Genomic DNA, 54,927 nt, shown 5'->3' with positions numbered 1-54,927 from the left:
AGGGACGGTCAGGTTCGGCCCGCGCTCGGCGAACAGGGCACGGGCCGCCGCGACGATCCGCTGGTGATTACGCAGCGCGTCGGCACGCTGCGGCAAGTTCGGCGTCATGGGCGCGACGGACCTCCACGAAAGGGCATCTCGCTCTCAGACGACGTCGAAGCCGGTCTCGTCGACCCGCTGGAAGCGGCCGTCCTCCGACAGCCTCGCGAAGAAGTAGATCTCCCGGTCGACGACCGACCCGTCGGTGAGCTTCATCGTGTAACGATGCCGCTCGGCGTAGCTGGAGCCGTCGTGCACCTCGTCGAGTACCGTCAGCGAACCCTCCACCACCCGGCTGCGGATGCCGGCCACCATGTCCGCGAAGCCGGCACGATCAAGCGTGCGGCCGTCGCTGCAGTGGACGTAATCGGGGGCGTAGTAGGTGTCCAGCACTTCGTCCAGCTCACGGGTGGGCTCGAACGCGACCTCGCGGATGGCGTCGCTGATCCGTACCTGCGTCATGGCGGCTCCCCTTCATCACTTGCCGACCTCGTCGACCGCCACCGTACCGGACACATGAGTCCGGTACGCACACACCCCCAACCTCCCGTTCTCAGCAACTTAGAGAAAACCCGAGCCGCCACAACCGGACCATGAGGTTCGTTCCGATGAGGAACAGCGAGTCGCCGGGGCTGTGGCTCAGCGTACGAACGCGTGCTCGTAGTCGGGCAGCGCCAGAGCCCTGTTGGCGACGCGGCCCTCGGCGCCGGAGGGCAGCGTCGTCCGGGTGCGCAACATCGCGGTGCATGCGTCAAGGTGTTGCCGGGTGCGTGGCGCGACCACGCCGCCGCCCTCGGTGGCCAGGGCCTGGTTCTGCTCTGCGAAGGGCCGCACGGTCTTCTCGTACGCCGCGAAGGCGGCGACGTGGTCATCGTGGGTGGCCAGTTCGCCGGCCAGGACGTAGGCGGCGACCAGCGACACGCCAGACCCTGGCCGGACATGAACGACATGACATGGGCGGCGTCGCCGACGAGCGCGACACGGCCGGTCGACCAGGCGGGCATGTGGATCTGGTCGACGACGTCGCACAACAGGTCGTCGGCCGCGCGCATCGCGGCCACCATCCGGGGGATCTCCCACAGCGTGTCGGGGAACGTCGCGGCCACCAGGTCGCGCTGCGCATGCAGGGCGCGGAAGTCCGTGAAGGGCGGCTCGTCCCGCGCGAAGAGCAGGAGACCCTGCATCGGCTCGCCGGGATCGTGCGCGTAGAGGGTGGCGGCCCTGCCGGGAACGTTCCACTGCAGTCCAGTCGGTACGATCAACGCTCCCCAGTGAAAGAAGACGTTGGCCAGCGACAGGATCGTGGCCTCACCACCGCCGTGCCGGTTGTGCGCCGAGGTGAAAGCCGTCACCGGCTTGTCCGCCAGTTTCCCCTCCCGCCAGAGCCCGTCGGCCTGGTCGATGAAATGCTTGAGCTGCGCGGCCGGCCCGCCGAACCTGGTGGGCGTACCGAACGCGAACGCATCGGCCCACGCCAGGTCCTCGACCGACGCCACGGCGATCCGCCGCAAGCCGGCGGCCACATCCTCCGCAAACCCGCGCCCTCCGACCGGCGCGCCACCGTCGTGGAACTCACCGACAGCGGCAAGGCACTGGCCGAGCAGATCAAACACCTGTGGTGCGCCCTCGCGAAAGAAACCGTGGCCGGCCTACCCGCCGACACCGTGGCCGAACTCCCCGGCCTCCTCACGGCCCTGACCAACAACGTGGACACCCGGCGCTCCCGCCGCCCACAGGGCGACAGCGCCGCATAGGGCTCTTTTGGTTGTTGAGGGCGTACGGGCGAAGCCCGTTCGTATGTGCGGGTGCAAGTGGGCACCGCACCCACACGCGCCCTTTACAAAGTAAATCATGAGATCATGACGACCTCCTGGAGGGCGTAGAGGACGTCAGTGCTCGTCCAGGACGTCGATGTCGTCGACGGTGATGTCGCGCGTCAGCGCGAACGCTTCGGCAGCCGCGGCGTCGGCGGATGCCGCCTGGCGGGCCGCCCGCAGGGTGGCGGCCGAGTCCCAGCGCCAGACGCCGGCCCAGGTGGAGTCGTCGATCCGGCCCAGGCGCGCCTCGGTGAGCCCGGGAAAGGCCGCCCTGGTCGCCGACACCAGAGCGGCGTGCCGGGCGCGGAGCTCGTCGGCATCGGAGGGATCGGCTTGGAAACGGGTGACGGTGATGACCGACATCACTGGCCCTCATTTCTAGAGTTGACTTCTAGTGAGCTCTTAACTAGAGATAAGCTCTAGTGATGAGCGATGTCAAGCGGCCCAGCAAGCGGGCGGAGAAGGCGAAAGAGACCCGCCGGCGCATCCTGTCGGCGGCGCTGGAGCTGTTCGTGCAGGACGGGTACGGGGCGACGAACCTGCAGGACGTCGCCGACAGGGCCGGGGTCGCGGTGCAGACGATCTACTTCGTCTTCGGCAACAAACGGACCCTGCTCAAGGAACTGGTCGACGTGACGGTCGCCGGCGACGACGAGCCGGTGGCCACCATGGACCGGCCCTGGTACGTCGACGCGCTGGCCGCCGACACCGCCGAGGGCGTGCTGCGCGGTTACATCGCCGGCGCGACCCGGGTGCTGGAACGGGTCGCTCCCATCAGCAAGGTGCTGGACGGGGCGTCGGCGAGCGACCCCGAGGTCGCCGCGTTGTGGCCGCACGACGTCGATCCGCGCTACGTCGTGCAGGAGAGGGTGACCAAGACGCTGGTCGGCAAGCCCGGCGCGCGGGCGGAGGTGTCGGCGGAGGAGGCCGCCGACCTGCTGTACGGCCTGCTCAGCCCCGAGCTGTACCTGCTGCTCGTGCACGCGCGCGGCTGGCCGCGCGACCGCTGGGAGCGATGGGCCTTCCAGACCCTGCACGCCCAACTCTGCTCGGAGTAGGGCCGCCGCCGACAGGCCGTGAGGATCGCTGGTGCACTCCCCCGGCCTCCCCCACCCGGTGACCGCGCGCCGTCACGGCACCCGCATGGCGAGGCCACGATGGGGCCGCGCGCCGCCTGTCGTCATTCCGGCGTGATGATCAGCTTGCCGCGCTTGGCCGGGCCGTTTCGTTCGAGTTCGGTGAGCGCCGGGACGGCTTGGGAGAGCGGGACGGTGCGGGCGATCGGCAGCCGCAGTGTCCCCTGGCCGGCGGCTCGGGCGACCTCTTCGAGGTCTTCGGTGACCGGCCGGGCGACCAGCGCGTGGAACGGCCCGGGCAGGACGCTTCGCGCCAGGTTCGCCGGGGTGGGCAGGACGCCGATGATGCGGCCGCCGGGCTTGAGCATCGTCCGCGCGGCTTTGACCGGGAGCGTGCCGGCGGCGAGGAGGACGAGGTCGAACCGCCTGGCGAGCGCGTCGGGCTGGAAGTCGAAGTCGACGACCGGATCGACGCCGAGGGTGAGTGCTTCCTGCCTGGCGGTGCCGCGGCAGCTGCCCGCGACCGTGGCTCGATGTGCGAGGGCGAGCTGCACGGCGGAGCGGCCGACCCCGCCGAGGCAGCTGTGCACGAACACGGCCTGGCCCGGCCGTAGCTTCCCCTTCGTGATCAGGGCTTGCCAGGCGGTGATCCCGACCGTCGGGATCGCGGCGGCCGCCTCGAACGACAGGTTCCCTGGTTTGCCGACGACCCCTCTCTCCTCGGCGACGACCACGTCGGCGAACGCGCCCGCGGACCTGATCGGCGTCCCGCCGAGCACTTCGTCACCGACGCGCAGCCGGGTGACGCGATCACCGACCGCCTCGACGACGCCCGCGAAGTCATGACCCATCGCGCGCGGGAAACGCCGGCCGGTGACGTGTCTCATCCGGCCGAAGCGGATCCCGAAGTCCATCGGGTTGACCGCGGCCGCGCGTACCCGGACAAGGACCTCCTCGGGGCCGAGCGGCGCCGGTTCGAACTCTTCGAGCCGCATGACTTCGGGCCCGCCGTACTGGTGGTACTGGATCCGCTTCATCGTGATCATTCCTTCATCGCTGCTACGTGCGGTCTTCCGGGCACGCCACAAGGGCCCCGGAAAGTGATGGAACTTAGTTCCATCACTTTAACAGCAGAGCACGGAACCAAGTCCCGTACACTGCTGTCCCATGGCTCGCTGGGAACCGAACGCACCGGAACGGCTCGCTCAGGCCGCCCTTGACCTGTTCGCCGAGCGGGGCTACGAGAACACGACCGTGATCGACATCGCACAGCGCGCAGGGCTCGGGAAGACCACGTTCTTCCGACACTTCCAGGACAAGAGAGAAGTGCTCTTCGGCCGCGGGACGACGAACGACCTGCTCGCCGAGGCCATAGCCGCGGCGCCGCCGACCGCGGGCCCGCTCGAGGCGGTCGCGCACGCGCTGGACGCGGCCGGCAGACAGGTCTTCACCTCCGCCCGCCGCGAGTTCACCGTCCGCAGACAGGCGGTGATCGCGGCCAACCCCGAACTGCAGGAACGCGAAGCGTTGAAGAACCTCACCCTCATCGCGTCCATGGCCGAGGCGCTCGAACGGCGCGGCGTTCCCGAGCTGACCGCGCGCGTGGCCGCCGAGCTGGGCGCGCTCGCCTCCTCGATCGCTTACGAGCGCTGGAGCCGTACGGGCGACGGCGACGACTTCGGTGAGATCGCGCGACGGGCGCTCGACGACGTGCGGGCGGCCACGCCCCTCTGCTGACCCGGTCTCTGGACGCAGGGCCGCACAGGCCCCGCGTCAGAGCAGTCGTCTTTGGACGACGTCGGCGATGACGGCGTTGACCACCTTGCCGACCTCCCCCGGCTCCGGCGGGGTTCCGTCCCGGCCGGCGAACAGCAGGTGCCCTGCTCCGATCAGGGAGAGTGCCAGGGCGTCCACGTCGGCGTCGACCGCGATGCGCCCCAGCTCGCACTCCTCGCCCAGGTAGGCGGCGATCATCGCCGCGGCGTCCGTCAGGACCGGGACGCCGGGGGCCGGACGGGTCCGCCGCAGCCGGGCCCGCAGCTCGTCGCGGAAGATGACGAGGCCGACGATCGCCACGGCGACCGGGTCGAACAGGTCAAGCAGCGCGCCGGTCAGGTTGCCGGCGACGTCGCCGGTCCCGGCGGAGGCGCGCAGTGCGGCGGCCTGACCTTTCAGCCGGGCGATGCGGTCCTGCACGAGGTCGACGAGGAAGGCGTCGAAGTCCTCGAAGTGCCGGTGCAGGACGCCCTTGGCGACGCCGGCCTCTGTCGTGACCGCGCGGCTGGTCAGCCCGTTCGCGCCGTCCCGGAGCAGGACGCGTTCGGCGGCGTCGACCAACTGCTGTCGCACATCCCGCAGGGCCACCCCAGTCGGCATCGCCCAGTCCTTCCTCTTGCACACGTGTCCACCCCAGGATTGCCGAGTGGGCACGTGCCCACTATTGTGGGCGCATGCCCACTCCAGAACGGAACCAACCCCACAAGGCCAGACGGATGGCGGAGTCGTTCGGGATCGACGCCGAACGCTACGACAGGACCCGCCCCCCGTACCCCGACGCCCTCGTACGGCAGGTCACCGCGGCCGGCCCGGGCCGTGACATCGTCGACGTCGGCTGCGGCACCGGCATCGAGGCCCGCCAGTTCCAGGCGGCGGGGTGCACGGTGCTGGGGGTCGAGCCGGACGCCAGGATGGCCGAGTTCGCCCGCCGCACCGGAGTCGAGGTCGAGGTGGCGACCTTCGAGGACTGGGACGCCGCCGGCCGCACCTTCGACGCGGTCGTCGCCGGGCAGTCGTGGCACTGGGTCGACCCGGTCGCGGGCGCGGCCAAGGCGGCGCGCGTGCTGCGTCCCGGCGGCCTGCTGGCGGTGTTCGCGCACGCCTACGACCCGCCGACCGCCGTCGCGGAGGCGTTCGCCGCCGCGTTCAAGAAGGTGGCGCCCGACTCCCCGATCAGCGCCGGACCGCCGAGGCCGGCCCGGGAGGTCTACCGGGCGATGTTCGCCATGTTCGAGGACGGCGTCCGGAAGACGGCGCGGTTCGGCGAGCCGGAGCACCACCGATACGACTGGGAGCGGCACTACAGCCGCGACGAGTGGCTCGACCTGCTGTCCACCACCGGCGGGCTCACCCAGCTGCCGCCGGACGATCTCGCCCAGGTGCTGGAGGCCGTCGGGTCCGCCATCGACGCGATCGGGGGCGGCTTCACCATGGCCTGCACCACGATGGCGCTCACCGCGTCACGGATCCCCTGATCCGGAAAATCAGTTGGACGGGCTGAGGCCCGCGCTTGTATCGTGCCGGGGACCGTGACGCCGCCCGAGGAGGTGAGACCCATGAACGCTGTATCGCTGTGGGTGCTCCCCCATCCCGTCACGGCCGGGCGACCGACGTAGGTGTCGCCGGGAGCGCCTGACCAGGCACTCCCGAAAGGCAACACCGATGAACTTGTTCACCCCCGATGTGATCATCGCCGGATGCGGGCCGACCGGCGCGATGCTGGCCGCCGAGCTGCGGCTGCATGGCGTACGGGTACTCGTCCTGGAGAAGGAGAGCGAGCCCGCGTCGTACGTCCGCATCGTCGGGCTGCACGTGCGCAGTCTCGAGATCATGGCCATGCGCGGGCTGCTGGACCGCATGCTCGAACACGGACGACGGCGCCCGGCCGGCGGTTTCTTCGCCGCCATCCCCAAGCCCGCGCCCGAGCTCGACTCCCCCTACGCCTACCTGCTGGGCATCCCGCAGCCGGTCATCGTCCGCCTCCTCGAAGAGCATGCGATCCGGCTGGGCGCGCAGGTCCGGCACGGGTGCGCGGTGGCCGGTCTCGAGCAGGACGACGAGGGCGTGACCGTCGTGCTGGACGACGGCGAACGGCTGCGTACGCGCTATCTCGTCGGCTGCGACGGCGCGCGCAGCACCGTGCGCAAGCTGCTCGGCGTCGGCTTCCCCGGCGAGCCTTCGCGGACCGACACGCTGATGGGCGAGATGGCGGTGGGCCTGCCGCAGGAGGAGATCGCCGCCAAGGTCGCCGAGGTCAGCGCGACTCACCGGCGCTTCTGGCTCAGGCCCTTCGGCGCGGGGATGTACAGCGTCGTCGTCCCCGCCGCCGGGGTCGGCGACCGTACGCGCCCGCCCACCCTCGACGACTTCCGGCAGCAGTTGCGCGCCGTCGCCGGAACGGACTTCGGCGTGCACTCCCCCCGCTGGTTGTCCCGCTTCGGGGACGCCACCCGGCTGGCCGAGCGCTACCGGGTGGGGCGGGTGCTGCTGGCGGGCGACGCGGCGCACATCCATCCGCCCATCGGCGGGCAGGGTCTCAACCTGGGCATTCAGGACGCGGTCAACCTCGGCTGGAAACTGGCCGCCGAGGTCCGCGGCTGGGCTCCGGACCCGCTGCTCGACACCTACCAGGCCGAACGCCGTCCGGTCGCCAAGGACGTGCTCGACAACACCCGCGCCCAGACGGAGCTGCTGTCCACCGAGCCGGGCCCGCAGGCGGTACGCAGACTCCTCACCGAACTCATGGACTTCGAGGAGGTGAACCGCCACCTCATCGAGAAGATCGCCGCGATCGGCATCCGGTACGACTTCGGCCCGGGACCCGACATGCTGGGCCGCCGCCTGCGCGACATCGATCTGAAGCAGGGCAACCTCTACGGCCGGCTGCATGACGGCCGCGGCCTGCTCCTGGACCGCACCGGACACCTGACCGTCAACGGCTGGTCGGACCGTGTCGATCACCTCGCGGACCCGGCGGCCGCGCTGGACGTTCCGTGCGTCCTGCTACGCCCGGACGGCCACATCGCCTGGATCGGCGACACCCAGCACGACCTGAACGACCACCTCTCCCGCTGGTTCGGCACGGCGCGGGGGCGCTGAGGACTCGGCTCCCCCACCCCGCGGAACGCTGTTACTGATCGCCGGGGACGGCGATGGCGCGCAGTGTCTCGTCCAGGGACGAGAACACGTAGTTCGAGCCGCCCTCCCAGTGGGGTACGGTGGCGCCCGCCTTCGCGGGGGCGTACAGCCACCAGATGTTGCCCCATGGGTCGCGCAGGCGGGCCAGGTCCTCGCCCCCGTAGAACGGCGTCACCTCGGTGATCACGACGGCCTTTCGCGCGACGGCGCGGTCGAGCACCTCCTGGGCGTCGTTCACGTAGACCTGCAGCAGCGCGGGCATGGTCGGCCAGCCGGGCTGTCTGTCGGCCAGCAGCAGGACCGAGTCGCCGATCTGCACCTCGGCGTGGATCAGTGATCCCGAGGGCATCGGCGTCCGGGCCTCGGCGCGTTCCTTGCCGTCGAAGACCTCCTCGACGAACGTGATCAGCTCGGCCGCGCCGTCGACGATGGCGAACGGGTTGATCGTCCGCTCGCCCGGCGGCAGGTCGGATCCCATGCGAAGGAGTGACACGGTGTTCCCTTCCGTTGACTGTGGTCGCCACCGTAGGGATCAACGAGGAAGGGGCGCTTCCTCGTTGGCCGGCCGCAGCCGAGCGTCGCCCGGGTGACACAGTGAGGAAGAGGCCGCTGCCTCACTGTGACCGGGGGATCACCGCGTAAGGCAGGGCGAGGAGGCACCGACATGAAGATCGTCACGCGCGACTCGGCCGGCTCCGTGAGCGAGACGGTGGAACGGCTCAAGGAGCTGATCGCGGCCAAGGGGCTGAAGCTCTTCACCGTCATCGAGCACGACGCCGCCGCGGCGGACGCCGGCCTGAGCATGCGGCCCGCCAAGGTCGTCGTCTTCGGCAACCCGGTGACGGGTACGCCGCTCATGATCGCCTGTCCGCTGCTCGCCCTCGACCTGCCGATGAGGATCCTCATCTGGCAGGACGCGTCCGGCGGCACCCGGATCAGTCACGGCGACGTCGCCGACCTGCAGGAGCGCCACGGCCTCACCGATGACCAGGCTGCCCCGCTGCGCGGCGTGGAGGCGCTCGCCGCCGCGGCCTCCGGCACCTGAGGACGCCGGACAGCCGGCCGCGGCGGATGGCCGCGGCCGGCTGTCCGGTCGATGCGGGTCGCTCAGGCGGTGTCGGCGACCACGTGGACGAGGTTGCGGCCTTGCCCGACGATGGCCAGCCGCCACGCGTCGAACGTGGCGTCGCTCGGGTTGAAGTCCGTCTCGAAGTGCTGCATGTCGGGCGTGTGGATGTGGCCGGCCGGAATGTCCAGGCCCATCCGGTCACGCAGGAGCGTGTTGCGGTACGCGCTCTCGTTCGACAGGTAGTTGCCGCCACCGCCGCTGTAGGAGCACGACCCGGCGCTCGGCGGGACCGGCGCGGTGGGCGGCGGGAACTCGGTGGGCGGCGGGCTGTTGCGCGTCACCCGGGTGGTCGAGGAGCAGTCGGGGAACTCGGTGTAGTTGGTGTGCCAGACCACGCCGAAGGCGACCGACTCGTCCGGCCACGTGTCACCCGGCGGCCGCGGGATCGACGCGCCGGTGTTGGCCCGGATCATCTCCTCCATCGGCAGGGTCGCGGTGGTCCACTGCGGCGGGTTCGTCAGGCTGAACTTCTCGGGACCGCCCCACCGGTCCACCACGGTGGAGTTGCACTCGTTGTTGTTCACCGCGAGCTGCGGCAGGCCGCCGACCGCCGCGCACGGCCGGAAGTTGTCGTTGCCGACGGTGACGCCGTGGTACCGCGCGTTCCACTGCTCCAGGTTGAACACCGATCCGCCGGCCTGGCTCACGGTGATGGACGCGTCCACCTGCTTGGGCCCGGGCCGCATGAACGGGCCGACGGTGTCCTCCAGGTAGCCGCGCTGGAACTCGGGATAGTTGACGGGCAGCGTGTAGGCCTCGATGCGGGCGAGCGTGCCGCTCTTGGTCCGGTACGTGGTGCCGTCCAGGGCGAGCGCGGTGGCGCCGGAGGGGTTGCCGTGCCGGATGTTGTTGCCGACCGTCCCGGGGGCGGCGCCGGTGGCGCCCCCGTCGAGCGTGTACGGGTCGAAGCCGCTGACGATGACGCGCTTGACGCCCTTGCCGCCCGGCAGGTCGATGTCGAACATGCCGCGCGAGGCGCGGTCGAACGCGGTGATCAGCTCGGTGCGTGCCGCGTCCGACAGCTGGAAGCGCGGCTTCCACTGCCGCAGGGTGGCGGTCGACTCCAGGCGGGTCCAGTAGAGCGGCCTGTCGTCGCTGTAGGGCAGGTCGCCCTTGATGCCGCGGCCCTGGCTCTGCGCCCGCCGTACGGCGTCCTTCCACAGGGCCGCGCCCTGGCGGCGGACCATGTCGGTGGCGGCCTTCAAATTGTGCGTACGGCAGAGGTCACGGGTCAGGGCCGGGGTGAAGTCCTGGAAGCCGCCGCCCTCGATCATCTGCCGGGCGAACGTCCGCGACTGGGGGGCGGACGGGTCGGCGTTGTCCGGCAGGGTGAACCCCAGCCGGTTCTCCTCCACCGACAGCGGCGCGCCGGTGTCGAGGCAGTCGGCGTCGCGGCCGTCCTGCGCCGCGGCCGGGTTGGCCGTGACGAGGGCGAACGCGGTCACGGCCGCCAGGGCCAGCGCGGGTCGCAAACGATTCATGGTGAGCGCTTTCCTCCTCATGGGCGCGTACTCCCCTGGGGGAGTTCGGTGGCCGAGGTGAATTCCACGACGCCGGTCCGTACGGCCGGCGGTTCGAGAAAGGGGGGTTGCGGGTCGTGCCGTCAGCGGCCGCTCGTGATGCCGGTGACGAGGCGTGTGTTGCGTGGACCTGGGTGCTGTTTCGTGGACAAAGCGGGTTCTTTCGGGCTATAAAGCCCAGGCTGACTTTATAGAATCGTTCAACAATCCGTCAAGGTGTAACACCTTACAGGCGCGTACGGGACAGCCGTGAAACCCAGGCGGCACAGAGCTTCCGCCTACCGCGAGACGGCCTTGACACGTGTCAAGAAAAGGCCCGCGACCGGCCGGACATGAAAGGCCGCGCGCGACGCGCAGGCGTACCCAGAGAAAAGGACAAGGACGGCCACCCGGCTCCGGCCCCGGGTGGTGGGCGGCCCGTGAGACCTCGACCTCCGGCCTGCCCGGCAGACCTCCGGCCTCAGGCGGACGTGGCCGGGGCCCTCATGCCGAGCCACTGCTCGGCGTCCCATGCCTCGAACCGCTCCACTTCGGTGAACCCCAGCTTGGCCGCGAGGCGCATCGAGCCGGCGTTGGCGGTCTGGGTGGTGAGCACCACGGGCTCACCGGGAAGCGCGCCGTCGAGCCAGTCGAGTACGGCCTCGCACGCCTCGGCGGCGTACCCGTGTCCCCAGGCGTGCGGCAGGAACAGGTAGCCGATCTCTGCCTTGCCCAGCGCCGCTGGTCGGCGGTGCTCTGTCGCCCGCTTGAGCTCGACGTGGCCGATCATCGCCCCGTCGAGCTCGACGACGAAACTACCGGGCCGCGACGCGGGCGTCTCCGGCACCTCGCGTTCGAGCACGTCGCGGGGGTGGGGACCGCCGAGGTAGGCATGCACCTCCGCCGATGCGAGCAACTCGATGTACGCCGCACGATCACGGGCCTCCGACGTACGGAGCACGAGCCGCTTCGTTCTGATCGGCTCAGGCGGCCAGGCGACGGACCCCAGATCGGACATGCGCGGAGCCTAGCAGCCCACCCGGAAAACGGTTACCCACCCACGCGCCCGACCGCCGCCCGCTCGTCCAGAAGCGCTCATCATCGACGGCGGACGACACCCGCGGGTGAGGCCACAGCTGCCGCACACGGGCACGCCCGTCGACGGCCCCCAGGCGCTCGGGAGCCCGCTGCCGCCGCCGACGCGAGCACGGGAAAGCCCGCTTCCGCTGCAGACGCGGGTACCGCCGCGCCGAGCAGGTAACCGAGTTCGTTCGCGGTGTTCAGCGCGCCGGCTTCGGCGAGCGACCAGCGCAGGTCCTCGCGCATGGCGGGCAGGAGCAGCCCGCAGGCAAAGCGGGCCAGTCCGAGGGCCGGCCGCGTCGACATGCCCAGGACGTGACGGTCGAGTAGGACGATCCGAGATCGAACCGATCGGACCATGTTGGAGATTAGTATCGGATAGAACCGATCGGTACCATCCTTGGCATGCCGGTACCCAAGGGATCGACGCTCGACCCGGAGCGCACGCGCGCCACCATCCTTCAGACGGCGACCGCGGTGCTGTACGAACGCGGGCTCGACGGCATCGGCGTGGCCGAGCTGTGCGCCCGTGTCGGCGTGTCCAAGGAGACGCTGTATCGCCACTTCGGCACCAAGGACGGCCTGGTCGAGGCCATGCTGACGGCCCGCAGCGAGCGGGTGACGAGCTGGCTGGAAGGCGTCGTCGCGGCTGCCGGGGACGACCCGTGCCACCAGCTCAGCGCCGTGTTCGACGCCCTGCAGCAGTGGTACGACGACCCGGTGTTCCGCGGCTGCGCCATGCTGAACGCCGCCGCCCAGCACCACGTCGAGCCCGTACGCGCCATCACCGCCCGCCACCTCGACCGATACCTGGAGCTCCTGACCGGGATCGCCGAGCGCGCCGGGGCCGCCGATCCGCACCTGCTCGGCCGGCAGTTGCTCATGCTGGTCGAGGGCGCCACCGTCGTCGCCGCACACCAGGACGGGGCCGGCGCCGGCGAGCACGCACGCCAGGCCGCACTCACCCTGCTGTCCACCGCCTCCGAAGCCGGCGACCGGTAGGACAGACGCGCGTCAAGCGTCTGTCCTACCCCGGTGAGACGGACGCGCATAACGTCCCCAGCTCGTCGCGGCGTACCAGGCGCAGCCCGTCAAGCGCCTGGAACACCACGTCTTCCCCACTGACCACGCGCTGTCGGACCACCGCGTCACCCTGGCGCGCACCCTCGTGGACTTCCTCTGCCGGCACCTCCTGGCCACGCCTGAACACCGCCGTCACACGTAGGCGCGCAGGGCTGTCTCCGAGACTTGAAAGGACTGAGCCGCCGTTCGTCCGGCGTCGGCTGGGTCACCGGCGGCGGGCCAGCCGGTTCATGACGCACGCGAGCGCCGTGCCGTACACCACATGACCGGCCGCCATCACCCATTGACGGCCCGGCCGGTCACGGGGGATCGGCGGGAGGACGCCCAGCCCGGGCACCCAACCGGCGTAGCCGGCGATCCACAGCGCCAGCCCGTACGCGACCCCGACCGGGACGGGAACCCGCCGGCCCCGCGTCACCAGCCCGTACACGCTGCCCGACACGGTGCCGAACCCCACGTGGGCGAGCGCCCCCATGACCCCTTCGCCCTGCTTGCGGCGGTGCCGATGTCCGGGCAGCAGGGCCCGTACGATCCGCTTGGGCGGCTGCTCGGGCAGCATTCCTGCCCGCTGTCCCGCGACCATGACCCCGCTCATGGCGGCTGTCGCCACGGCACCGCTGATCGCGCCGCGCACGAGTGCGCCCTTCATGCTGGACGACTTCTTCGGCTCGGCCTCGACGCGCCGTACGGTGCGCTGGTCGGTCCTGTGCAGCGTTCTTGGCATGCTGTCCTCTCCCCCGTTGACGTGACTGCCGACCGGCTACCCCGCAGGTCACCACGTCACACGTCCGCTCAGCGGGAGGGGCCGCGCTGGAGGATGCGGTGCGGGGCCAGCTCGCGGGTCTCGCCTCTTTCCAGGGGGACGACCCGGTCGGCCAGACCGGCCTGTTCGACGTGCCGGTGGAACTCCTCCAGCGGTGAGCGGAAGACGGCGTAGTCGTCGAAGTGGATCGGCACGACCGATCGCGGGTTCATGAGGTCGACCCAGGCGGCGCCCTGCCGGCCGTCCATGGTGACGAGCAGAGCGCCGAGGAGCTTGGTGCCGCCCAGGTGCACCAGCGCCACGTCGATGTCGGGGAAGCGGCGCGGGATCGCCTCCAGGCTGCGGTCCAGCAGGGTGTCGCCGCTGATCAGCATGCGCAGCTCCACCAGCCCCTCGACGTCGCGGAACTCCAGCATCGTGCCGATCACGGGCGGCAGCAGCGCCTGGGCCGGGCCGGGCGCGTGCCTGGCGGGCAGGGCGGTGACCGTGACCGAGCCGGACGGGCCGCGCAGCTCGTGCTGCTGCCACGCCCGCAGCCCCATGCTGCGCCCGAACCCCTGTCTGCGCAGCTTCCCTGCCGCGGAGGTGGTGGTGAGGATCTGGGTGTCCCGGTCCAGGCCCCGGCGCGTCACCCGGTCCCAGTGGTCGCCGTGCAGGTGCGACAGCAGCACCGCGTCGACGACGGGCAGGTCCTCGATCCGTACGGCCGGGTCGTGCAGGCGGCGCGACGTCAGCCCGTAGCCGAGGTACGCGCGCCGGCCCCGGCGCAGGAAGTTCGGATCGGTCAGCAGCGTGAAACCGCCGTAGTGGATCAGCGTCGTCGCGTTGCCGATGAACTGCAGGCTTCCCTTCACGTCCTCACCCCGCACACCTCTGCTCGCGGAACCTCCATGACCGCTGCCACAGCAGCCCCCCGGCAAACCGCCCGCTCGTACGCGCGGCACGTATTTGACGCCCGCTGGAGGTAATCGCCACGCGGTGGGGGCAGGGCGGGCCTGAGAAGCCATGTGAGGAGTTGAGTCGCCGTGCTCACGCTTACCGCCGGCGCGGTCGCAGCGATCCGCGATCTGACGTCACAACCGGAAACGCCGCCGGAAACCGGGCTGCGCATCGCGCTGTCGTCCCAGGACGGCCCGGCCAGGGCCCTCGAACTGTCCATCTCGGGCGGACCTCTCGGCGACGATCAGGTGCTCGAAGCAGAGGACGTCCACGTCTACCTCGAACCGGCCGCCGCCTCGCTCCTGGGGGACAAGACCCTCGACGTGGAGACGACCCAGGACGACAGGCTGCGGTTCCGGATCGTCGAGGCCGGAACCTGAGACGTCACGTCCCGGCCGCGGGGCGCTGAGCGTCGCCGACCCGATGACCGCGTGCAACGCCCCGTACAGCTCGACGGCCTCGAGGAGGTGACCCTGGAGGACGTCGACCGGGCCCTCGCCATTCACATCCGTGCCGCGTTCGCCACCGCGCAGACGGCGGCCGGCACATGACGGCACCTGCCTGACCGAACGGCTCCCCGTCCCGGCAACATCCCTGTACGCGCGCAGCAAGACCGCGCCCAAGGGCCTCACCAGGGGGCCGGCGCAGGACGTCGCCGCCCTGGCTGCCGCGTCACGCGCTCGACGTCGCACCGGTCCCCTTCCTTCGTCGGTACGACCGCGTGCTACCCGTGACCGGATCGGCCGGCACATCACTGTCACGTCAAATCACCCATAGAGGGATCTTTCCGAGATAGAGCTACATAGAACGCATAGCTACAGAGAGTAGATGGAATATGACGTACTGTGACATCGGTCGAAGGGGATCGAGTCCTAACCACACAGGGAGACACCACGATGAAGGCACGTCAGATCGGCGCGGCAAGCGCGGCAGCCATCGCCCTGCTCACGTCCGGGGCGATCATAGGCTCGAGCCCCGCGATGGCCGACGACCGTCAGACGCCGCGACTCAACATCTGCAGCACCGGCCCGGTCTACCGGTCGGCCTACGTCCGCGTCGACGTCCGTTGCACCCTCAGGATCGAGCGCGTGCCCAACGACACGGCCGACGAGCTCGTCCAGTCGCCCGAGTTCGACCCGCTGACGTGAGAACCCACCGCTGACGGCGAGGCGCCGGCAGCCCTCGCCCGCTGACGCCCGGGCCGTCCTCGACGCTGACCCGAGGACGGCCCCGTCACCCCGGCCACGCCACCTCGTCGATCCCCAGCCACGGAGCGGCTGCCACACCGCCCGGCGTGAGCCCGGAGAACGCCCTGACCTCGCGATGGAGATGCGACTGGTCGACGTAACCGCCCGCACAGGCGACCCCGGCGGGCGTACGACCCGCCGCGAGCAGATGGGCGGCGTGGTCGAACCGCACCAGCCGAACGGCACGCTTGGGACCGATGCCGAGCTGCGCCCGGAACCTCGACCACAACCGCTGACGGCCCCAGCCCACCTCGTCCGCCAGCCCCTCGACCCGAACCCGCCCACGGCTGCCCACCATCCGCCGCCAGACGTGGACGACCTCCGCGTCCACCCGCGAACCCGCGCCGAGCCGCCCGCGCAGGACGTCCGCGACGATCGCGAACCGCTCCTCCCACGACGCGGCGGCGCACAGCCTCTCCTCGACCCGCCCGGCGCCGGAACCCCACACCTCCCGCAGCGGCACCACCGTCCCGGTCAGGTCGCGCACACCGCCGAGAACCGCGGCCGCCGCGACCGGCTGCAGCCGGATCTGCAGGCACTCCCCCACCCCGCGCCCGCCCACCCGCAGATCACCCGGCAACAGCCCCGCCACGACGCTGCCGCGCACGCGCCGTCCGCCGGACTCGCAGACGACGCCTTCCCCCTCGCTCAGGTCGACAAGCACGGTGACGGACGGATGCGCCACCATGCCCACGTCCACCAGAGCGGGAACGCGTTGCCGGAACCCGGCCATGCTCACACCCGGCAGCCGAACCGCCCGGCGTGGAACCGCGACGTCCACCAGCGACCAGTCGCACGACGACATGCCACCAACCTAGGTCTCGGGTGTCGCGGACGGCGTGAAACTCAGCAGCAGTTCACCGGTTCGCTCGGGGGCCTCCAGCATCGGCATGTGCCCGACGCCGGGCAGCATCTCGACCCGCGCACCCGGCACCGCGCCGTACCGGTGCGCCGACGACGGCTCCCAACGGCGGTCAGCGGCACCGAAGATCACCAGCAGGGGCACCACGAGCGCCGCAAGACGCTCGGGCACGCTCCGCTCGACCGTGTAGGCGGTGTTCCGCCGCAGGATCTCCCTCGTCGTGCCATACGTCGTGACTTTCAGGTCGGCGACCAGTTCGTCCGGTATCTCCACCCGGCGGGCCGCCGTCGCGCCGATGCCCTTGCGGATCATCGCGTCCGTACGCCTCCGCCAGAGCAACGCGCCGAGGGGCGGCGCCAGCAGGGCCCGGAGCACGAACGGCTGGGGAAGCAGCGCGTCCGGACTCGGCCCTGTGCTGATCAGGGCCAGCGACCTCACCAGGTCAGGGCGCTGCTCGGCCAGCGCCGTGGCGACATATCCGCCGCTGGAGTGCCCGGCCACCGCGACGGCGCCGCGGCCGAGCTCGTCCAGCACCGCCGCCACCCGACCCGCCTGCGCGGACACGTCGTACGACGGCGCGGGCGGGGACTGGCCACACCCGGGAAGGTCCACCCTGATCACGTGACGGTGAGCGGCGAGCGCCGGGACCATCGGAGCCCAGCAGGCGCCCGACGCCCCCGACCCGTGGATGAGCAACAACGGCGGCGCCTGCCGCGAACCATCATGAACCACCCGCATCCGGCGCGAACGCGCGACATCATCCCTCATGCAGCCGATGATGCGCAGGCTTCGGACCACCCGTCTTGGACAAATGTCACCTCGCCGAGGGCCGGGACCGGTCAGGCAGTGCTCGAGGTCGGCCTTCTGGTGGACAGGAGCAGTTCGGCGGTCTTCCTGGCGGTCCGCGCGGCCGTCGCCGAGTGGTCGAGGTGGGCGGCCGCGTTGGCGCCGTCGTACACCTGCACCAGCGCGGCCACCAGCTCGTCGCCGCCGTCCACGTGGAGCAGACCGGAGAGCAGGGCCGGCAGCCAGGTGCGGTCGTACGCGATGGCCGCCTGCACGTCCGCATGGTGGGGGTACTCGGCCGCGGCGTTGGCGAACGCGCAACCGCGGAAGCCGGGCTCCGAGATGACCTCGTCGAGAACGTCGAAGACGGCCAGAACCCGCTCCTCGACCGGCTCCTGCGCCCGCGCCTCCGCCTCCCCCGTCACCCGTGCCCGCATGACATCGCTGCGACGACGCAGATACGCCGCCACCAGCTCTTCCTTGGTCCGGAAATGCACGTACATGGTCGATTTCGCAACGCCGCTCTCGGCGATCACCCGGTCGATGCCCACCGCGTGGATGCCCGTGGCGTAGAACAGCCGATCCGCGGTCTCCAGCAGCCGTTCCCGAACCGTGCCTGGCCTCTTCCCCATGCCTCCAGTATCGAACGAACAGGTCCGTCTGCCAAAAGCACGTTGCGCCGGTGGTGGCTGGAACCTGGCCGAACGCCTGTGCCGCCCGTGACTGATGGGCCACAATGGCGCCCATGTCTGCTATGCCGGAAGAGCGTTCGCCGCGATTCAACGACTACGACCGGATCGCCGATGGGTACACCGCTGAGAACGAGAGCAACCTCGTCAACGCGTACTACGAGCGTCCCGCGATGCTGGAGCTCGCCGGGGACGTGACCGGCAGGCGCATCCTCGACGCCGGCTGCGGCTCGGGCCCTCTGTTCGCCGAGCTGCGCGATCGAGGCGCCGTCGTCACCGGCATCGACGCGAGCGCCGGGATGCTGGAGATGGCCCGCCGCCGCCTGGGCCCCGACGCCGACCTCCAGGTCGCCGACCTGGCCGACCCGCTGCCCTTCCCCGACGACACCTTCGACGACGTCGTCGCGTCCCTGGTGCTGCACTACCTGGAGGACTGGGGACCGACACTGGCCGAGCTGCGACGCGTGCTGAAGCCCGGCGGCCGCCTCCTCGCCTCGGTCGACCATCCCTTCTCCATCACCCTCTGGCAGCACAAGGCCGGAGAAAAGCCCAAATACTTCGAGACGCGCAACCGTACCGAAGAGTGGACCATGGGCGGGCAGACCACTCAGATGAGCTTCTGGGACCGTCCGCTGCACGCGATGACCGACGCCTTCACCTCGGCAGGCTTCCGCATCACCACCATCAGCGAACCCCCGTACGCCCCGGAAGCCCGCGACCTGTTCCCGGAAGAACTCCGCGAGATCACCGGCCCAAGCTTCCTGTGCTTCCTCTTCTTCACCCTCGAAGCCACCTGACGACACCCGCAGCCGTGTAGTCCGGAGGTGGTCGCGTGGGCCCGAGCGGGAGCAAGCGCGCGCCTCACGCGGCGAGGAAGCGTCAGTGGAGCTCGGCCTCGAGCGCGTCCGGCAGGGCGGCATCGGTAACGACCAGCTCATCGCCCAGGTTGAGGATGCGCACATCGCCGCAGTCGAATCCGAGCCGGAGGCCGACCTCCGTCTCGATCCGGCGGTAGACGATGCGGTGAACCTCACGAACCAGCCGGCCGACGAACGGGCGCATCGGGAAGCCTTCCGGTGCGGGACCGACGATGATCTGGCCCCACTCCTCCATGTCACAGGAGTCGTCCGGCTGATCGATCGTCAGCTCGAGCGAGTCGTCGGAGGCGGTATGGCAGCGGACCGGGCCGAGATCACTCATGTGCAGCCACATGTGCACCAGCGAGGGTTGATCGTCGCTGGGGTGGTGGTGCTGGGACACGGTCACCTGGAGCAGCCTTCGCCCGGCGAGCTCATCAGCAGAGATCACGACGCTATGGTGCCACGGTGGCGTTGTCGTCAGCGAGCGTCGGCAGAGAACGACGCAGGGGCGCGAGACCACAGCGCCAGGCGGCATGTCAGCCGCGCTTGTTCCACGTCGAGCACGCGCACGGCCTCGGCGCCTCGTCGTGGACGCTGCGGATCAGCTTGGCCATCGCGGGCTCCTCCATCCGGGTCGTGAGGCGCACCTTAGCGATCACGAGCGACAGTTCCAGTCGCTCGATCAGGACAGCCTGTGCCGTGCTCTCATCAGCATGTTCGAACGAACAGGTCTGTTTGACAAGGGTCACAGGACGTGCCTACGGTCAGAGGCGAACGAACTGGTCTGTTCGGCTTCGTCGGGCCGGCGGAATGCCGCGATCAAGCAGGGCCGCGTCAGCAGGGGCATGGAGATGGTGGCGCGCTCTCGCGTAGGTGCCAGGACACACGATCACATCGGAGATCACATATGAAACTCGGACTTCGCTTGCCCCAAAGGGTGGGCGTCAACCTGCGGCGCGACCTCGTCGAAGCGGCCAGGACCGCCGAAGCGGCCGGGTACGCCAGCCTGTGGACGTACGAACGGCTGCTCTTCCCGCAGACACCCGCCGAACCCTACGCCCCGCCGAACGTTCCATGGCCGGAAACGCAGCGGCAGGCCGCCGACTCGCTGGTGGCCCTCTCGGCAGCCGCGGTGGTGACCGAACACGTACGCCTCGGCACCGCCGTGCTGATCGCCGGCCTGCACACCCCCATCCAGCTCGCCAAGCAGCTGGCCGCGCTCGACCAGATCAGCGGCGGCCGCGTCATCGCAGGCCTGGGCACCGGCTGGTCCAGCGACGAGTTCCAGGCCGCGGGCACCACCCGAGCCGATCGCGGCCGCTTCCTCGACGAGACGCTGGACGTCTTCGACGCCGTGTGGGGACCGGACCCGGTGAACTTCCGCAGCCCCCGCGTCGTCATCGACAACGCCTCGGTGCTGCCCAAGCCCGTCTCGAGGATCCCGGTGCTGCTCGGCGGCGGCAGCAGCGCCAAGGCCGTGCGACGCATCGCGGAACGCGCGGACGGCTGGCTGCCGTTCCTCGCCGCACCGGGCCCGCAAGGAGCCGCGGAACTGCGGGAACGCTGGGACCGCATTCGGGAGATGGCTTCCGGTCACGGCCGGGACGCCGGCCGGATGGAGATGATCGTGGTGGGAAACGTGACCTTCACCGACCGTCCGGCCGGACCTGACCGCACGCCGTTCGTCGGCACCCTCGACCAGATCATGGACGACATCCACACGGCCGAGGAAGCCGGCGCGGACGAGCTCATCGTGGATCTCAACCTGCAGGACTGGTTCACCAGCACGCGGCAGATGCTGGAGACGGCAGTGGAGATCCCCGGACGCGCCCACCTCTCATGACCGCATGAACGGCCTTGCCCAGAACGCAGCAACGAAGCCCAATTTGGACCCTTCAGTCTCTTTATAGCAATCGCCGCCGCCTATTAGGCAACTTATCCGACATCACGCATCATCGCTGGTCAAGCCCGATCTTGCCGCATAAATCCTGCCATTTGCCGGATGAAGTAACCCTGGATAATCTGGACGAAATCGTCCACTTCTCGTACACGAAGTGCGGGCAACAGGGGGTGCCGGATGAAGGCGATCGTGGTCACGGATCAGACCGCGGGGACGACCGGAATGACACTGACCGACCATCGCAAACCGGAGGCCGCAGGGAACGACGTCCTCGTCGAGATCCACGCGTCGGGATTCACCCCCGGCGAACTGTCCTGGTCATCCACCTGGACCGACCGCCTCGGCCGCGACCGCACACCGTCCGTCCCAGGACACGAACTGGCCGGCGTCGTCACCGCCCTCGGCTACGGAACCACCGGGCTCGCCGTGGGACAACGGGTCTTCGGCCTCACCGACTGGACCCGCGACGGCACCCTCGCACAGTACGCCGCCGTCGAGGCCCGCAACCTCGCACCACTACCCGGCGACATCGACTTCACCGTCGGCGCGAGCCTGCCCATCTCCGGCCTGACCGCATGGCAGGGACTCTTCGAGCACGGCCGCCTCCAACCCGGCCAGAGCGTGCTCGTGCACGGCGCGGCCGGCGGCGTCGGCTCCATGGCCGCCCAACTCGCCCGCGACGCCGGCGCCTACGTCATCGGCACCGGACGCACCACCGACCGCCACACGGCACTCGACTTCGGCGCCATGGAGTTCGTCGACCTCGGCCACGACTCACCGGACGACATCGGCACCGTCGACCTGGTATTCGACACCATCGGCGGCGACATCGGCAAACGATCGGCAAAGCTGGTCAGAGCCGGAGGAACCCTGGTGAGCATCGCCGGCCCACCCGAAGCACGACTCACCGACGCCCTGGCGATCGACTTCGTCGTCGTCTCCGACCGCGCCCAACTGACCGAGCTCGCCCAGCGCGTACGGGACGGACGCCTCAGGACACGCATCGGCAAGGTCGCCACCCTCGACGACGCCGTCGCGGCGCTCAATCCCACCGAACGCGTCAGAGGAAAGACGATCATCCGCGTTCGCCCGTAAGAGCCAAGAGCAAGACCCCACTGAGCGACAAGCACGTCGATGGCGCAGCCTCCATCTCCGTCGACGGTGCCGATCGCGCGGTCTTCGGCGACGACCGAAGCCGGACGGAGGCTGTCCGCCTCCGGTGTGATCAGCATGCGCCCGCAGAGAAGGAGAAGACGTGTCAACCCTTCCCCGCCCGCGCTCCCTCCGGGAGCGGTACACCGTCATCGTGAGCCTGTTCGCGGCAGCCGTCCTGACCCTGCTCGGCGTCACCGTGGACCTCGCCATCCGCCACCAGGTGCGCACCGACAGCTTCCAGCAAGCCGAGCTGGTGGCGAGCGGATGGAGCGACGCCGCCCGCGACGGCCGAGTGCCACGCCCCATCCCCACTCACGAGCCCGTCAGCCTCGTCCAGATCGTCAACGCACGGCGGCAGGTCGTGAACTCCAGCGCCACGGCTTCCGCGACCGTACCTCTCAGCCGGCTCCTCCCCCCGCCCGACAGCCGCCTCCACCGGCACGTCGAGTGCCCGCCACAGGGCCGATGCATCCTGCTGCAAGCCGTCCGCGTGACGCCTACGCCCGAGGCGAGCGTCGTCTACGCCGGACTCCGCGAGCCCCACCTGCTGGCCACCCACGACTTCGAATACGCCATCGCGGCCGCGATCCTCCTGATCACCGGCGCCGCCGCCTGGATCACCCGGACTCACGTCGGGCGCACCCTGCGCCCCGTCGAGGCGATCACCACCCGGATCTCACAGATCACGCTGAACGACCTGAGCCCGCACATCCCCGTACCGTCCGGGGGAGGCGAGATCGCGCAGCTCGCCACCACCACCAACCACACGCTCACCCAGCTCGAAAGCGCGGTGGAGGACCAGCGCCAGTTCGCCTGCACGACCAGCCACGAACTGCGCACACCGGTCACCGGGCTGCGCGTGCAGCTCGAAGAGGCGCTGCTCCGGCACGGCGACATCGACGCCCAGGAGACGCTCCAGTCTGCGCTGACCACCATCGACCGGCTGGAGGCGATCATCAACGACCTCATGCAGGTGGCCCGCCTCCGCGCCGACAACAAGTGCTCCGTGGAGCGGATCGACGTCGGCGAGCTCGTCACCTCCGAGGTGAAAGCGCAGGTCGGAACCGTGGTGACGCACGTGCACGCCGCCCCGGGACAGGAGATCCTCGGCTCGCGCATGCAGCTGGTCCGCGTGCTGGGCAACCTCCTGGCCAACGCCCAGCGGCACGCCGCGTCCCGGATCGAGGTCACCGTCGAGCAGACCGGCAACGGAGTCGCCGTCACCGTCACCGACGACGGACCCGGCATCCCACCCGCCGACCGCGAACGCGTCTTCCAACGCTTCGTCCGGCTGGACGACAGCCGCCTCCTCGATCCCGGCGGCAGCGGCCTCGGCCTCGCCATCTCCCGGGACATCGCGCACGCTCACCGCGGCACCCTCGAACTCGCCGACTCACCGCGCGGGGCGAGGTTCGTGCTGTGGCTGCCGCTCATGAGGGGGTGCTCCACGGTCCCGGACGCACAAGCCGAGCTCCATGAGTCCAGCTGACGGTTTTCAGAAGTGGGTTGCACGGGACGCATCCACGCCCGGGCCCTTTACAAAGTAGATCCGTAGCCGGGTTTGCGAAGTCAGCGGCCTTCACGCCAAGCTGTGTGGCCACGGAGGGGTGGGCATGCGGATAGAACGTCACCAGGTCGCCGCTGCCACGGTCGCGGCGGCCCGCGACGACTTCGCCAACAGGATCGCGGGCCTGGTCCACTCCATGTCGAGGGCCGGTCGGATGACCGACCACGAATGGAACCTCATCTCGCACGAGTTCCTCGACTATCTCGGCGCGCTCTCGGTCGACACCCCCCATCTCGACACGCCCGAGGCCAAGGCGGCCCTCGCCGACGCCACCGAGGCCGCCACCGGAGCCGTGGCCTACGCCGCGTACCACCCCGTCGCCTCCTTCCAGGTCTTCCTCACCTACGTCAACTTCGGCATGAGCTACGACCGCGAGCCCGAAGGCGAGCAGACGTCCGTCACCGCCGGCCAGTGGCTCGACGCGTTCTGCCTCGCCGTCCTGACCGGCAAGGCCGAGTATCACGGAGAGGCGTTCCACTTCGCCCGTCAGGCGTCCCAGCAGAACAGAGCCGGGCAGCCCGACGTCGAGATCGCACCCCGAGTCCGAGCTGCTGTTCGAAGAGGAACCTGCGCCTCGCCTCCCAGCTGGGCGCCGCGGTGTTCCGCTCCGCCCTCGCCGAGCCGGGCACCGGCGTCAAGGTGACCGTCGACGACCACACCTTCACCATGCCCGCCTCCGACACCCTCGGCCCCGCTCCCTGGCACGCGGCCATGAACCACGCCCTGATCACCGGCGTCCGCGAGGACCTGGCCCCCGTCGTCGTGGCCGGCGCCGCCGCCCTCCGCGACGACACCTCCGCCTTCGCCTCCTACCGGCGGGCCCTGCACGACTACCTGCGCGGCGTCGATCCCGAGCCCGCCACCGACCGCGCGCTGCTCGACCGCGACAAGGTCAGGGACTGGGGGTTCCTCCCTCCGCCGGCGGTGCTGCTCTCCCAGCTGGTCGAGGGCGACGAGGAGAGCTTCAACCTGGCCCTCCTCGACGCCCTCGAGGAGCATCGCGATCACTACAGCGTCGCCGGTCGCGCCGACGACCTCGGGGCCGCGATCAACCTCGACATCCTCGCCCTCACCTGCCACGCCCACCGACGCGGCTGGAACATCCGGGTCCTGTCCCCCTACCTGCCGGCCCGCCTCCTGCAACGCGGTTGAGCAGCATCAGCGCTTCAGGACGAGGGAGCGCGGATGGGTCACGGACGTGCCTCCCAGCCCGGCCTCCCCCTGGACCGGCGCCGCCCGCTCCCCCGCGAACAGCCGCGCGCCCTTTCGTCCCGGCATGCGGGAAGGAATCGGGGCGCCACGGTTACCGACACACGGCTTTACCGTCGAGGTATGACACGAGACGTCGCCCCTGACCCGGGCTGGGCTCCCGCCGCCTGCACCCTCCCCACCGCCGAACAGCCGCTTCGCATCGCCGAGTTCGACGCCCTGTTCGCCGACGCGGTGTGGGGCGTGGCGCGTCCGGAACGCGTCCGGCTGCGCCTGGACCTCGCCTTCAGCCCGGACAACGCCGCCCGGGCCGCCGACCTGGCCGCGCGCGAGAACGGCTGCTGCTCGTTCTTCACCTTCACCCTCACCGTCGCCGGCGGCAGCCTGGCGCTGGAGGTGACGGTGCCGGCGGAGCACGTCCAGGTGCTGGACGCGCTGCAGGCCCGCGCGGGCACCGCGGCCGCGCTCTGAACCCGGGGAGACGATGCTGACGGACCGCACCGGCAGCTCGGCGGACGCGTGCTGCGGACCATGCGGCACGGTCCACGACCGGGACGTCAACGCCGCGAAGAACGCGCTCGCCGCCGGGCTCGCGGAGAGCTGAAACGCCTGTGGAGCTGGTGCAAGATTTCAACGGAGACCTCCGAGCGGGCAACTGGCCGTGAAGCAGGAAGGCCCACGGGCGACCGTGGGAATCCCCCTCCTTCAGGAGGGGAGGATGTCAACAGGGACACGTGATGCTCCAACGTCACGTCGGTGAGCTGCGCCGATGAGACACCGCTCTGCGGTCCGGACGTAGGGTTCGGGGGAAATGGACGGACCGCAAAGGTCTGCCCCTTCCAGGCAGCGAACGAGTACCCGTTCTCGTCGGAGAGGGAGGGATACCGTGGTTACCCCGTCGTGGCGCGATCTGCGCCCGGAGACCGCCGTTTCAGGGGAGGTCAGCGGGACCACCCGCTACATCGACATCTTCCAGGTCCGGCAGCTGCACACCTTGCAGCGGCCGCTGACGGAAACCGCCTACGAGATGGCTTTCCTGATCAGTTCCCAGGTGATGGAGCTCTACTTCGGGTTGCTCTGCCATGAGCTCGCCAGAGCGCGACGTGAAGTCGTGGCTGACGACGTGCCCGCGACCCTTCGTACGCTGAGGCGCAGCGTGGGTCATCTGCGCGCTCTCGAGGCCACCTGGGAGAGCTACGCGGACATGACGCCCCTGGACTGGAACCCGATCAAGGCCAAGCTCGGCAAGGGTGAGGCGTCCTCCGTTCACTCGTACATGTTCCGCCACCTGGCGTTCCTGCTGGGACAGAAGTCCCCGGAGATGCTGGAGCCGCATCGGTCGACACCTCTGATCCACCAAGGGCTGCACGAGGCTCTCAGCGCGCCGAGCCTCTATGACGAGGTCCTGGCCCTGCTGCAGCGCAGAGGGCTGTCGTTGCCGGACTCCGCCGTCCACCGCGACTTCGCCGAGCCGTATGTCGCGCGGCCTGAGGTGGAGGCCGCCTGGGTGCGGGTCTACCACGACGAGTCCTTCGCCGACCTGCGGGAACTCGGCGAAGCGCTGACCCAGGTCGCCGATCGCTTCCATCGGTGGACGGACGCGCATCTGACGGTGACCATGCGCACCTTCGGCGCCAAGCCGGGCTACGCCCACACGCCGGCCGTCGGTTGGCTGCGCGACAGGCTGGAGCAGGTCGTCTTCCCCGAACTGTGGAGCGCTCGCACGACGATGTGACCGCTTCGGACGAGATCTCAGCCCTGCCGCGGGGCTCCCCCGGTGACGGCCGAGCCCTGCCGCCGGCACCGCCGGTGGACATCGTTCCACGGGACAGCCGCAGCCACCGACGGATAGCTTTCCTCCTATGTCGTCATACAGCGGCTGGGCTGCCGTCGATCTGGCGGACGGGCGCGAGGCCGGAGCGTTCGTCGCCGCACTTCACGCAGCCGGTGGCGAGTCCCCCGGCCTGCGCGTGGCGGTCGAGGGCCGCAGGGTCTTCGTGTACGCCGGCCTCGCTCCGCACCTCACCGCCACGATCGCGCACGTGCTGCCGGAGTGGGGCAGCCGGGCGGTCACGGCCGCCGACTTCGACGAGTTCGGCGTCGTCAACGAGGTGCTCGGCCCGGACGGCAAGCCCGTGCACGTCGCCTCCATCGGCGAGGAGATGCCGTTGCCCGAGGACGACACCCCGCGCAGCCGCCGCGCCGCCGCGGAACTGTTCGGAGCGGACCCTGCCGCGCTCGACCACGTCTCAGCCACGTGGGCGGCCGACGGAGCCATGCCGTCCGCTCCCGGGGTCCCTTACCTGAAGTGGTGGGACGCGCTCGGAGTGCCGTGGCCCGCGGACTTTGACGAGCGCTCCTTCGGCCCCGAGCAGCACACGGGCGCGTGACGAACCGGCGCGCCAGCCGTCGGCGGCCGCACGGTGGCCGCACGGTGGCCGCACGGTGGCGCCCGTCAGCTGCCCGCAGGCGTGAGCACGAGCCTGCCGAACACCTCTCCGGCCGCCATCTTCCGATGAGCCGTCCCGGCCTGCTCCAGCGGCAGCACCTCGTGCACCACCGCCTCCAGTTCGCCGCGGCCCGCCGCCGCGAACAGCTCGGCGGTCGCATCACGCCGGTCGGCCTCCGGTACGGAATCCGCGCTGAAAACGCCGAACGACAACGATTTCTGGAACGCCGCGAACACCTCCATGCCGAAGTCCGCCGGTGGGAAACCTGCGACCACGCCGACGACCAGCATGCGACCGTTCGGGTTGAGCTTGCCGAAGAACGACGGCAGGGCCGCGCCGGCGGCGATGTCGATGATGACGTCGTACGCCGCCGGGGCGCCCTCACCTCCCGCGCCGGAACGGTCGAGCACGTGGGTGGCGCCGAGCTTGCGCAGGCGGTCGCCACGCTCGGCCGACGACGTCGTGACCGCGACCGCGCCGGCGCCGCCGCGCGCCGCGAGCTGGACCGCCATGATCCCGATGCCGCCGGCCGCGCCACGCACGAGCACGGACTCACCCGGAACGAAGCCGGCGCGTTCGAGGCCGAACTGGGCCACCATCCCGGAGCTCCCGAGCGTCACCGCGTCGACGGCGGACACGTTCTCCGGGAGAGGGACGAGCGTCGACGCCGCGGCGACAGCCTGTTCCACGTAGCCACCGCTCTGTCCGGTGAACGCCCACACGCGCCGGCCCACCCATGAGGGATCGACGCCGTCCCCGGCGGCGATCACGGTGCCCGCTGTCTCGCTCCCCAGGATGTGACCTTCCTCGAAGCCGTACGCGGCCAGGGCACCGCTGAGAATCACGGCGTCGACGCCTCCGACACCGATCGCCTCGGTGGCGACCACCACCTGCCCGGCGCCCGGACGGGGCTCGGGGACGTCGATGACCGCGAGGCCCTCGGGGCTTCCGAACGTCTGGACGGCAACTGCCTTCAATGTCGTCTCCTCCATCTGTAGGTGCTGAGGACGCTAGTGGACGCCCCCGTCCATTTAGCTAAAGTGAGAACGGTGACCGACCGTTTGACTCACAATCTGCGCTCCGACGCCCTGGACAACCGCGAACGCATCCTCGACGCGGCCCGCGCGTTGTTCGCCACCGAGGGCCTGCACGTGCCCATGCGGGAGATCGCCCGGCGCGCGGGGGTCGGCCCGGCCACCCTGTACCGGCGCTTCCCGACCAAGGAGGCACTGGCCACCGAGGCGTTCAAGGACCAGATGCGCGCCTGCGAGGTGATCGTCGAGGAGGGGCTCGCCGACCCCGATCCGTGGCGCGGCTTCTGCCTCGTGATCGAGAGGATCTGCGAGCTGCATGCCCGCGATCGGGGCTTCACCGCGGCCTTCATGTCGACGTTCCCCCACGCGCTCGATTTCGCCGCGAGCCGCGCCTCCACGTTGAACGCGGCCGCCGAACTGGCCCGGCGCGCCAAGGCCGCCGGCCGCTTGCGGCGCGACTTCGTCCTGGACGACCTGATCCTCGTGATCATGGCCCACACCGGCATCCACGCCGCCACGCCGGCCGGCCGGGTCGCGGCGTCCCGGCGCTTCGCCGCCCTCGCGATCGAGGCGTTCCGCGCCTCCCCCGACGCCTCGCCGCTACCGCCGGCGGGCCGGCTGTCCCCTGTCCCGCCGATCCCCTTTACAACGTAGATCAACAACCCGTGCGGTCGCGGAACGCCTGCACTCCTGACCTGACCGTCGGGAAGAAGTTCTCCTGTCCCAGCAGTTCGGCCGTGCCCGTGTTCTCCAGGATGCGCCGTATCGGCGCCTTGACCCGGGCCATGGTGAGCGTCACGTCCTGGTCGGCCAGCTCCCGGTACAGTGCGCGCAGGGTGTCGACCGCCTTGGCGTCCATGTACGTCATCGCCTCGGCGTCGATCATCAGCCACGTCACCTCGTCGTCGGCCTCGGACAACAGCTCTCTGATCCGGCGGGCCATGTGGGGGGCGTTGGCGAAGTAGAGCGGGGCGTCGAACCGGTAGACGATCAGTCCGGGCACCGGCCGCAGACCCTCGTGAGCGGTGACGTCGTGGAAACCGTCGACGTCGTCGGACGAGCCGAGCACCGCGTCGTGCGGACGCGCCGTCCAGTAGACGAACAACCCCAGGGAGAGCACGACGGCGACGGCCAGCCCGCCCATGACGTCGAGGAGCAGGACGGCCACGAACGTGGCCACGGCCAGGCCCATCTCCACGTTGTTCACCTGGCGCAGCCGCAGGATCGGCTTGACCGTGACCAGCTCCGCCGTCGCGAGGATGATCACCACCCCGAGGGCGGCCGTCGGCAGCGGTTCGATCAGCGGGGTGGCGAATGCCGCCACCAGCACCGCCGCGGCCGCCACGATCAGCCCGACCAGCGGCGAGGCGCCACGACGTGTGTCGTTCAGCGCGGTCCGCGATCCGCTGGCGTCGATCGGGATGGCCTGGAACAGCCCGGCGGCGATGTTGGCCGCCCCGAGCCCGACCAGCTCCCGAGCCGCGCTGATCGAGTAGCGGTGCTTGTCGGCGTACGTACGGGCGATGGCCATCGAGTCGCCGAAGATCAGCAACGCCAGCCCGAACGCCGGCACGACGAGCTGGACGACGTCCTCGGGCGAGACGCCGGGCAGCCGCGGAACGGGGAAGCCGCCGGAGACCTCGCCCACGACCTCGATGCCGTGCCGGTCGAGCCCGAACACGGCGGAGACGACACCCGCGAGCACGACCACGACGATCACCGCGGGGACCTTGGGCGCCGTCACCCGCAGCAGGACGACCACCCCGATCAGCGCGAGGCTGAACAGCACCGTCCACCCGTGGGCCCGAGGGACGGCGAGCAGCGTGTCCCACACCTGCGGGACGAATCTCCGGGACTCGACCGTGATGCCGAGCAGCTTGTCCAGCTGCCCGGCCATGATGAGCACCGCGACGCCGTTGATGTACCCCAGCAGGACGGGACGCGACAGGAACTCCGACATGAACGCCAGCCTGAGCACGGCGAACAGGACGAGGATCACGCCGCTCAGCGCGGCCAGCGCGGCGGCCGTCCCCGCCACCCTGGCCGGATCGTCCGCGGAGGCCACGGTGGCGACGCTGGTCGCGGTCACCGCGGCGATCGCGCCCGTAGGGCCGACGATCACCTGGCGGGACGAGCCGAACAGCGCGTAGCCGATCAGCGGGACGGCGGTGGCGTAGAGCCCGGCCACCGGGTCGACCCCGGCGAGTTCCCCCATGCCGAGCCCTGACGGGATGGCCACCGCGGCCACGGTGAGGCCGGCGACGACGTCGTCACGCAGCCGGGACCTGCGCAGTCCTGCCAGGCCCGGCGCCAGTTGCCCCGGGCGCGGGAGAGACAGGTCGCCTTTCCACAGCTTCATGGCCGTGCGGCGCCGTCTAGTCGCGTGCCAGGACGGCTTCGGCCTCGGCCTCGGCATCCGTCTCGGCGGCCATGGGCACCTGGACGCTCACCTGGGCGATCACGCCGCCGCGGAAGGGGAACGGCGCGGCGTAGTCGCCGGTGACCGCGTCACCGGTGTCGCGTCCGATGACCAGCCCCTCCCCCGCCACCGAGAACTTGCCCGGCTGGGTCCGTATCCGGCCGGATGCCACCGTCGTGTTGTCCACGGACAGGGTCAGCGTCCCGTCGGCCACGTAGCGCGGCTGCTCCCGCTCCTTGTCGAACCTGGCCACCGCGACATGCCGGCCGGCGGCGAGCGGCGCGTCGGCGCTGAACCGGTACTCCTCGATGCCGAGGAAGTTGTAGACGTAGTGCAGCCGGCGTCCCCTGAGGTAGAGCGCGTGTCCGCCGAAGCGCGAGCCGTGCGCGAAGAGGACGCCCTCGGCGTCCTCGGTGGTGATCTCGAACTCGGCCGTGAGGGTGAACGACCTGTTGCGGACGTCGACCGCGGCCTCTTCGGGGACCTCCGAGGTCGCGGGGTGGTAGACGTAGCGCTCGCGGGCCGGTGCCGGACCGGGCCGGTCCATCGTCATGATCTCGCGCGGGACGCGGTCGTCGAGCGGCAGGACGTCGTTGCGCCCGGCCTCCACGTACCACAGCGCGATCAGCTCGCGGAGCTTGCCCGGGTGCTCCCGGCTCAGCTCGCGGGTTTCCGACCGGTCGGTCCTGACGTGGTAGAGCTCCCACTCGTCGTCGGCGAAACCGCCGTGGCCGGTGCCCGTGCCGTGCCGGGCCACCGCCTTCCAGCCGTCGTGATAGATGGACCGGGTGCCCAGCATGGCGTGGTACTGCGTCCTCCTGGTGGACTCCACCGTGCCGGAGGCGAAGCTGTAACGCATGCTCACCCCCTGCAGCGGGGTCTGCGCGTACCCCTTGACGACCCGCGGCGCCGTGATGCCGAGGCAGTCGTAGACGGTCGGGGTGATGTCGATGACGTGGTGGTACTGGTCGCGGACCTGCCCCGCCACCTCGCGCATCTCCCGCGCCCAGGTGATGATCGCCGGAGCGACCGTGCCGCCGTTCGTGGAGAAGCGCTTGAACAGCTTGTACGGCGTGTTGAACGCCCACGCCCACCCGGTCGGGTACTGGTTGTAGGCCTCCGGAGTGCCGATCTTGTCGATCTTCTCCAGGTTCTCCGCCGGGTCCTCCGGATACCCGTTGAAGCCCTTGTTCTCGTTGATCGAGCCGTGCGGCGTTCCCTCACCGCTGGCCCCGTTGTCCGACATGACCACGATGATGGTGTTGTCCAGCTGCCCCGACTCCTCCAGACAGTCGATGAGCCGTCCGAGCTCGTGATCGGTGTAGCTGCAGAAACCCGCGAACGCCTCGGCCATGCGCGCGAACACTCGCTTCTGGCCGTCACTCAGGGAATCCCAGGGCGCGACCTCGTCGCGTTCGGTGACGACGTCGGGGCTGGGCCAGGGGTTCATCGGCGACAGCTCGGTGTCGGGCGGGACGATGCCCAGCCTCTTCTGGTTCTCCAGGACGATCTCGCGGTAGCGGTCGTACCCCATGTCGAACTTGCCGCGATATTTGTCGATCCATTCCTGGGGCGCGTGATGCGGCGCGTGGGTGGCGCCCAGGGCCAGGTAGGTGAACCAGGGCTTGTCCGGCGCCACCTGCTTGCCGTCGCGGATGAACTCGATCGCCTTGTCGACGAGATCGCGGCTGAGGTGATACCCCTCGTCGGGGCCGTAGGGCTGGTCGACGAAGTGGCTGTCGTAGGTCAGGTGGGGGAAGAACTGGTTGGTCTCCCCGCCGTGGAAGCCGTAGAAACGCTCGAAGCCGCGCGCCAGCGGCCAGGTGCGGCGCGACGACCCCATGCTCAGCTCCGACGACGGCGTCAGATGCCATTTGCCCAGGCAGTAGGTGTTGTAGCCGTTCTCCGCCAGCACCTCGGCGACGGTGCCGTTCTCCGGCGGGATCACCGCGTTGGCGCCGGGGAAGCCCATGGCGAAGTCCACGACGGTGGCCACGCCGTTCTTGTGGTGATTGCGTCCGGTCAGCAGCGAAGCGCGGGTCGGTGAGCACATCGCGGTGGTGTGCCACTGCGTGTAGCGCAGGCCCAGCCGGGCGACACGGGTCAGGTTGGGCGTCTCGACGAGCCCGCCGAAGGTGTCCCAGGCCGCGATCCCGGTGTCGTCCCACAGGACGTACAGGACGTTGGGCGCGTCCGCCCTGGCCTGCGGGGCCAGATAAGGCGCCCAGTCCTGCCGCGAGTCACGGACGTCGAGATCGACGATCCCGCGGAACTGCTCCCGCACGGTCTGCTCCCTTTCACGGGCCGGTGATGGCTTCGACGGAGTTGTCGATGAGGAGTGTGCCGACCACCAGCAACAGCGCGATGGTGATCCCCGGGCTCTCGTCGACCAGCCAATCCTTGAGCCTTCCCAGCGCCGCCGCGCCGGCGCGGGTGAACCGGAGAACGGTCGCCAGCACCATCCCCAGCGAGCAGACGGCGGCGAAGACGGCACAGGCGATCAGCGTCTGCGCCACGCCGAGGGCGGAGTTGGCCAGGATTACTCCCGCCGCGGCCCCGAGCGGGACGTTCTTGGGATTGGCGAGCGTGGCCAGCAGGCCGAACAGGACGGCGTTGTGCGGCTTGAGGTCGTCCACGGCTCTCAGCCACGCGGGCAGTTCCCGCTTCTCCCGGTTGTGGTACTCCCGCCGGGCGAGCCACCACAGCAGCAGCCCCAGGAACAGGTTGATCCAGTGGAAGAAGACCGGCGGCTCGCCTCCGCCGACCCCCAGCAGGCTGAGGACGAGCACGATGACCAGGACGCCGACGAACCACCCGAGCGCGAAGGCGGCACCGTTCACGGCGCCCCGCCGGGAGCTGACGATGAGGATGGCGGCGATGAGCGGAACCGGGCTGATGACCACGCCGACCGCGATCGGCATGACCCTGGCCAGTACGTCTACCATCTGCCACGTACGCCCTCATGAGGCATCACTCGACCCGATACGGCCGGGTGCGCACATGCTGAAGGCGTCTCCACCCGTGTGGGTGTGCCCCTACGGCCGGCCGCCTATGGCAAACCGCCCTCAAACGATGGGTCAGCCTCGCTGATACGGAACCGTCCAGAACGCAGCGCCGGGGGGCTCATCTGCGCACCGCACCGACGGACTCACCCAGTGCCGTGGGCGGCGTGTTGAACGTGCCCTGGCGGTTGATCGTGTGCCAGCGCAGCCGTACGCCGAGGATCGCGGTGGCCACCGACTGGATCACCACGAGGTACATCAGCTGGCGGTAGACGAACTGCTGCAGCGGCAGCACCCACAACGCGGAGACCCGCTCGCCGTCGAGGCGCAGCGCGTACCAGCCGGTCAGCGCCTGCACCGCGACGAACCCCGCCCACACCGCGACGACCGGCAGCGGGTCGCCCACCACCGTGCTGTAGAGGGCCATGAGGTCCACCACGGGCGCGAGCAGCGGCAGCACCACCTGGAACAGCGTCAGGTATCCCAGGCAGCGGCGGCCGAAGGGGGCGCTTTCCGTCAGAGCCCCGCGATGCTTCCACATGGCCTGCAGGGTGCCGTAGCACCAGCGGTAGCGCTGCTTCCACAGCTGCCCGAGCGTCGTCGGAGCCTCCGTCCAGGCCAGCGCCTTCTCCTCGTACACCACTCGCCAGCCGGACCGGCACAGCGCCATCGTCAGGTCGGTGTCCTCGGCGAGCGTGTCCGTGCTCACCCCGCCCAGCGCCACCAGCGCCGAACGGCGGAACGCCCCGATCGCGCCCGGCACGGTCGCCATGCAGTCCAGCAGCTCGAACGCGCGCCGGTCGAGGTTGAAGCCGATCACGTACTCGATGTGCTGCCAGCGCCCGATCATGCCGCGCCGGTTGCCGACCTTGGTGTTGCCGCTGACCGCCCCGACGGCGGGGTCGGCGAGCTGGCGGACGAGGTGCCCGATCGTGGCGGGTTCGAAGACGGTGTCACCGTCCACCATGATCAGGATCTCGTGCGAGGCCTGCGCGATGCCGACGTTGAGCGCCGAGGGCTTGCCGCCGTTCGGTTTGGTGATCACCCGTACGTTGCCGTAGCCGAGCGCCGCGGCCAGCTCAGCGGTGCCGTCCGACGAACCGTCGTCGACGACCAGCACCTCCACCTCGCCCTGGTAGGACGTGGTCACGAGCGACCGTACCGTCGCCTGGATCCCGGCCTCCTCGTTGTAGGCGGGCACGATCACCGTCACCGGGGACGGCGTGGGCCAGTCGGGGGCGCGCCCCTTGCGTCGCCGTCCGCCCCGGGTGCGGTGGGCGTGCACCATCGCGAGCACCGCGAAGAACGTCAACCGCCCCAGCGTGAGCGCTCCGGCGGCGAACAGCACCCACGACAGGGCCGTGACGAACCAGCCGGAGACGCGCTGGGCGAAGGAGAACGCCACGCCCGCGAACCGCTCCCCCTCTCCCGCCGGCTGGTGCGCCGACGGCATGCCCAGCGCGCCGGTCACGGTGACCGCCCGGTAACCACGCGCGGTGAGCTCTCCCAGCATGCGGTCCAGGGCCTCGACGGTCTGCTGCCGGTCGCCGCCCGCGTCGTGCATCATCACGACCGCGCCTCTCCCGCGCTCGGGGAGCGCCGCGGCGGCTATCTCGTCCGTACCGGGGCGGCTCCAGTCCATGGAGTCCAGGTCGGTCAGCGTGATCAGATAGCCCTGATCCGCCGCCGCGCGCATGCTGTCCCACTGAGGGACGGTGATGGTCTCCGGCGTCGAGGAGTACGGCGGGCGGACCAGCGTCGTGTGCAGCCCGGTCGCGCCGGCCAGCGCCCGCTGCGTCAGCGACAGCTCCAGCCGCAGCCGCCAGGCCGGTACGGCTGCCAGATCGGCATGGGTGTAGGTGTGGTTGCCGATCTCGTGACCCTCGGCGACGATCCGCCGGGCCAGCTCGGGATGCTGGGCGACCTTGGAGCCGACCACGAAGAAGGTGGCCTTGGCACCGTGACGGCGCAGCACGTCCAGCACCTTCGGCGTCCACTCAGGATCGGGGCCGTCGTCGAACGTCAGGGCCACCGTACGCACGGGCAGGCGGGCACTGGCCGGTTCGCCTTCGGTGAGGTTCAGCACCGGGCCGCCACGGCGGGCCCGTGACAGGTCGGGTCTGGGACGGTCGACCGCGGGCGGGACCGCTTGCGTCTCTCCCGCGACGTTGGTCACGTACCCGTCGAGCACGAGCATGACGGCGACCAGCAGCAGCCCGGTGGCCACCAGGAACCAGTGACCCCGCGGATCCTTCCGCTGGGAGGCCGGCCGAGGCGCTCCGTTCGACCGCGGACGCGCCGCTCGCCTGCGAGGTCGCCTACGCGACTGTCGTTCGTGCGGCGGGCGTTCGTGCAGCGGGCGTTCGTGCGACGGTTGCGGGTGCGGCGGGTGGCCGGCGGCCAGGCGGGGATCCTGCCAGGCGGGGACCGGCGGCCTGGTTCGGTCGGGACCGCTCATTCCTTGGGCCCTCTGGTCTTGCCGGGGTCATGTCCCGGGGGGTTGCCGCGGCCGGGACGGTCGGGCTCCACCGTTGCCGACCCGGTCGGCGTGGGCTCTTCGGTGGGTTCGGGCCCGCTGCTCTCTCCGCCGGTCGGCTCGCTGGTCGGCTCAGCGCTCGCCGAGCTCTCCGGGTCGGTGCTGGGTCGCTCGGTGGTGGGGCGTTCCACAGGTCCTGTGACGCGTGCCTGCAGAGGCTCCTCCTGCGCCCTGGTCGGTGCGGCCGTGCGCGTCCTGCGCGGCTCCGCCTTCACCGAGCTTGTCGGGGTTCGACTCGCCACCGGCGGCCGGCTCGCCTGGACGGTGCGGCGGGGCGTCGCCGTGGGGCTCGGACGGTCAGGCGGGGCGGTGCCGGCGGGCCCGCTGGGCTGGTCCCCCGGCCAACCGCTCACCGACAACGTCGTCCCGGACAACAGCCCGCCGACGACGACGGCCAGCAGCGCGAGCACGGCCACGGCTCCGGCGATCGACGCGACCATGATGAGTCGCCGGCGACGACCGCTTCCGTCGACGAAGACGGCCGCGGACGGTGGCTCGACGACGACCGTGGTGGGCTGCTCTGGGCGGTGATGCTCTAGGGGCACGAGCGGAGATCGTAGTGACAAAACATAACCATTGGGACTTGATGACGCGCCCGGTGATCGCTTGCCAGGGCGCCGGCATCCACCCGTGTCGCACGTCGCCGGACGTCGTGGCCCTACGCGCCTGCGAACCGCAGGCACCCGGACAACCTGGAATCGATCGTGAGTTCGAAAAAGAGGTGGATCTTGTCAGGAGCGCCACGTAGCATGATCGCTGTTTTGGCCGCGGCCCCTTACGGTGCCGTCGGCTGCTCTGCGGAAGACAGGGGAAACGCAATGAAGCGTATGTTGAGCGTGCTCGTCGTCGGGGCGCTGGCCTCCGGCCTCATGACCGCCCGGGCGTCGGCGGCCGGCGTGGCGACGAATCCGTTGGCGTCCACCATGACGGCCGCTCAGGACGTCGTGTCCTACTGGTTCGCGGACGGCGGGGCCAACTTGCGGAACGCCACCCCGTACGGCGTCCAGACCGCCGTCACCGGCGAGGTCCTGCCGGGCCCCGGGGCTCCCGGAGACACCAAGCCGGGCATGATCGCGCCGCAGCCCGGCGGCGCGGGCGGCAGGACGCCCACCGCTTCCGGCAAGGTCTTCTTCGTCACCTCCGACGGTCAGCCGCACTGGTGCACGGGCACCGCCGTGCAGTCGCAGTACCGCAACCTGGTCGCCACCGCTGGACACTGCGTCTACGACATCACCCGAGACAGCACGCTCGCCAAGTGGGTGTTCGTCCCCGGTTACTCCGACGGCGTGATTCCTTCGGGGCTCTACGTCGGGAAGCAGGCTTTCTCCGACTACGAGTTCGGCGTCTATCACGACTTCGACGACGACTACGCCTTCGCCACCGTCTACAACGGCGTCATCGCCACTGCCGAGGGCGAGCCGGCCGATGCCGGACGGCTCGGTGACCGGGTCAACGCGCTGGGCCTGGCCTGGAGCCAGCCGCTCGGAGACCGGGTCGACGTCTTCGGCTACCCGGCCGGTGCCCACCCCGACGGCAAGCGGCCGTACTCAGGAGAAAGGCTCGAGTCGTCCCGTGGCGAGACGGTCTCCGCGGCGGTGCCAGGTCTGCCGGCCGAGGCGCTCGTTGCCGTCAAGTCCTCGTTCACCGGCGAAGGCGCCCTCGGCTCGTCGTGGATCCTCCACTACCAGGACGGCATCGGCCATCTGAACGGCATCACCATCAGCGTCGCCGACACCGATGGCGACCAGCGTTACGACACCAGTGCGTCGCCGTACTTCGACGGCGAGCTGGCTCAGGTCCACAAGGCGGCGGGATCTTCGTGGAGCGGCCGCGTCGTGTAGCGACACGTCAGGGCAGGACCTGCCAGGCGTGCACGGCCCTCAGCGTGGCGCCACGCAGGACGGCCCTGCGCCTGCTCCCGCGGCACGGCGCCGGGCGTCGGTCACCGCAGGACGTCGGACAGCGGGGGCACTCCTTGGCGTCGGCGGTGACGCCGTCGGCGCGGGTGCTGCCAGGCAGCCTCGCCCAGCGGATGATCTCCAGCCCGAACCGCTGGTCCTGGCTCTGCACGCCCTGCGCCGCCCGGGTCAGCGCGGCGAGCACGTCGACGGCGGCCGGTGAGAGGACGGGCGTCAGTCGGGCGCCCTCGATCATGGCTGCCTTGACCAGTGAGTCGATCAGCCGCCCGGGGACCGGGACGTCGGCGAAGCCGGCTCGATGGGTGTGGCGGCGCGTGATCTGGGCGTCGAGGAGCCGCGTGTGCTCGTCCGCCTCGATCCGCCCGCCGGAGCCGATCGTCGCGAGCAGGCCGGGCCTGTCGGGATCGGGCAGGACCCGGACGACGGTGTCGTAGCCGTCGCGCCGCAGCGCCGTACGCATGGTGAACAGGGCGGCGCCGCAGCTGATCAGCATCTCCCTGCCGGAGGCATCGCTCACCGGCAGCTTCCTGGCGGTGTCGGCGCGCAGGCTGATCTGCTTTCCGCGGACGGCGAACGTCCAGAGCTGGGTGTTGTGGACGGACGGCGCCCAGCGGCCGGCCTCCACCGCCGCCTCCAGCGCCTGCTCCGCCGAGCCGATGCTCACGGTGCACCTCCAGAGGTCACGAAACCACTGACGCCGCGCGGCCCGTCCCTGTGCAGGGACCTTCGGCACCCAGGTGAGGGGCCGTCCGGCCCCACGGGGATCCGGCCGCTGACTGGGTAGGTCTCAGTCGTCACCACGGAGGGCAGGCTCATGACACACACTGGCGACTTCGGGCGTCGCATCACCCATCACCGTACGAGGCTCGGCCTCACGCTGGACCAGGTCGCCGACCGCGCCGACATGTCGGCCGGATACGTCCAGTACCTGGAGGACCACCTGCGCACCCCCGACCGGGGCACGGTGAACCGGCTGGCGAAAGCGCTGGAGACCAGCGTGGAGGACCTGCTCGGCGGTGGCCGCGACCGCCCGCCGGGCCAGGGGCCCGGCCTGGCGGAACCGGTGCTGGAGGTGCTGGAGCCCGACGAGTGCCTGCGCCTCATCACGCCGGGCGGCATCGGACGCGTGGCGTTCAACGGCCCGCACGGGCCGACGGTGCTGCCCGTCAACTACACGCTCCACGAGGGCTCCATCGTCTTCCGTACGGCGCGGGGCGGCCCCATGGACCAGGACCTGCGGACCGGGCTGGAAGGCGTGGAGATCAAGATCGGTTTCCAGGTGGACCGGATCGACGAGGCTCAGCACACGGGCTGGAGCGTCCTCGTGCAGGGCGCGGCCCACCACGTTCCGGACGACGAACGGGAGACGGTGGCCGAGGCCGAGGTCACGCCGTGGGCGGGCGGCGAACGCCACCTGTACATCCGCGTCACACCCCAGCAGATCAGCGGCCGCCGCATCCACGGCCTCTGAGAACCGGGCGCGGGGCTCAGCACCGGGGCGCCGCGCGGCGATGTGTGGCCGGGACCTCGAACCCGTACCTTTCGCTGAGGGCGCCGACGTCGTGCAGATCCTTGTCCTCGGGCGGATACGCCGTCTTGAAGCGGAACATCCATTCGGCGGCGACGCACCGTACCTCGTGGCCTGCGATGACACCCGTGCCCGTCAGGGAGTCCTGGGGATACGCGATCCCGTACGTGTTGTGGCCCTGGTCGTCGAACTCGAACACGTGCACATCGACCAGGCTGCCGCTGCCGGCTGCGAGGACGTAGTTGCCTTCGGTGTCCTCCGGCCGCGGCTGCCGCGCGTAACCCCAGCACGCGAACAGCTCTTCGAGGCGCTGGGCGTGCTCACGGGCGACGGCGATGTCGAGGTCGGAGTGTTCGCGGGTCTGCTCGCCGAGAAGCGCGTCGACACACCAGCCGCCATCGATCCACACGGGGACGTCGGCGGCGGCGAGGTCGCCGTAGAGCGCGAGGACTTCGTCGGCGTTCACGTTCGCAGGGTAACGGGCACGACAACCGTGGCGTCAGAGCACGGGACCGGGGACCAGTTCGAAGCCGGTGACGATCTCCGGGCGGATGCGGATGACCTGTTCCAGATCGCCGGAGACCCAGGGGTGCAGGAGTCCCAGGAACCGGGTCACCTCACGGGGGTCGTCCACCAGCCGGGCCCTGCCGGTGACCACCACGCTCCAGCCGAGGCGTTCTGCGACGTCCAGTTCGTCCGCCTCGAACGCCACCACGGCCTCGGACGCGGTGAGATCCGCGCCGAAGACCGTGCCGGGACCGGAACGGATGACGATCTGCCCTTCGGCGACGAAGTGGTTCACCGGCCGGATGGCCGGCAGGGCGTGCCGGGTGAACACGACACGCCCCAGAGGAACGCCGGCCAGCCGCCGGAGCGACTCCGCCGGAGTGAGTTCCTTCAGGTCGCGGCCGATCGGCATCATCGCACCATCCTCAGGCCGTCCACCGGGGACAGGTCCTCAGCGTGAGCGCACCACGGCCACCGGGCAGCGGGCGTGGCGCAGCGTGCCCCTGCTGACCGAGCCGAGCACGAGCGAGGCCACGGCCCCGCGTCCGTGCGAGCCCACCACCAGCAGGTCGGCGTGTTCGCCGGCGTCGGTGAGCGCGTTCACCGGTTCGGCGCAGTGGACGTCCTCGACGACCTGCACGTCCGGATGACGCCGCCCGAAGCGGGCGAGCCGGTCGCTGACCAGCTGCTGCCGCGCGGTGCGGACCTCGTCCATGTCGTACGTCGCCTCCGGGGCGAAGGCGTGCACCGGCAGCTGCCAGGCGTGCACCGCCCGGAGCCTGCTCCCCCGCAGCCGCGCCTGCTCGAACGCGTACGCGAGCGCCGGCTCGCACTCCGGCGAGTCGTCCACCCCGACCACGACCTCCCCGTACGTCGGGCGACGCTCGGCGGGCACCACCACGACGGGACAGCGCGTGTGACCGGCCACGCGCGTGCTGACCGAGCCCAGCAGCGCGCCGGCGATCCCGCCCAGCCTGCGGCCGCCGAGCACGAGCTCGGTGGCGTCGTCGCCCTCCCGGCGGAGCACCTCGGCGGGCACTCCCTCGGCGAGGCTCGCCTCGACCTCCACGCTGGGCTGGCGCTGCCGGACGATCTGCTCGGCCTCGTCGAGGAGCTTGCGCCCCTCGCGCAGCATCAGGTCCGGCAGGCGCGGGTCGGCGAATCTCTCGATCTGGTACGGCGAGCGGTCCACCGCGTGCACGAGCCGCAGCGGCACCCGCATGCGCAGGGCGTCGTCCGCCGCCCACTCCACGGCCCTTCGCGAGGTCGCGGAGTCGTCCACTCCCACGATGATCACGGCGTCTCCTCCTCTCGTCACCCTCCCATCCGACCTCACGGCGCGCGTATGACGGCAGGGCCGGAAGTCAGGTCCGCGACCGCCGAAGGACCCGGTCTGCCAGCGGTGTCTGTCGGCGGTGTCTGTCGGCGACGCGGTTACGAGGAGGCGGCGCGGTGGGCCGCGTTCAGGCGCTCGCGTACGGTCGGTGAGCGCACCGGCAGGTCGGAGCCGAGGTGCTCGCGGCGCAGCTCGTCCATGAACTCCTGCCAGAGCGCGGGGCCGCCCTCTTCGAGCAGCAGGGCGCGGGCGCGCAGCGCCCTGCTCGTGGGCCGGTGGCGAAGCCCCCAGCTGCCCAGCTGCGCGAACACGGGTACGAGCTGGATCGCCGGTTCGGTGAGGCTGTAGCGCGCCCGCTGACCGGCTCGGGCGTCCTCGCGGGTGAGCAGTCCTGACGCGAGGAGGCGCTTGAGCCGGTCGGCGAGGATGTTCGAGGCGATCCCCTCGAGCGAGCCGGCCTGCAGCTCCCGGAAGTAGCGGCGGTCACCGAAGACGATGTCGCGCAGAACGATCAGGGTCCAGCGGTCGCCGAACACCTCGATGGCGGCGTTGATCGGGCACTCCGACCGCGGCTCGTTCACTTCCCCCATAGTGCTTGCAATTTACCACCACCCGGCATTACCGTCCCAGCAAGTGATTGCAGATCGCAAGCGGAAGGGGCCGCCGTGCTGAAGCGGGTCGCGGAGGGCGTGCTGGTGCACGAGAGCGAGTTCGTGCAGAGCAACGCCGTCGTCGTGCAGGGCCGCGCCGGTGTGTTGCTCATCGACCCCGGGGTGCAGGACCACGAGATGGCCTGCCTCGCGGACGACCTGTCCCAGCTGGGCCGGCCGGTTGTGGCGGGCTTCTCGACGCATCCGGACTGGGACCACCTGCTCTGGCACCCGCGGCTGGGCGAGGCCACTCGTTACGGGACGGCGCGCTGCGCGGCCGCCGCCCGGGAGCAGCTGTCCGACCCGGGCGTCAAGGCCGAGATCACGGCCCACCTCGAGCCGACGGGCATCGCCGAGCACGTCCCGCTCGACCTGTACGGCCTCGTCACGGCCCTGCCCGCCGGGACGGCCCTGGTTCCTTGGGACGGCCCCGACGTCCGGGTCATCGAGCATCAGGCGCACGCGCCGGGTCATGCGGCCCTTTTCGTCGAGGAGCGCGGGGTGCTCGTCGCCGGCGACATGCTGTCCGACGTCCTGGTTCCGATGCTCGACCCGGACGCGACCGCCGACCCGATCGAGGACTACCTCGCCGCGCTGCGGCTGCTGGAGGATGTGGCGGACGGCGTCGAGGTCGTCGTCCCCGGTCACGGGTCGGTCGGCGGAGCCGGCCAGGTGCGCGCGCGGATCGAGCTCGATCGGGCGTACGTGCTGGCCCTGCGCGAGGGCCGCACGCCCGACGACCCGCGGATCGGCCCGTCGGCCCGGCCCGGCTGGGAGTGGGTGACCGACGTCCACACCGGCCAGGCCGAGCGCCTCGCCCAGCGCCCGGACCGCACCGGCACACCCGCCTGACCGACCACCGCCACCCTCCCGCACCCCGAAGACCTCAGCCCGCGCCGACGTGCCCGCGAGGACCCCAGCCCTTCGGAGAGGCCGACGAAGGTCCCTGTCGGTCGGGACCTATGCCTCTGCAACCAACGGCTTCGGGTGAGATGTGCTGGAAGGGAAAGGAACATCCGACGTGCAGGAGGTCACGATGGGCGCTTTGGAGCGCTGGGGCTCGCGCACCCTGTTCCCCGACCTGGCCGAGTTCTTCGAGTCGCCCTTGAGCATGCTGCGGACGGCGGAGAGCGCCATCCGGATCGAGGACTACGTCGACGACGGCAAGTACGTCATCCGCGCCGAGCTTCCCGGCGTCGACCCCGAGAGGGACGTCGAGATCACCGTCTCCGGCGGAGTGCTGCGTCTGCACGCCGAACGGCACGAGGAACAGAAGGAGGCGAACCGCTCGGAGTTCCGTTACGGCTCGCTGTCGCGGTCGCTGACCCTGCCGGAGGGCGTCGAGGCCGAGGACATCAGGGCGACCTACGACAAGGGCATCCTGACGGTCACCGTCCCGATGCCGGAGGAGACCAAGAAGGGGGCCAAGCGCATCCCCGTCGAGGCATGACCGGAGGTACAGCCGCATGCGACGGGCGGCGCCGCAGCCCGGCGGTCCCCATCCGGCCGCCGCCACCCCAGCGCCGCCCGCCGGGAAACCGCCCCCGGCTCAGTCGTTCTCGCGCCAGGTGACGTGGTCGATCACCTCGACCACCCCGTTCACCCGTTCCACCATGCGAACCGCGATCCGGGCGTCGCTGCGCAGCCGCATCGAACCCGTCAACGTCACGACCCCCTTGTCCACCGTGGCCCGGACGTCGGAGGTCCCCGCCCAGAGGGAGTGCCCAAGGACGTCCTCGCGGACCTCCCGCTCGATCTCGGCGTCGGTACGCAGGAACACCCGCATCAGGTCGCCCCGGCTGACGATGCCCGCAAGCCGCCCGTCCCTCCCGACGACCGGCAGCCGCTTGACACCGTGCTCGGCCATGAGCCGCATCGCCGACACGACGGACGCGTGGGAGCGGATCGTCACCGCGGGCGCGCTCATCACCCCGGCCGCCGTGTCACCACCGGACCCGCTCCGGTGGCCCTCCTTGCTCAGCGAGCGGCGCAACCTCGTACGCAACGGCGGTCTGTAGCCCTCCCCGTAGTACTGCTCCTTGAACTCCTCCTTGCGCAGCAGGTCCGCCTCGGAGACGACGCCGATCACGTGGTTCTCGCCGTCGACCACGGGGACCGCGCTGACACCGTGCGCGACCAGCGTCTCGGCCACGTCCTTGAACGGGGTGTCGCCGTGCACCGCGACCACCTCGCGGGTCATCACGTCCCGCACCATGAACCGCATGCCGGTGACATCTGCCCATTAATCGCCTTTCGGATCGTCCAGAAGGCGTCCGGCGCCCGGACCGGGGCAGGGAAGGCACGAGGGGAGGATCTGCCATGAGAGCCAAAGTGCGCGACATCATGACCACCGAGGTCGTCTCGGTCAACGGCAGCACCCCGTTCAAGGACATCGCCGAAGTGCTCATCGCGCACGGTGTCAGCGCCGTGCCGGTGGTGGACGCCGAGAACCACGTGATCGGCGTGGTGTCCGAGGCGGACCTGCTGCGCAAGGAGGAGTTCCGCGAGCACTACTACGCGGAGGGCTACCGGCCGCCGCTGCGTTCCCGGCTGCGGCACATCCTGTCCGAGGACGGGCACGACGTCCGGTCGAAGGCCGCCGGCGACAGGGCCGCGCAGCTGATGACCGCGCCGGCCGTGACCGTGCCCGCCTCCGCCTCGGCCGTGACGGCGGCCAGGCGGATGGACGAGCACGGCGTGAAACGGCTGATCGTCGTCGACGAGGACGGCACCCTGCAGGGCATCGTCAGCAGGCGCGACCTGCTGCGGGTGTTCGTGCGCCCCGACGCCGACATCGCCCACGAGATCCGCGAGGAGGTGCTCAAACGCTCGCTGATGGTCGAGACCGCGGACGTCGACGTCAAGGTGCGCCAGGGCGTCGTGACGCTGAGCGGCCACGTGGAACGCCGCAGCCGGGCCCAGCTCGCCGTACGGCTGGCCGCCCGCGTCGACGGAGTCGTCGACGTGCTCGACGAGCTGCAGTGGAAGCACGACGACACATAGGGCGCCGCTCGGGGGAGGCCGGGTTCGCTGCCCGGGGAAGGAGCCGGGGAACATGGACCGGATCGTGCTCGGCTACGACGGCTCGGACTTCTCGGTGCAGGCCCTCGACTGGGCGCTGGACGAGGCCGAGCTGCGCAAGCTGCCCCTGACGGTCAGCCACGCCTGGCAGTGGCCGTACGGGGAGGCCGACGAGGACGCCAAGGCGCACCTGCGCAAGGCCGCGGAGCACGTGCTGTGGCACGGCGCCGACTGCGCGCGCTCGACCAGTTCCGGCGTGCCCGTCGAGACCGACCTGTACGAGGGCCCGGCGCCGCTGCGCCTGGTCGAGCTGTCGGCCGAGGCCACGCTCGTCGTGGTGGGGTCGCGCGGGCTCAGCGCGCTGCCGAGGGCGGTCATCGGTTCGGTGGCCGGGTACGTCGCCGCCCACGCCGCCTGCCCGGTGATCGTCGTGCGCGGGCCGGGGCCCATCCCGGCCGCGACGAAGCCGGGGCCGGTGGTGGTGCCCGACCGGACGCCGGACGAGTCCGTCCTGGAGTTCGCGTTCGAGGAGGCCGCGCTGCGCCAGGTCCCGGTGTCCGCCGCGGTGGACCCGGCGGCCTGGGCGGAGCGGCGTCCTGAGGTCAGGGTCGAGCCGTACGGCGAGGCCGGCGAGCGCGCGACGCTCATGGTGGTCGGGCGCAGGCGGACCATGTGGTCGGGTGCGGCGAGCTTCCTGCAGCACGCCCCCTGCCCGGTCGCGGTGGTGCCCGAGGTGTGACGCGCCCTGTCCGGAAAGCAGGAACGTGGAGGAGGCCGACATGTCCCAGCCCGTGGTGGTCGCCGTGGACGGCTCCGAGCCGGCGAAAGCGGCGGCGCCACGGCGTGCTGCACCGCGCGGAGCGAAGGACGTCCTGACCACGCTCGGTCAGGGTGCGGTGCGGAGGGCGCTCACCACGGCCACCGGGCAGTGGGCCCGGTGCAGGATCCCGTGGCTCACCGACCCCAGCATGGTGGAGTTGAACGCGCCGAGGCCGCGCGACCCCACCACCGCGAGGTCGGCCGTCCGCGACGCCGCCGCCAGGGCCGGAACGGGATGCAGGTCGACGATCTGCTCCACCATCTCGACGTCGGTCGCCTTCTCCCGCCAGATGAGCAGGCGCTGCCTGACCTCGGCGGTGTCGTCGAGCGGCAGCGGGCCGAACCCCACCGGGTGCGGCGCCATGACCGGGTACCGCCTGCCGTGGAGCACGCGGACGCGCGCCTCACGGGCCCTCGCCTGGATCAGCGCGTACTCCACCGCGAGGTCGGCGCAGGGCGAGCCGTCGTAGCCCACCACGATCTCGCCGACGGGGACGCGGGGCGGCGTCCGCACCACGACGACAGGGCTCTGGGCCGACCCGGTGAGGCCGAGCCCGACAGAGCCGAGCACCAGGCCGGCGAAGCCGCCGTGTCCCCTGCTGCCCACGACCACGGTGTCGGCGGTCTCGGACTCGGTTCTCAGCCGCTCGACGACCGCGCCCGTCACCACGGCCGTCGAGACCTCCGTCCTGGGGGCGAGCTCGCGCGCCCGCTCGGCCGCGTCGGCGAGCATCCTGTGACACTCCTCCGTCGACGTCCTGCGGCTCGCGGAGACGCCGAACGCGTGCTCGGCCGCCCAGGGCTCGTGCACGTGGACGACGCGCAGCGGCAGGTCGCGGCGCCGGGCGTCGTCGGCCGCCCAGGCGAGCGCGGAGCCCGCGGTTCGCGAACCGTCGAACCCCACGACGATCGGTGCGTCCATCTCCGGCTCTCCTCCTGGTGGCGCGCCCATGAATCCTCGTATCCAGCTCACGTCCGATCCGGCCGCGCGCACAGGGCTGAAAGTCCTCGCGGAGCAGGGACCAACGGCACGCGCGGCCCTACTCCCCCCGGCCGGCCAGCGAGAAGTACGCCTCCTCCTCCTGCGCGAAGTGCAGGGCGAGCACCGCGTGCAGCCCGTACAGGCAGGCCCGCAGGTCGTCGATCTGCTCCGGACGCGGGCCGTCCGCCCCGAGCAGCCGGATGTGGCGGCCGAGCCGGGCGGCGAGCCTGTTGATCTCGGCGTGCGCCCTGCTCATCGTCACGGTCGCCTCCGGGTCGTCGAGCAGCCTGCCCAGCCGCGGGTACAGGCGTTCCTCCTCGGCCTGCTCGTGCGGCAGGATCTCGTGGGTCAGCACGTCGTGGACGCGGCGCAGCAGGGGCAGCGACGCCGGTGAGGGCGGGTCGAGCGCGTCGGCGGCCTCGCGGAGCAGCGCGAGGCCGGGCCGCAGGGCCGCGTGCTCACGGTCGAAGTGCTGCAGCAGGGCATCGGTGGGGGCGTCGACGCGCAGGCGGGTTCCCCGCGCCGGGCGCATGGCCCGCAACGCGTTGAGGATCACCGCGACGTCGATGCCCTCCTGAAGGAGCGCCCCGGCGGCGGGCGGGATGCCGCCCAGGGCCGCCGCCACCATCGCCACGAGCGACAGGCCGATGCCCACGCCGGCGCTCTGCACGGCGATGCGCCGGGAGCGGCGCGCGATGTCCATGGCGTCGGCCAGCCGGTCGAGCCGGTCGGTGGTGAGCACCACGTCGGCCGCCTGGGTGGAGGCCGCCGACCCGTGCGCGCCCATGGCCACCCCGACCTGGGCGGTGGCCAGCGCGGGGGCGTCGTTGATGCCGTCGCCGACCATCACGGTGGGAGCGCGGCGGGCCTCCTCGCGCACCCCGTCCACCTTCTGCCGGGGTGTCTGCTCGGCGCGCACGTGGTCGACGCCGAGCACGGTGGCCACGCTCTCGGCGACCTCGGCCCGGTCGCCGGTGAGCATCACCACGCGGTCGATGCCCGCCGCGCGGAGCCTGCGCAGCGTACGGCCGGCGTCGGCGCGTACGGCGTCGCGCAGGAGGATCACCCCGGCGACGGCTCCGTCCACGGTCACCCAGACGGTCATCGCGCTGTCGAGCGCCGCTCTGGCCCGCTGCGCCTCCATCCACGGCGAGTTCAGCCCTTTCTGCGCCTTCCCGACGCGTACGAGGCGTCCTTCGACGGTCCCGCGCGTACCGGTTCCCGGCTCCTCGTGCACCTGCGTGGCGCGCAGCGGCTCCGCGCCGCGCTCGTCGGCGGCGCGGACGATCGCGGCGGCCAGGACGTGGGAGGACATCCGGTCGACCGCGGCGGCCAGCCCCAGCACCTCCCGCGCGGTGAAACCCCGGGCCGCGGCCACGTCCACGACCTCGGGACGGCCCTGGGTGAGGGTGCCCGTCTTGTCGAGGACGAGCGTGCGGGCGTGGCCCAGCGTCTCCAGCGCGCCGCCGCCCTTGACGACGACGCCGCGCCTGGCGGCGCGGGACAGGCCCGAGGCGATCGCGGCGGGAGCGGCCAGCAGCAGCGGGCACGGGGTCGCCACGACCAGGACGGCGACCGCCCGCACGGCCTCTCCCGACAGCGCCCACGCCAGCCCGGCCAGCAGCAACGTCAGCGGCAGGAACCACGCGGCGAAACGGTCGGCCACCCGTACGACCGGGGCACTGCCCGCCTCCGTCTCGCGGGCCAGCCGGACGACCCCGGCGTAGGCGCTCTCCTGCGCCGTACGGGTGGCCCGCAGGTCGAACGCGGTACCGGCGTTGACGACGCCGCTGCGCACGCTCTCCCCCTGCGCGTACTCCACCGGCAGCGACTCGCCGGTGAGCGCGGACTCGTCCAGCGTCGCCGCGCCCCCGCAGACGACCCCGTCGACCGGGACCATCTCGCCCGCGGGCACCAGGAGCAGGTCGCCCGGCTCCACCTCGGAGACGTCCACCCTGCGGGGGCCGTCCTGCTCGTAGCGGTGTGCCCGGCGCGGTGCCCGTTCGTACAGGGCGGTCAGGTCGCGCCGCGCGCGCCGCATCGCGTAGTCGTCCAGGGCGCGCCCGCTGGCGAGCATGACCGCGATCAGCGCGCCCGCCAGATACTCGTGCACGGCCAGCGACCCGGCCAGCGCGAGCACCGCGATCCCGTCGACGCCGAGCCGGCCCGCGCGCAGCGCGGAGACCACCCACCAGACGGCCGGGCCGAGCGCGACGACCGTCCCCGCGATCAGCACGATGTCGGCCCAGCCGGACACCCCGAGCAGCGTCAGCACCACCCCGACGACGAGGGCGGCGACGGTGACGCCCAGGAAGGCCCGTGACCACCGGTGCGACGTCACAGCGGAACCCGCCAGCACAGCCGGGTCCCGCCGTCGGCGGGCGTCGTGAGCTCCGCGCTCCCGCCCAGCCGGGCGGCGCGTTCCTCGATGTTGCGCAGTCCGCTGCGGCATTCCGGCTTCCCCGCGCCGACGCCGTCGTCCGTGACCACGAGGACGAGTTCGCCGCCGCCGACCTCGACGAGGACGTCGGCACGGTCGGCGCGGGAGTGGCGGACGACGTTCGACAGGGCCTCGCGCAGCACCGCGAGCAGGTGCTCGGCCACCTGCTCGGGCACCAGGGCGTCGAGTTGCCCCTCCATGCGCAGGCCCGGCATGTGGCCGAGCTGGTCGGCGGCGCCCTCGACCAGGTGCACGATCCGGCCGCGCAGGGTGGGCGGGTCGTCGTCGCGGGAGGTGTGCAGCGCGAAGATGGTCGAGCGGATCTGCCGGATCGTCTCGTCGAGCTCGTCGACCGCGTGCCGGACGCGTTCGGCCGCCTCCGGCCGCTCCACCAGCCGGATCGTGCTGAGCAGGGTCATCGCGGTGGCGAACAAGCGCTGGATGACCACGTCGTGCAGGTCTCTGGCGATGCGGTCGCGGTCCTCCAGCAGGCTGAGCCGCTCGGCGTCGCGGCGCGCCTCGGCCAGCTGCAGCGCGATGGTGGCCTGTCCGGCGAACGCCTGCAGCACCTGCTCGTCCGCGTCGCTGAACGGCAGCCGTCCGCTGCGCTTGGCGAGCACCAGCACGCCGCGCGGCGGCGTCCCGAGCGGGACCACCACCCCCGGGCCGTAGCCGAGCAGGCGCGGCGGCACGCAGGGCCGGGACGTGCGCCGCATGTCGTCCTCGCACACCGGCTCGCCCCGCGTGAACACCTCGCCGACGAGCGTGGCCGCGACCGGGAACTCGTCGCCGAGGTGGTCCTCGGCGCCCTTCCCCTCCGCGATCTCGACGACGAGTGACTCCTTGGAGGGGTCGGGGAGCAGCACCTGGACCAGATCGGCGTCGCCCATCGCGCGGGCGCGGGCCGCGAGCAGGCTCAGCACCTGCCGGTGGTCGGCGCCGGACAGCAAGCTGGTGGTGACCTCCGACGACGCCTGCAACCACGTCTCGCGCCGGCGTGACTCCTCGTACAGGCGGGCGCTGTCCACCGCGACGCCCGCGGCCGTGGCCAGCGCGACCACGACGGCCTCGTCGTCCTCGTCGAACTCGCCCCCGCCGCGCTTCTCGGTGAGGTAGAGGTTGCCGAAGACCTCGTCGCGCACCCGTACCGGCACGCCGAGGAAGGTCCGCATCGGCGGGTGGCCGGGCGGGAAGCCGTACGACTCGGGATGGTCGGCGATGTCGGCGAGCCGCACCGGCCGGGCGTCCTTGATCAGCAGGCCGAGCAGGCCGAGACCGTGCGGCCAGTGCTCGATCGTGGCGATCTCCTCCTCGGTCAGCCCGACCGGGACGAACTGCACCAGCGTCCGGTCCTCGCCGACCACTCCCAGAGCTCCGTACGTGGCGTCGACCAGCTTGGTCGCGGCCTCCACGATGCGGCGCAGCACGGTTTCGAGGTCGAGGTCGCCACCGATGGCCACCACCGCCTCGAGCAGCGCGTGCACGCGGTCGCGGGTGGCCAGCACGGCGTTGAGCCGCGCCTGCAGCTCGGTCAGCAGCTCGTCGAGCCGGGTCCGCGGCACCAACGAGTGACGCTCGCCGTCCACATCTTCCAGTGTCGCACCAGGTCAGCGGCCCGGCGGCGCTCGGCTACCACCCTGAGGGGACGACGGCGAGGTCGTCCTTGTCGTAGACGACCTCGGAGCGCACGTCCACGACCCCGTCGATCAGCCAGATCCGCTCCTCCAGCGCGACCGCCTGCGATCGCCACTCGACCGAGCCGCCGACGGTCACGACGCCCTGGTCGATGTCGAGGGTGAGCGCGTGCCGCTGCGGCAGGACGGCCTTGATGTCGGCCTCCAGTTCCGCGGCCGGGCGCAGGAAGACCCGCAGGACGTCGCGCTGGTGCAGGGTGCCGATGATCCGTCCGGACGCCGGGTCGACGACGGGCAGCTGCTTGATCTGTTTGGCGTGCATCAGCCGGGCCGCCTCCCGCACGGACGTCCCCGGGGTCACGGTGATCGCCGGAGTGGTCATCAGCTGGGCCGCCGTCACCCCGGCGGCCTTGTCGCCCCGCTGCCACTCGTCGCTGGCCTCGAAGAGCGGCGCACCGGCCGGTTGTGCCGCCTTGACCAGCAGATCGGTCTCCGACACCACCCCTACGGGCCGCTGGTCCGCGTCGATCACGGTGACCGCGCCCACTCCGAACCGTCCCATCGCCCGGATGATCTCTCCGAACGTCGCCTCTTTCGACACGGCGATGGCGAACCGGCCCATGATGTCGTTGACGTCGATCCGCATGGCACCTCACCTCCACGTCCCACCCTGGTTGGGCGGGGGTGCGGCGTGCAGGGGCTAATGTCCCGGATGCGACGTGACCAACGTCCCGGTGTTTTGCCGGGCCCGATCGGGTCACTAGTGAAGACATGATCCGGGTGTTCGTTCTCGACGACCACGAGGTGGTCCGCCGTGGTGTGACCGCGCTGCTGGAGTCCGAGGACGACATCGAGGTCATCGGGGAGGCGGGCACGGCCGAGTCGGCGATCGCCCGCATCAAGGCGCTCGAACCGGACGTCGCGGTCCTCGACGTACGGCTCCCCGACGGCAGCGGCGTGGACGTGTGCCGCGAGGTGCGTTCGGCGCTGCCGGGGCTCGCGTGCCTGATGCTCACCTCGTACGCCGACGACGACGCGCTCTTCGACGCGGTGATGGCGGGGGCCGCCGGTTACGTGCTCAAGCAGATCCACGGCTCCGACCTGGTCGGCGCGGTCCGCACGGTCGCCTCCGGCCAGTCGCTGCTCGACCCGGTGAGCACCGCCGCCATGCTGCGGCGCCTGCGCGACCGGACGGCCAGGAAGGACCCGCTGGCCGCGCTCACGGACCAGGAGCGCCACATCCTCGACCTCATCGGTGAGGGCCTGACCAACCGGCAGATCGCCGAACGGCTGTTCCTGGCGGAGAAGACGGTCAAGAACTACGTGTCGAACCTGCTGGCCAAGCTGAACATGGAGCGCCGTACCCAGGCGGCCGCCCTGGCCGCGCGGCTGCGTACCGATAGGCCTTCCGAATAGGCGTTTTTCCACATTTCGGGCATTCGTGCACGAAGAGTCAACAAGCGGTTGCGCTGCGGGTCAAGGTGCGTGAGACTCGTCGCGTTGATCTGTCGCGGCACCCGCCGCGGCACCCCCCGAAGGGATGCACGTGTTGAAGTTCGTTCCGAAGGTCGTCGCCGCGGCCGCCCTGGCCGGCAGCGTCCTCGTGGCCGTTCCCGCCCATGCCTCCACCGCGTACACGCCCGAGGGCGTGTGCGGCGCGGGGTTCGCGCGGGTCGCTGACGGCGCCAAGCCCGTCAAGGACGGGAAGGACACGTACGGCTACGTCTACCTCATGTACAACCGCCGCACCGGCTACAACTGCGTGGTCACCATCAAGACCTCCTACTACCGCACCCCCACGTACACGACGGCCATGCTGCGGGTACAGGGCAGCAAGCCGGTGACCGACGCGGGCAAGTTCAAGTACTATGCCGGGCCGGTCAAGCTGAAGGCTGCCGGCAAGTGCGTCGCGTACTGGGGCACCATCCGCAACACCCGGATCGACTTCGCCGAGGCGAAGGGCGGGCGCGCGACCTTCGGCAACTGCAAGTAGCAGCGCGTTCACAGCTCCGGCCGGGTCCGCCGCCGCTGTCGTGCTGATGCTCATGCCTATCCCGTTCCTGCGCGAATGGGAGATGGCGCCCCCTGTCTTGCTCCTGCTGGCGCTGGTGTCGAACGGTATCGGCGTACGGGACCTGGTGGTGTGGGGGAACCGGTATCCGAAGCGGCGGCAGGTGCCGCTGCCGAGCGATGCTCAGCCGCCTCGCCTGCCCGGCGAGGTCCCTCCCGGCCGGCCGCCGGGCCTCTGAGCGCTGAGGGGCAGGGCGTCCGTACGGTCAGGCGGTCGGGGAGGCGAAGGGGCCGCCGGGGCCGAAGGCGAGCCGGGTGAAGTTCTCGGCGATACGGCGGTGCCCTGCCGGGTCCGGGTGGACCTCGTCGGGCAGTGGAAAGTCCGCGTAATCCTTCTCGCCGTAGAGGTCGCGTCCGTCCAGGTGATGCAGGTGGGGGTCGTCGGCCGCGCGCTGTTCGACGATCCGCGCGAGTACGTCGCGGATGACGTTCAGCGTCAGGCGTCCGGCGGCGATCTCCGCAGGGTCGCCCGTGGCCTTGAACCGCAGGGTGCCACCGTCGAGGTCAGGGGCGAGCGGCCCGGGGGTGTCCTCCTGGACGGGGCACAGGACGGGCGAGACGACGAGGAGCGGGGTCGTCGGGTGTCCCTCGCGGATGGTGTCCAGGAAGCCGTGGACCGCGGGGACGAAGGCCCGCAGGCGCATCACGTCGCCGTTGACGACGTTGATGCCGACCTTGACGCTGATCAGGTCGGCGGGGGCGTCCCGCATCGCACGGGCCGTGAACGGGTCCAGCAGCGCGCTGCCCCCGAAGCCCAGGTTGACCAGCTCCACCCCGCCGTCGGCGGCGGCCAGGGCGGGCCAGATGGCGGTCGGGTGGGCGGCGTTCGAGCCGTGGCTGATGGAGCTGCCGTGGTGCAGCCACACCCTGCGCCCGCTGTCGCGCGCCGGCTCGACCGGGGCGTCGGTGCGCAGGGCGATCAGCTCGGTGATCTCCGTGTGCGGGAGCCAGATCTCGACGTCCTTGTCGCCCGGGGGCAGGCCCGCGAAGCGGGCGGTGCCGGCGGGCCCCTCACGCAGTTCGGCCGACTCGGTGGCCAGGTCGGTGACCATGCGGACGTTGCCGCCCGCCACCGTGGCCTGGGCGGCGAGACGGCCGTCGGCCAGCAGGTCGTACACGCCGTCGGCCGGGGGCGGGAAGCCGAGGTAGGCCCGCTTGGTGGGCAACGTCTCCAGTTCGACGGTGGTGGCCCGGGTACGGAAGGCCAGCCGCACGCCGGAGGGCTGCGCCTCCGCCGTGGCCAGCCGGTCGTCGGGGATCTGGCGGCGTGCCCGAGCGGGCAGCCGGTGCGGCAGCAGACCGTGCGCGGTCGCCTCCACGTCGAGGTGACCGCGCAGGAGGTCAGCGGTGACAGGTGTGGTGATCAGGTCGTTTTCAGCGTTCATGGGGGTCAGCCTGTCGGTCGGTGTCGGTGCTGGGGTCGGTGTCGGCGCTGGTCAGGAGGAGCCGGCCAGAGAGGCGCTGGTCAGAGAGGTTCAGGTCAGGGTGTCGCCCGCTGTCGGAGCAGGGAGTCGAGGGAGTCCACGATCCAGTCCCAGGACCGGCGCGGGTCGACGGGCGTGTGGCTGAAGCCTCCGGCCAGCTCCAGGCTGACGTAGCCGTGGAAGACGCTGCCCAGCATCCGGACGGCGTGCGTCTGGTCGGGCTCGTCGAGGTCGTAGCCGCGCAGGATCGCCCGCGTCATCCGCGCGTGCCGCACACCCGCGCCGGCCGCCGCCGTCTCGGGATCGAGCGGGAGCCGGGCGGCCGCGTAGCGACCGGGGTGTTCCCTGGCGTAGTCGCGGTAGGCGTCCGCGAACGCGGCCAGGGCGTCCTTCCCGGCCCGACCGGCCACGGCGGCGGACACCCGGTCGGCGAGCTCCTCCAGTGCGAACAGGGCGATCCGCGTCCTGAGGTCGTCGGAGCTCTTCACGTGCGAGTACAGGCTCGCGACCTTGACGCCGACGCGGCGGGCGAGCGCCGAGAC

General features: G+C 71.0%; 62 protein-coding genes and 1 pseudogene (2 of these 63 only partly in view). 27 read left to right on the top strand and 36 right to left on the bottom strand.

What is annotated here, in order from left to right; all coding sequences use genetic code 11:
- The 5 genes and pseudogenes from BLR04_RS15430 to BLR04_RS15400 form a co-directional block, all read right to left on the bottom strand.
- On the bottom strand, positions 1–108 hold the start of the coding sequence (locus BLR04_RS15430) for a TetR/AcrR family transcriptional regulator (protein ID WP_090764629.1). 438 nt of this gene lie to the left of the window's left edge; 108 of the gene's 546 nt are visible here — the first part of the coding sequence; it begins with the start codon at positions 106–108; the stop codon falls past the left edge of the window.
- 36 nt (positions 109–144) lie between these two features.
- Complete coding sequence (locus tag BLR04_RS15425; protein WP_090764627.1) at positions 145–501, bottom strand: hypothetical protein; 357 nt, start codon at positions 499–501, stop codon at positions 145–147.
- Positions 502–678: 177 nt separating this feature from the next.
- Positions 679–960, bottom strand: a complete 282-nt coding sequence (locus BLR04_RS15420; RefSeq protein WP_090764624.1) for a Rossmann-fold NAD(P)-binding domain-containing protein — start codon at positions 958–960, stop codon at positions 679–681.
- A 383-nt stretch (positions 961–1,343) separates the two neighbouring features.
- Positions 1,344–1,535: pseudogene (locus BLR04_RS41750) on the bottom strand (NAD(P)H-dependent oxidoreductase); the annotation flags it as partial.
- 393 nt (positions 1,536–1,928) lie between these two features.
- Complete coding sequence (locus BLR04_RS15400; RefSeq protein WP_090764618.1) at positions 1,929–2,219, bottom strand: antibiotic biosynthesis monooxygenase; 291 nt, start codon at positions 2,217–2,219, stop codon at positions 1,929–1,931.
- A gap of 62 nt (positions 2,220–2,281) precedes the next feature.
- Here BLR04_RS15400 and BLR04_RS15395 point away from each other — a divergent pair, with 62 nt between their 5' ends.
- Positions 2,282–2,914 (top strand): TetR/AcrR family transcriptional regulator, encoded by a 633-nt coding sequence (locus BLR04_RS15395; RefSeq protein ID WP_090764616.1) that lies wholly within the window; start codon positions 2,282–2,284, stop codon positions 2,912–2,914.
- A gap of 122 nt (positions 2,915–3,036) precedes the next feature.
- On the opposite strand, the gene BLR04_RS15390 is transcribed toward BLR04_RS15395, so the two are convergent.
- A complete protein-coding gene (locus tag BLR04_RS15390; RefSeq protein WP_218128955.1) occupies positions 3,037–3,969 on the bottom strand; it encodes an NADP-dependent oxidoreductase in 933 nt (310 codons plus the stop codon).
- A gap of 130 nt (positions 3,970–4,099) precedes the next feature.
- On the opposite strand from BLR04_RS15390, the gene BLR04_RS15385 reads away from it, so the two are divergent.
- The gene (locus tag BLR04_RS15385) at positions 4,100–4,669 is read left to right on the top strand and encodes a TetR/AcrR family transcriptional regulator (RefSeq protein ID WP_090764611.1); all 570 of its coding nucleotides are present in this window, start codon (positions 4,100–4,102) and stop codon (positions 4,667–4,669) included.
- A 36-nt stretch (positions 4,670–4,705) separates the two neighbouring features.
- Here the strand turns inward: BLR04_RS15385 and BLR04_RS15380 are convergent, their stop codons facing one another.
- The gene (locus BLR04_RS15380; protein WP_090764608.1) at positions 4,706–5,308 is read right to left on the bottom strand and encodes a TetR/AcrR family transcriptional regulator; all 603 of its coding nucleotides are present in this window, start codon (positions 5,306–5,308) and stop codon (positions 4,706–4,708) included.
- Between the two features lie 74 nt (positions 5,309–5,382).
- Here BLR04_RS15380 and BLR04_RS15375 point away from each other — a divergent pair, with 74 nt between their 5' ends.
- Positions 5,383–6,183 carry a class I SAM-dependent methyltransferase gene (locus BLR04_RS15375; RefSeq protein WP_090764605.1) on the top strand — a complete coding sequence of 267 codons (801 nt, stop codon included), beginning with the start codon at positions 5,383–5,385 and terminating at the stop codon, positions 6,181–6,183.
- 187 nt (positions 6,184–6,370) lie between these two features.
- On the top strand, positions 6,371–7,807 hold the full coding sequence (rox, locus tag BLR04_RS15370) for a rifampin monooxygenase (RefSeq protein ID WP_090764602.1): 1,437 nt from the start codon (positions 6,371–6,373) through the stop codon (positions 7,805–7,807).
- Positions 7,808–7,838: 31 nt separating this feature from the next.
- Here rox and BLR04_RS15365 read toward each other — a convergent pair whose 3' ends face one another.
- Positions 7,839–8,324: a VOC family protein gene (locus BLR04_RS15365; RefSeq protein WP_090764599.1), complete on the bottom strand. Its 486-nt coding sequence runs from the start codon at positions 8,322–8,324 to the stop codon at positions 7,839–7,841.
- Between the two features lie 186 nt (positions 8,325–8,510).
- Here BLR04_RS15365 and BLR04_RS15360 point away from each other — a divergent pair, with 186 nt between their 5' ends.
- Positions 8,511–8,891, top strand: a complete 381-nt coding sequence (locus BLR04_RS15360) for a DUF302 domain-containing protein (protein WP_090764596.1) — start codon at positions 8,511–8,513, stop codon at positions 8,889–8,891.
- A 62-nt stretch (positions 8,892–8,953) separates the two neighbouring features.
- On the opposite strand, the gene BLR04_RS15355 is transcribed toward BLR04_RS15360, so the two are convergent.
- The 3 genes from BLR04_RS15355 to BLR04_RS15345 form a co-directional block, all read right to left on the bottom strand.
- Positions 8,954–10,456 carry a hypothetical protein gene (locus BLR04_RS15355; protein ID WP_176903098.1) on the bottom strand — a complete coding sequence of 501 codons (1,503 nt, stop codon included), beginning with the start codon at positions 10,454–10,456 and terminating at the stop codon, positions 8,954–8,956.
- A gap of 499 nt (positions 10,457–10,955) precedes the next feature.
- Positions 10,956–11,492 carry a GNAT family N-acetyltransferase gene (locus tag BLR04_RS15350; protein ID WP_090764592.1) on the bottom strand — a complete coding sequence of 179 codons (537 nt, stop codon included), beginning with the start codon at positions 11,490–11,492 and terminating at the stop codon, positions 10,956–10,958.
- 80 nt (positions 11,493–11,572) lie between these two features.
- Positions 11,573–11,800 (bottom strand): hypothetical protein, encoded by a 228-nt coding sequence (locus tag BLR04_RS15345; protein ID WP_245740274.1) that lies wholly within the window; start codon positions 11,798–11,800, stop codon positions 11,573–11,575.
- 159 nt (positions 11,801–11,959) lie between these two features.
- Here BLR04_RS15345 and BLR04_RS15340 point away from each other — a divergent pair, with 159 nt between their 5' ends.
- Entirely contained in the window at positions 11,960–12,556 is a 597-nt protein-coding gene (locus BLR04_RS15340; protein WP_090764585.1) for a TetR/AcrR family transcriptional regulator, read from the top strand.
- Positions 12,557–12,842: 286 nt separating this feature from the next.
- Here BLR04_RS15340 and BLR04_RS15330 read toward each other — a convergent pair whose 3' ends face one another.
- Complete coding sequence (locus BLR04_RS15330) at positions 12,843–13,361, bottom strand: DUF1440 domain-containing protein (RefSeq protein ID WP_245740267.1); 519 nt, start codon at positions 13,359–13,361, stop codon at positions 12,843–12,845.
- 68 nt (positions 13,362–13,429) lie between these two features.
- Positions 13,430–14,254 carry an MBL fold metallo-hydrolase gene (locus BLR04_RS15325; RefSeq protein ID WP_090764822.1) on the bottom strand — a complete coding sequence of 275 codons (825 nt, stop codon included), beginning with the start codon at positions 14,252–14,254 and terminating at the stop codon, positions 13,430–13,432.
- Between the two features lie 171 nt (positions 14,255–14,425).
- On the opposite strand from BLR04_RS15325, the gene BLR04_RS15320 reads away from it, so the two are divergent.
- A complete protein-coding gene (locus tag BLR04_RS15320) occupies positions 14,426–14,719 on the top strand; it encodes a hypothetical protein (RefSeq protein ID WP_090764579.1) in 294 nt (97 codons plus the stop codon).
- Between the two features lie 516 nt (positions 14,720–15,235).
- On the top strand, positions 15,236–15,487 hold the full coding sequence (locus tag BLR04_RS15315) for a hypothetical protein (RefSeq protein WP_090764577.1): 252 nt from the start codon (positions 15,236–15,238) through the stop codon (positions 15,485–15,487).
- An 85-nt stretch (positions 15,488–15,572) separates the two neighbouring features.
- Here BLR04_RS15315 and BLR04_RS15310 read toward each other — a convergent pair whose 3' ends face one another.
- The 3 genes from BLR04_RS15310 to BLR04_RS15300 all read right to left on the bottom strand — a co-directional run bounded on the left by BLR04_RS15310 (position 15,573) and on the right by BLR04_RS15300 (position 17,866).
- Entirely contained in the window at positions 15,573–16,391 is an 819-nt protein-coding gene (locus BLR04_RS15310) for a helix-turn-helix domain-containing protein (RefSeq protein ID WP_245740266.1), read from the bottom strand.
- Between the two features lie 9 nt (positions 16,392–16,400).
- Positions 16,401–17,216: an alpha/beta fold hydrolase gene (locus BLR04_RS15305; protein ID WP_245740265.1), complete on the bottom strand. Its 816-nt coding sequence runs from the start codon at positions 17,214–17,216 to the stop codon at positions 16,401–16,403.
- A gap of 71 nt (positions 17,217–17,287) precedes the next feature.
- A complete protein-coding gene (locus tag BLR04_RS15300) occupies positions 17,288–17,866 on the bottom strand; it encodes a TetR/AcrR family transcriptional regulator (protein ID WP_090764571.1) in 579 nt (192 codons plus the stop codon).
- 104 nt (positions 17,867–17,970) lie between these two features.
- Between BLR04_RS15300 and BLR04_RS15295 the strand changes: the two genes are divergently transcribed.
- Positions 17,971–18,720 carry a class I SAM-dependent methyltransferase gene (locus tag BLR04_RS15295; RefSeq protein ID WP_090764568.1) on the top strand — a complete coding sequence of 250 codons (750 nt, stop codon included), beginning with the start codon at positions 17,971–17,973 and terminating at the stop codon, positions 18,718–18,720.
- A gap of 82 nt (positions 18,721–18,802) precedes the next feature.
- Here the strand turns inward: BLR04_RS15295 and BLR04_RS15290 are convergent, their stop codons facing one another.
- Entirely contained in the window at positions 18,803–19,189 is a 387-nt protein-coding gene (locus BLR04_RS15290; RefSeq protein ID WP_090764565.1) for a hypothetical protein, read from the bottom strand.
- A 130-nt stretch (positions 19,190–19,319) separates the two neighbouring features.
- Positions 19,320–19,442, bottom strand: a complete 123-nt coding sequence (locus tag BLR04_RS42335; protein WP_281191456.1) for a hypothetical protein — start codon at positions 19,440–19,442, stop codon at positions 19,320–19,322.
- A 266-nt stretch (positions 19,443–19,708) separates the two neighbouring features.
- Here BLR04_RS42335 and BLR04_RS15280 point away from each other — a divergent pair, with 266 nt between their 5' ends.
- The 8 genes from BLR04_RS15280 (at position 19,709) to BLR04_RS15250 (ending at position 27,004) form a co-directional block, all read left to right on the top strand.
- Positions 19,709–20,626 carry an LLM class F420-dependent oxidoreductase gene (locus BLR04_RS15280; protein ID WP_218128953.1) on the top strand — a complete coding sequence of 306 codons (918 nt, stop codon included), beginning with the start codon at positions 19,709–19,711 and terminating at the stop codon, positions 20,624–20,626.
- 279 nt (positions 20,627–20,905) lie between these two features.
- Positions 20,906–21,778, top strand: a complete 873-nt coding sequence (locus tag BLR04_RS15275) for an NADP-dependent oxidoreductase (RefSeq protein ID WP_245740264.1) — start codon at positions 20,906–20,908, stop codon at positions 21,776–21,778.
- Positions 21,779–21,938: 160 nt separating this feature from the next.
- Complete coding sequence (locus BLR04_RS15270) at positions 21,939–23,327, top strand: sensor histidine kinase (RefSeq protein WP_090764554.1); 1,389 nt, start codon at positions 21,939–21,941, stop codon at positions 23,325–23,327.
- A gap of 124 nt (positions 23,328–23,451) precedes the next feature.
- Positions 23,452–24,048: an immunity 49 family protein gene (locus tag BLR04_RS41325; RefSeq protein WP_218128952.1), complete on the top strand. Its 597-nt coding sequence runs from the start codon at positions 23,452–23,454 to the stop codon at positions 24,046–24,048.
- Positions 24,003–24,557, top strand: a complete 555-nt coding sequence (locus tag BLR04_RS41320) for an immunity 49 family protein (protein WP_218128950.1) — start codon at positions 24,003–24,005, stop codon at positions 24,555–24,557. Before BLR04_RS41325 ends, BLR04_RS41320 begins: the two co-directional genes overlap by 46 nt.
- A gap of 180 nt (positions 24,558–24,737) precedes the next feature.
- A complete protein-coding gene (locus BLR04_RS15260; RefSeq protein ID WP_090764550.1) occupies positions 24,738–25,085 on the top strand; it encodes a hypothetical protein in 348 nt (115 codons plus the stop codon).
- A gap of 415 nt (positions 25,086–25,500) precedes the next feature.
- On the top strand, positions 25,501–26,349 hold the full coding sequence (locus BLR04_RS15255) for a tryptophan 2,3-dioxygenase (RefSeq protein WP_176903097.1): 849 nt from the start codon (positions 25,501–25,503) through the stop codon (positions 26,347–26,349).
- Between the two features lie 127 nt (positions 26,350–26,476).
- On the top strand, positions 26,477–27,004 hold the full coding sequence (locus tag BLR04_RS15250; protein ID WP_090764543.1) for a hypothetical protein: 528 nt from the start codon (positions 26,477–26,479) through the stop codon (positions 27,002–27,004).
- Between the two features lie 65 nt (positions 27,005–27,069).
- On the opposite strand, the gene BLR04_RS15245 is transcribed toward BLR04_RS15250, so the two are convergent.
- Positions 27,070–28,041, bottom strand: a complete 972-nt coding sequence (locus BLR04_RS15245) for a zinc-binding dehydrogenase (protein WP_090764540.1) — start codon at positions 28,039–28,041, stop codon at positions 27,070–27,072.
- A 72-nt stretch (positions 28,042–28,113) separates the two neighbouring features.
- On the opposite strand from BLR04_RS15245, the gene BLR04_RS15240 reads away from it, so the two are divergent.
- A complete protein-coding gene (locus BLR04_RS15240) occupies positions 28,114–28,752 on the top strand; it encodes a TetR/AcrR family transcriptional regulator (RefSeq protein ID WP_090764538.1) in 639 nt (212 codons plus the stop codon).
- A gap of 1 nt (position 28,753) precedes the next feature.
- Here the strand turns inward: BLR04_RS15240 and BLR04_RS15235 are convergent, their stop codons facing one another.
- The 5 genes from BLR04_RS15235 to BLR04_RS39695 form a co-directional block, all read right to left on the bottom strand.
- Positions 28,754–30,457 carry a SulP family inorganic anion transporter gene (locus tag BLR04_RS15235; RefSeq protein ID WP_090764535.1) on the bottom strand — a complete coding sequence of 568 codons (1,704 nt, stop codon included), beginning with the start codon at positions 30,455–30,457 and terminating at the stop codon, positions 28,754–28,756.
- 16 nt (positions 30,458–30,473) lie between these two features.
- The gene (locus tag BLR04_RS15230; RefSeq protein WP_090764532.1) at positions 30,474–32,801 is read right to left on the bottom strand and encodes a sulfatase-like hydrolase/transferase; all 2,328 of its coding nucleotides are present in this window, start codon (positions 32,799–32,801) and stop codon (positions 30,474–30,476) included.
- Positions 32,802–32,814: 13 nt separating this feature from the next.
- Entirely contained in the window at positions 32,815–33,462 is a 648-nt protein-coding gene (locus BLR04_RS15225; RefSeq protein WP_090764529.1) for a GAP family protein, read from the bottom strand.
- A gap of 178 nt (positions 33,463–33,640) precedes the next feature.
- On the bottom strand, positions 33,641–35,746 hold the full coding sequence (locus BLR04_RS15220) for a bifunctional polysaccharide deacetylase/glycosyltransferase family 2 protein (RefSeq protein ID WP_245740263.1): 2,106 nt from the start codon (positions 35,744–35,746) through the stop codon (positions 33,641–33,643).
- Between the two features lie 227 nt (positions 35,747–35,973).
- Positions 35,974–36,600: a hypothetical protein gene (locus BLR04_RS39695; RefSeq protein WP_143022056.1), complete on the bottom strand. Its 627-nt coding sequence runs from the start codon at positions 36,598–36,600 to the stop codon at positions 35,974–35,976.
- A 273-nt stretch (positions 36,601–36,873) separates the two neighbouring features.
- Between BLR04_RS39695 and BLR04_RS15210 the strand changes: the two genes are divergently transcribed.
- Positions 36,874–37,896: a trypsin-like serine peptidase gene (locus tag BLR04_RS15210; RefSeq protein ID WP_090764523.1), complete on the top strand. Its 1,023-nt coding sequence runs from the start codon at positions 36,874–36,876 to the stop codon at positions 37,894–37,896.
- 7 nt (positions 37,897–37,903) lie between these two features.
- Here BLR04_RS15210 and BLR04_RS15205 read toward each other — a convergent pair whose 3' ends face one another.
- Positions 37,904–38,638 carry a nitroreductase family protein gene (locus BLR04_RS15205; protein WP_090764521.1) on the bottom strand — a complete coding sequence of 245 codons (735 nt, stop codon included), beginning with the start codon at positions 38,636–38,638 and terminating at the stop codon, positions 37,904–37,906.
- A 150-nt stretch (positions 38,639–38,788) separates the two neighbouring features.
- Between BLR04_RS15205 and BLR04_RS15200 the strand changes: the two genes are divergently transcribed.
- Complete coding sequence (locus BLR04_RS15200; protein WP_090764518.1) at positions 38,789–39,445, top strand: helix-turn-helix domain-containing protein; 657 nt, start codon at positions 38,789–38,791, stop codon at positions 39,443–39,445.
- Positions 39,446–39,461: 16 nt separating this feature from the next.
- On the opposite strand, the gene BLR04_RS15195 is transcribed toward BLR04_RS15200, so the two are convergent.
- From BLR04_RS15195 to BLR04_RS15180, 4 genes are all read right to left on the bottom strand, one after another.
- Positions 39,462–39,968, bottom strand: coding sequence for a nucleotidyltransferase domain-containing protein (locus BLR04_RS15195; protein WP_090764515.1), 507 nt, complete (start codon positions 39,966–39,968; stop codon positions 39,462–39,464).
- A gap of 33 nt (positions 39,969–40,001) precedes the next feature.
- Positions 40,002–40,424: a pyridoxamine 5'-phosphate oxidase family protein gene (locus BLR04_RS15190; RefSeq protein WP_245740262.1), complete on the bottom strand. Its 423-nt coding sequence runs from the start codon at positions 40,422–40,424 to the stop codon at positions 40,002–40,004.
- Between the two features lie 36 nt (positions 40,425–40,460).
- Positions 40,461–41,306: a universal stress protein gene (locus BLR04_RS15185; protein WP_090764512.1), complete on the bottom strand. Its 846-nt coding sequence runs from the start codon at positions 41,304–41,306 to the stop codon at positions 40,461–40,463.
- Between the two features lie 137 nt (positions 41,307–41,443).
- Positions 41,444–41,926, bottom strand: coding sequence for a winged helix-turn-helix transcriptional regulator (locus tag BLR04_RS15180; protein WP_245740261.1), 483 nt, complete (start codon positions 41,924–41,926; stop codon positions 41,444–41,446).
- A gap of 84 nt (positions 41,927–42,010) precedes the next feature.
- Here BLR04_RS15180 and BLR04_RS15175 point away from each other — a divergent pair, with 84 nt between their 5' ends.
- Entirely contained in the window at positions 42,011–42,847 is an 837-nt protein-coding gene (locus BLR04_RS15175) for an MBL fold metallo-hydrolase (RefSeq protein ID WP_090764506.1), read from the top strand.
- Positions 42,848–43,016: 169 nt separating this feature from the next.
- Entirely contained in the window at positions 43,017–43,445 is a 429-nt protein-coding gene (locus BLR04_RS15170; protein WP_245740260.1) for an Hsp20/alpha crystallin family protein, read from the top strand.
- Between the two features lie 99 nt (positions 43,446–43,544).
- Here BLR04_RS15170 and BLR04_RS15165 read toward each other — a convergent pair whose 3' ends face one another.
- Positions 43,545–44,219 carry a CBS domain-containing protein gene (locus BLR04_RS15165; RefSeq protein WP_090764503.1) on the bottom strand — a complete coding sequence of 225 codons (675 nt, stop codon included), beginning with the start codon at positions 44,217–44,219 and terminating at the stop codon, positions 43,545–43,547.
- Between the two features lie 95 nt (positions 44,220–44,314).
- On the opposite strand from BLR04_RS15165, the gene BLR04_RS15160 reads away from it, so the two are divergent.
- A complete protein-coding gene (locus BLR04_RS15160; protein WP_090764499.1) occupies positions 44,315–44,998 on the top strand; it encodes a CBS domain-containing protein in 684 nt (227 codons plus the stop codon).
- A gap of 52 nt (positions 44,999–45,050) precedes the next feature.
- Complete coding sequence (locus BLR04_RS15155) at positions 45,051–45,755, top strand: universal stress protein (RefSeq protein ID WP_090764496.1); 705 nt, start codon at positions 45,051–45,053, stop codon at positions 45,753–45,755.
- A 147-nt stretch (positions 45,756–45,902) separates the two neighbouring features.
- Here the strand turns inward: BLR04_RS15155 and BLR04_RS15150 are convergent, their stop codons facing one another.
- From BLR04_RS15150 to BLR04_RS15135, 4 genes are all read right to left on the bottom strand, one after another.
- Entirely contained in the window at positions 45,903–46,757 is an 855-nt protein-coding gene (locus tag BLR04_RS15150; protein ID WP_090764494.1) for a universal stress protein, read from the bottom strand.
- A 118-nt stretch (positions 46,758–46,875) separates the two neighbouring features.
- On the bottom strand, positions 46,876–49,158 hold the full coding sequence (locus tag BLR04_RS15145; RefSeq protein WP_245740259.1) for a heavy metal translocating P-type ATPase: 2,283 nt from the start codon (positions 49,156–49,158) through the stop codon (positions 46,876–46,878).
- Positions 49,155–50,843, bottom strand: coding sequence for a sensor histidine kinase (locus BLR04_RS15140; RefSeq protein ID WP_281191452.1), 1,689 nt, complete (start codon positions 50,841–50,843; stop codon positions 49,155–49,157). The genes BLR04_RS15145 and BLR04_RS15140 overlap by 4 nt, the downstream gene beginning before the upstream one ends.
- Before the next feature lie 43 nt (positions 50,844–50,886).
- Positions 50,887–51,537 carry a CBS domain-containing protein gene (locus BLR04_RS15135; protein ID WP_090764485.1) on the bottom strand — a complete coding sequence of 217 codons (651 nt, stop codon included), beginning with the start codon at positions 51,535–51,537 and terminating at the stop codon, positions 50,887–50,889.
- Between the two features lie 125 nt (positions 51,538–51,662).
- On the opposite strand from BLR04_RS15135, the gene BLR04_RS15130 reads away from it, so the two are divergent.
- The 3 genes from BLR04_RS15130 to BLR04_RS15120 all read left to right on the top strand — a co-directional run bounded on the left by BLR04_RS15130 (position 51,663) and on the right by BLR04_RS15120 (position 53,140).
- Complete coding sequence (locus BLR04_RS15130; protein ID WP_090764482.1) at positions 51,663–52,307, top strand: response regulator transcription factor; 645 nt, start codon at positions 51,663–51,665, stop codon at positions 52,305–52,307.
- A gap of 133 nt (positions 52,308–52,440) precedes the next feature.
- The gene (locus BLR04_RS15125) at positions 52,441–52,884 is read left to right on the top strand and encodes a hypothetical protein (protein ID WP_218128944.1); all 444 of its coding nucleotides are present in this window, start codon (positions 52,441–52,443) and stop codon (positions 52,882–52,884) included.
- Positions 52,885–52,936: 52 nt separating this feature from the next.
- Positions 52,937–53,140 carry a hypothetical protein gene (locus BLR04_RS15120; RefSeq protein ID WP_143022053.1) on the top strand — a complete coding sequence of 68 codons (204 nt, stop codon included), beginning with the start codon at positions 52,937–52,939 and terminating at the stop codon, positions 53,138–53,140.
- A 27-nt stretch (positions 53,141–53,167) separates the two neighbouring features.
- On the opposite strand, the gene BLR04_RS15115 is transcribed toward BLR04_RS15120, so the two are convergent.
- The gene (locus tag BLR04_RS15115) at positions 53,168–54,346 is read right to left on the bottom strand and encodes a GDSL-type esterase/lipase family protein (protein ID WP_090764473.1); all 1,179 of its coding nucleotides are present in this window, start codon (positions 54,344–54,346) and stop codon (positions 53,168–53,170) included.
- A gap of 95 nt (positions 54,347–54,441) precedes the next feature.
- Positions 54,442–54,927: the 3' portion of a TetR/AcrR family transcriptional regulator gene (locus BLR04_RS15110; protein ID WP_090764470.1), read on the bottom strand. It continues 84 nt past the right edge of the window; only the last 486 of its 570 coding nucleotides appear in the window; its start codon lies beyond the right edge, outside the window; the stop codon is at positions 54,442–54,444.

Origin of the sequence: Nonomuraea maritima, from assembly GCF_900100395.1 — a bacterium.
GTDB classification, from domain to species: Bacteria; Actinomycetota; Actinomycetes; order Streptosporangiales; family Streptosporangiaceae; genus Nonomuraea; species Nonomuraea maritima.
The sequence above is the reverse complement of the archived record's forward strand: the minus strand, read 5'-3'. Positions and strand labels throughout refer to the sequence as shown.

Bases quoted from the DNA above. Each gene is read 5' to 3' on its own strand.
- BLR04_RS15425 (WP_090764627.1), bottom strand. From the start codon at position 501: ATGACGCAGGTACGGATCAGCGACGCCATCCGCGAGGTCGCGTTCGAG.
- BLR04_RS15400 (WP_090764618.1), bottom strand. From the start codon at position 2,219: ATGTCGGTCATCACCGTCACCCGTTTCCAAGCCGATCCCTCCGATGCC.
- BLR04_RS15395 (WP_090764616.1), top strand. From the start codon at position 2,282: ATGAGCGATGTCAAGCGGCCCAGCAAGCGGGCGGAGAAGGCGAAAGAG.
- BLR04_RS15390 (WP_218128955.1), bottom strand. From the start codon at position 3,969: ATGAAGCGGATCCAGTACCACCAGTACGGCGGGCCCGAAGTCATGCGG.
- BLR04_RS15385 (WP_090764611.1), top strand. From the start codon at position 4,100: ATGGCTCGCTGGGAACCGAACGCACCGGAACGGCTCGCTCAGGCCGCC.
- BLR04_RS15380 (WP_090764608.1), bottom strand. From the start codon at position 5,308: ATGCCGACTGGGGTGGCCCTGCGGGATGTGCGACAGCAGTTGGTCGAC.
- BLR04_RS15375 (WP_090764605.1), top strand. From the start codon at position 5,383: ATGCCCACTCCAGAACGGAACCAACCCCACAAGGCCAGACGGATGGCG.
- rox (WP_090764602.1), top strand. From the start codon at position 6,371: ATGAACTTGTTCACCCCCGATGTGATCATCGCCGGATGCGGGCCGACC.
- BLR04_RS15365 (WP_090764599.1), bottom strand. From the start codon at position 8,324: ATGGGATCCGACCTGCCGCCGGGCGAGCGGACGATCAACCCGTTCGCC.
- BLR04_RS15360 (WP_090764596.1), top strand. From the start codon at position 8,511: ATGAAGATCGTCACGCGCGACTCGGCCGGCTCCGTGAGCGAGACGGTG.
- BLR04_RS15355 (WP_176903098.1), bottom strand. From the start codon at position 10,456: ATGAATCGTTTGCGACCCGCGCTGGCCCTGGCGGCCGTGACCGCGTTC.
- BLR04_RS15350 (WP_090764592.1), bottom strand. From the start codon at position 11,492: ATGTCCGATCTGGGGTCCGTCGCCTGGCCGCCTGAGCCGATCAGAACG.
- BLR04_RS15345 (WP_245740274.1), bottom strand. From the start codon at position 11,800: ATGCGCGAGGACCTGCGCTGGTCGCTCGCCGAAGCCGGCGCGCTGAAC.
- BLR04_RS15340 (WP_090764585.1), top strand. From the start codon at position 11,960: ATGCCGGTACCCAAGGGATCGACGCTCGACCCGGAGCGCACGCGCGCC.
- BLR04_RS15330 (WP_245740267.1), bottom strand. From the start codon at position 13,361: ATGCCAAGAACGCTGCACAGGACCGACCAGCGCACCGTACGGCGCGTC.
- BLR04_RS15315 (WP_090764577.1), top strand. From the start codon at position 15,236: ATGAAGGCACGTCAGATCGGCGCGGCAAGCGCGGCAGCCATCGCCCTG.
- BLR04_RS15310 (WP_245740266.1), bottom strand. From the start codon at position 16,391: ATGTCGTCGTGCGACTGGTCGCTGGTGGACGTCGCGGTTCCACGCCGG.
- BLR04_RS15305 (WP_245740265.1), bottom strand. From the start codon at position 17,216: ATGAGGGATGATGTCGCGCGTTCGCGCCGGATGCGGGTGGTTCATGAT.
- BLR04_RS15300 (WP_090764571.1), bottom strand. From the start codon at position 17,866: ATGGGGAAGAGGCCAGGCACGGTTCGGGAACGGCTGCTGGAGACCGCG.
- BLR04_RS15295 (WP_090764568.1), top strand. From the start codon at position 17,971: ATGGCGCCCATGTCTGCTATGCCGGAAGAGCGTTCGCCGCGATTCAAC.
- BLR04_RS15275 (WP_245740264.1), top strand. From the start codon at position 20,906: ATGACACTGACCGACCATCGCAAACCGGAGGCCGCAGGGAACGACGTC.
- BLR04_RS41325 (WP_218128952.1), top strand. From the start codon at position 23,452: ATGCGGATAGAACGTCACCAGGTCGCCGCTGCCACGGTCGCGGCGGCC.
- BLR04_RS15260 (WP_090764550.1), top strand. From the start codon at position 24,738: ATGACACGAGACGTCGCCCCTGACCCGGGCTGGGCTCCCGCCGCCTGC.
- BLR04_RS15250 (WP_090764543.1), top strand. From the start codon at position 26,477: ATGTCGTCATACAGCGGCTGGGCTGCCGTCGATCTGGCGGACGGGCGC.
- BLR04_RS15235 (WP_090764535.1), bottom strand. From the start codon at position 30,457: ATGAAGCTGTGGAAAGGCGACCTGTCTCTCCCGCGCCCGGGGCAACTG.
- BLR04_RS15225 (WP_090764529.1), bottom strand. From the start codon at position 33,462: ATGGTAGACGTACTGGCCAGGGTCATGCCGATCGCGGTCGGCGTGGTC.
- BLR04_RS15210 (WP_090764523.1), top strand. From the start codon at position 36,874: ATGAAGCGTATGTTGAGCGTGCTCGTCGTCGGGGCGCTGGCCTCCGGC.
- BLR04_RS15200 (WP_090764518.1), top strand. From the start codon at position 38,789: ATGACACACACTGGCGACTTCGGGCGTCGCATCACCCATCACCGTACG.
- BLR04_RS15190 (WP_245740262.1), bottom strand. From the start codon at position 40,424: ATGATGCCGATCGGCCGCGACCTGAAGGAACTCACTCCGGCGGAGTCG.
- BLR04_RS15165 (WP_090764503.1), bottom strand. From the start codon at position 44,219: ATGCGGTTCATGGTGCGGGACGTGATGACCCGCGAGGTGGTCGCGGTG.
- BLR04_RS15160 (WP_090764499.1), top strand. From the start codon at position 44,315: ATGAGAGCCAAAGTGCGCGACATCATGACCACCGAGGTCGTCTCGGTC.
- BLR04_RS15155 (WP_090764496.1), top strand. From the start codon at position 45,051: ATGGACCGGATCGTGCTCGGCTACGACGGCTCGGACTTCTCGGTGCAG.
- BLR04_RS15150 (WP_090764494.1), bottom strand. From the start codon at position 46,757: ATGGACGCACCGATCGTCGTGGGGTTCGACGGTTCGCGAACCGCGGGC.
- BLR04_RS15135 (WP_090764485.1), bottom strand. From the start codon at position 51,537: ATGCGGATCGACGTCAACGACATCATGGGCCGGTTCGCCATCGCCGTG.
- BLR04_RS15130 (WP_090764482.1), top strand. From the start codon at position 51,663: ATGATCCGGGTGTTCGTTCTCGACGACCACGAGGTGGTCCGCCGTGGT.
- BLR04_RS15120 (WP_143022053.1), top strand. From the start codon at position 52,937: ATGCCTATCCCGTTCCTGCGCGAATGGGAGATGGCGCCCCCTGTCTTG.
- BLR04_RS15115 (WP_090764473.1), bottom strand. From the start codon at position 54,346: ATGAACGCTGAAAACGACCTGATCACCACACCTGTCACCGCTGACCTC.